Genomic DNA, 54,993 nt, shown 5'->3' on the forward strand with positions numbered 1-54,993 from the left:
GAATTACGTGTTCACTCAGAGACTTGGTATTCATTTTTCGTCCGAGGACGTTAAGAATCCATGTCACTTTGAGTGCCCACACAGATTGTCTGATAAATTGTTAAAGAGCAGTGCCGCTTCGTTTTTCGCTGCGGCGCGGGTTGTGCATACTACGCTTTCCCGCTTCAGAGTCAAGCGATTATTTCGCGCTTTTCTCTGCTGATTCGGCGGCTTGCTTGCCGTTGTTCCGTGTCAGTGGAGGCGCATTATAGGCAGTTCTTCGGAGCTGGCAAGTATAAAGTGAAAATTATTTATCGACCGCTCACTTTCCAGGCAACTCCGCATTTGGATCTCTATTTTTGCCTGGTTTTTAAACAAAAACGAGCCCTCCGGGGGCTCGTTTTTGCGTTTTGTGATTTACTGCACTGCCACAATGCGATCGTCGTTAGCTTCCAGACGGATAACTTTGCCCGGAATCAGCTCCCCAGAGAGGATCTGCTGTGCCAGCGGGTTTTCGATCTGCTGCTGGATAGCACGTTTTAATGGACGCGCACCGTATACCGGATCGTAACCATTCTCGCTCAGCAGCTTCAGCGCATCGTCGGAAATGTGAATTTCATACCCACGCTCTTCCAGACGTTTATAGAGACGCTGCAGCTGAATCTGCGCAATCGAGGCAATGTGTTTCTCACCCAGAGGATGGAAGACCACCACTTCATCAATACGGTTGATGAACTCAGGACGGAAGTTATGGCTCACCACCCCGAGCACCAGGTCCTTCATATGGCTGTAATCCAGTTCACCGAAACGTTCCTGAATCAAATCAGAACCCAGGTTCGAAGTCATGATGACAACCGTATTACGGAAGTCGACCGTTCTCCCCTGCCCGTCCGTCAGACGACCATCATCCAGTACCTGTAGCAGAATGTTGAACACATCCGGATGCGCTTTTTCCACCTCATCCAGCAGGATGACGGAATAAGGACGACGGCGCACTGCTTCCGTCAGGTAACCGCCTTCTTCATAACCAACATAACCAGGAGGCGCACCGACCAGACGTGAAACGGAGTGTTTTTCCATAAACTCGGACATATCGATACGCACCATCGCATCGTCACTGTCGAACATAAAGTTAGCCAGCGCTTTGCACAGTTCGGTTTTACCGACGCCGGTTGGCCCCAGGAACAGGAACGAACCAATCGGGCGATTCGGATCGGAAAGCCCTGCGCGACTACGACGGATAGCATTCGATACCGCTTCAACCGCCTCGTTCTGCCCAATCACACGATTATGGAGATCCTGTTCCATACGCAGCAGTTTTTCACGTTCGCCTTCAAGCATGCGCGCCACCGGAATCCCGGTCCAGCGAGCAAGCACTTCAGCAATTTCCGCATCCGTCACTTTATTACGTAACAGACGCATCGTTTTACCTTCCGATTGCGTCGCCATCTGAAGCTGTTTTTCCAGCTCAGGAATTTTGCCGTACTGCAGTTCAGACATGCGCGCCAGATCGCCCACACGACGCGCCTGCTCAATGGCAATTTTTGCCTGTTCAAGCTCAGCTTTGATTGTTTGAGTGCCAGACAGGGAAGCTTTCTCGGCTTTCCACTCTTCTTCTAACTCAGAATACTGGCGCTCTTTATCATCCAGCTCTTCATTAAGCATATCCAGACGCTTTTTACTCGCTTCATCAGACTCTTTTTTCAGCGCCTGCTGTTCCAGCTTGAGCTGAATGATCCGGCGATCGAGTCGGTCCAGCTCTTCTGGCTTGGAGTCAATCTGCATACGAATACTGGAGGCCGCTTCGTCGATAAGGTCGATCGCTTTGTCAGGCAGCTGTCGGTCGGCAATATAGCGATGCGACAAGGTAGCAGCCGCCACGATGGCCGGGTCAGTAATCTGCACATGGTGGTGCAGCTCATAACGCTCTTTCAGGCCACGCAGGATCGCGATGGTATCTTCCACTGACGGTTCAGCCACAAATACTTTCTGGAATCGACGTTCCAGAGCAGCATCTTTTTCAATGTACTGACGATACTCATCAAGCGTGGTGGCGCCCACGCAGTGCAGCTCGCCGCGAGCAAGAGCGGGTTTCAGCATGTTCCCGGCATCCATGGCACCATCGGCTTTACCTGCTCCCACCATCGTGTGCAGTTCGTCGATAAACAGAATGACGTTGCCTTCCTGTTTCGCCAGATCGTTGAGCACGCCTTTTAAGCGTTCTTCAAATTCGCCGCGGTATTTGGCCCCGGCCACCAGCGCGCCCATATCCAGTGCCAGTACACGGCGGCCTTTCAGACCCTCCGGCACTTCACCATTGACGATACGCTGGGCAAGCCCTTCCACAATAGCCGTTTTACCGACGCCCGGCTCACCAATCAGCACCGGGTTATTTTTGGTACGGCGCTGCAGGACCTGAATGGTACGGCGGATCTCTTCGTCACGGCCAATGACCGGGTCAAGCTTGCCCTGTTCCGCACGCTCAGTCAGGTCGACCGTATATTTTTTCAATGCCTGACGCTGATCTTCAGCACCCTGATCGTTCACGCTCTCACCTCCGCGCATTTGTGCAATCGCCTGCGTCACATTGGCGGTAGTTGCGCCAGCTGTTTTCAGCAGGTCGGTCAAGGTGCCACGTGATTCAAGCGCCGCCAGAACAAAGAGCTCTGACGAAATAAAGTTGTCGCCGCGTTTCTGCGCCAGTTTGTCGCACAGGTTTAATACGCGAACCAGATCCTGAGACGGCTGAACATCTCCGCCTGTGCCCTCTACCTGCGGTAAACGGCTCAGCGCCTGATCGATGGCTGTGCGTAACTGGCCCGCATTAATGCCGGCAGATGTCAATAAAGGACGTACCGATCCCCCTTCCTGATTCAGTAAGGCGCTCATTAAATGAAGAGGTTCGATAAACTGATTGTCGTGCCCCAGTGCGAGAGACTGGGCATCGGCGAGAGCAAGCTGGAATTTATTAGTAAGACGATCCAGACGCATAACTCCTCCCATAACAGGTCAAAATTGCTACTGGAGATTAAATGAGGTCATCCCTCAATTATTCAAGGTGAATGACCTGAATTATGCGAAAAGAAAACGGCGCGTACCGGATCGTCTTGATTCTATAGGTTATATCAGCCAAATGAAACTTGCCATACGCCCGGTAGTCTTGTCGCGGCGATAGGAAAAGAAATCATCGTTTTCGGTGAAGGTGCAGCGATCGCCGCCGTAGATCTGGCTGATACCGACGCGGGTCAGGCGCTGGCGGGCAAGCTGATAAATGTCCGCCATATACTTATCCCCTGCCGGAAGAAAAGCGCTCTGCGCCTGCGGATCGTGCGCCATAAAAGCGTCACGCACCTCCGGCCCCACTTCAAAAGCCTGTGGGCCAATGGCCGGGCCAAGCCAGGCGATGATGTTATCCGCGCTGTCGGCAAAACAGGCGACGGTCTCTTCCAGTACGCCAGCGCACAATCCGCGCCAACCGGCATGGGCGGCCGCCACTTCCGTGCCCGCACGGTTGCAGAAAAGCACCGGCAGACAGTCAGCGGTCATGACGGCACAAACCGTGCCCGGAGTATTGCTGTAAGACGCATCGGCACGTTTCGAGGCATACGGTTCACCGGTGAGACGAAGCACAGCGGTGCCATGTACCTGCTCAAGCCAGACCGGTTTTGACGGCAACTGGCCTGCCGCAAACAACCGCTTACGATTCTCTTCAACGTGATCGAGGTTATCGCCACAGTGAGCGCCCAGGTTCAATGATTCCCAGGCCCCCTCACTCACGCCGCCGATACGGGTTGAACTGCAGGCCGCCACACCTTCTGGCGCAGGCCACTCCGGGACAATCAGTTTGGTCATAACCAGTCCACGTCATCCTTATGTTCTTCAAAATCGGCACGCATCGCGTCGATAAGATCCACCATATCCTGTGGAATTGGCGCATGCCATTCCATCTCAATGCCGGTGATCGGATGGTAGAGACGTAGCATGGTTGCGTGCAGGGCCTGGCGGTCGAATTTACGCAGCATCGCGATAAATTCGTCAGACGCCCCTTTCGGTGGACGCGGACGACCACCGTACAGCTGATCGCCCACCAGCGGATGGGTGATATGGGACATATGCACACGGATCTGGTGCGTACGGCCCGTTTCCAGACGCAGACGCAGACGCGTATGAATGCGGAAATGCTCCATAATGCGGTAGTGCGTGACGGCCGGTTTACCCATCGGGTGAACGGACATGTGGGTACGCTTGGTCGGATGGCGACTGATAGGCTGCTCTACCGTGCCACCGGAGGTCATATGCCCAATAGCAACCGCTTCGTATTCACGGGTGATTTCACGCAGCTGCAGGGACTCCACCAGACGCGTCTGCGCCGGAATGGTCTTGGCAACGACCATCAGGCCGGTGGTGTCTTTATCCAGACGGTGAACGATCCCCGCACGCGGTACGTCCACAATAGGAGGATAGTAGTGCAGCAGGGCGTTCAGTACAGTGCCGTCAGGGTTACCTGCGCCAGGGTGTACAACCAGATCGCGCGGCTTGTTAATAACCAGGATGTCGTCATCTTCATAGACGATATTCAGCGGGATATCCTGAGGCTCAAAACGGACTTCTTCTTCGATATCAGCATTGATGGCGACCACTTCCCCACCCAACACTTTCTCTTTTGGCTTGTCCCAGATCTTGCCATTTACCAGCACGCGCTGGTCAAGAATCCATTCTTTTATGCGTGAACGCGAATAATCAGGGAACATTTCGGCCAAAGCCTGATCTAAGCGTTGTCCGAGCTGTTTTTCGGAGACTGTTGCGGTGAGTTCTACTCGTTGTGCCATAGACTGCTTCTTCGTTTAACGTTGGGTTTTACGGCTTTGCCGTTTAATATAGTGTGCTATTGTAGCTGGTCTTAATCGGGAGCAGGAAAGAGATTCTCCCGGACAAACATTTGAGGAAAGTCAAAACGTCATGACGCGCATGAAATATCTGGTGGCAGCGGCCACGTTGAGCCTGGCTTTGGTAGGCTGCTCCGGTTCGAATGAACAGGTCCCTGACAATCCGCCGAATGAAATCTATGCGACTGCTCAGCAAAAGCTGCAGGACGGTAACTGGAAACAGGCGATAACGCAACTGGAAGCGCTGGATAATCGCTATCCATTTGGCCCGTACTCCCAGCAGGTACAGTTGGATCTGATCTACGCCTACTATAAAAATGCCGATCTGCCACTGGCCCAGGCGACGATTGATCGCTTCATGCGTCTGAATCCGACCCATCCGAATATTGACTACGTGATGTATATGCGCGGCCTGACCAATATGGCGCTGGATGACAGCGCGCTGCAGGGCTTCTTTGGTGTGGATCGCTCCGACCGCGACCCGCAGCACGCCCGCGATGCGTTTAATGACTTCTCTAAACTGGTTCGCGGCTACCCGAACAGCCAGTACGTAACGGATGCCAGCAAACGTCTGGTGTTCCTGAAAGACCGTCTGGCGAAATACGAATACTCTGTGGCGGAATACTATACCCGTCGTGGTGCATACGTTGCCGTCGTGAACCGCGTCGAAGGCATGCTGCGTGATTATCCGGATACTCAGGCAACGCGTGATGGCCTGAAGCTGATGGAAAACGCCTATCGCCAGCTGCAGATGACCTCCCAGGCTGACAAAGTGGCGAAGATCATCGCCGCGAACAGCAGCAGCTCCTGATCGTCCAGTAGAATGCAAAACGGCAGCCTCAGGGCTGCCGTTTTTTTATCCATTCCGCATCAAGCTGAAGCGGTTTAGCCTGCACGAATCCTATCAACTATGGCCGCAATTTGTCGCTTCGACAAGATAAATGTTACGTGTTCCTGTCCTGCCTCACAAAAAGAATCCGTTGACAAAAAGTGACATAAAAATGTGATTTACATCACACATTTTGACATTAGGAACGGTATGCTGGACTCACCAAGACGGGAAAGACAAGAGGTAAAATTTATGACAATGAACATTACCAGTAAACAAATGGAAATTACTCCGGCAATCCGCCAGCACGTCGCAGACCGTCTCGCCAAACTGGATAAATGGCAAACACACTTGATTAACCCACATATCATTCTCTCTAAGGAGCCACAGGGTTTCATCGCTGACGCAACTATCAATACTCCAAACGGCCATCTGGTCGCCAGCGCGAAACATGAGGATATGTACACCGCCATCAACGATTTGATTAACAAGCTGGAACGGCAGCTCAATAAAGTGCAACACAAAGGTGAAGCCCGTCGCGCCACAACATCGGTGAAAGACGCCAGCTTCGCAGAAGAAGTTGAAGATGAGTAATCCTTTACATTGAGTCTATCGCCAACGCGCCTTCGGGCGCGTTTTTTATTGACAGGGTGAAAACAGTACGGGTACTTTAAGTCTGTCTTCTGAAGGAATTTTCCATGACCATTAAACCGTTTTTCTTCGCATTCTTTTTTACCTTCCCCTGATTGGGAGGCGTTTCGTCGTGTGATAAAGAATGCGAAGACGAACAATAAGGCCTCCCACACCGGGGGGCCTTTTTTATTGATAACGATAAATGACAAAGGCAACGCTATGACACCGGAAAACCCGTTACTGGATCTGCGAGATAAGATCAGCGCTCTGGATGAAAAATTGCTTTCACTACTGGCCGAACGCCGTGCGCTGGCCGTTGAGGTCGGAAAAGCAAAGCTGGCTTCACATCGTCCGGTACGCGATATCGATCGGGAGCGCGACCTGCTGGAACGCCTGATTAACCTTGGTAAAACGCACCATCTGGATGCGCACTACATTACCCGTCTGTTCCAGCTGATTATCGAAGATTCCGTTCTCACCCAGCAGGCGTTGCTGCAGCAGCATCTGAACAAAACTAATCCGCACTCGGCGCGTATTGCCTTCCTGGGACCAAAAGGGTCCTATTCCCACCTCGCTGCACGTCAGTATGCTGCCCGTCACTTCGAAGAGTTTATTGAGAGCGGCTGCGCGAAGTTCGCCGATATTTTCAATCAGGTAGAAACCGGCCAGGCAGATTACGCTGTCGTGCCGATTGAGAACACCAGTTCCGGTGCCATCAACGACGTTTACGATCTGCTCCAGCACACTACGCTGTCGCTGGTCGGCGAGATGACGATCCCGATTGACCACTGCGTACTGGTTTCCGGAACGACTGACCTCGACAAGATCGAGACGGTCTACAGCCACCCACAACCTTTCCAGCAGTGCAGCCAGTTCCTGAACCGCTATCCGGGCTGGAAAATTGAATATACCGAAAGCACGTCAGCCGCGATGGAGAAGGTCGCACAGGCCAACTCCCCCACCGTTGCCGCGCTCGGCAGCGAAGCGGGCGGGGCGCTCTATGGCTTACAGGTGCTGGAGCGCAACCTGGCCAACCAGACGCAAAACATCACCCGTTTCATCGTGCTGGCGCGTAAAGCAATCAACGTCTCCGATCAGGTGCCGGCCAAAACCACCCTGCTGATGGCGACGGGCCAGCAGGCCGGCGCGCTGGTTGAGGCTCTGCTGGTACTGCGCAATCACAATCTGATTATGACCAAACTGGAATCGCGCCCTATTCATGGCAACCCGTGGGAAGAGATGTTCTATCTCGATATCCAGGCCAACCTGGAGTCTGCGTCCCTGCAGAAAGCCCTGCGTGAACTGGGTGAGATCACCCGCTCCATGAAGGTGCTGGGATGCTATCCGAGCGAAAACGTCGTCCCGGTCGATCCGGCTTAACGCGCGATAAATGGGCCTTTTTTCACTCCTGCCACGCTGACGGGCAGGGTGAAAATGGCGCCGGAAAGAGGATATGCCGCCACCTCCTGTGCGTCCATGTTCTCACGGGTGGTGGTAATAAACAGCGTCTGCATATCATCGCCCCCAAAACAGACCATTGTCGGACAGCGCACCGGCAACCGGTACTCTTCCAGCTGTTCGCCCTGCGGTGAAAAACGGGCGATCCGCCAGCCGTCAAACAGCGCGCTCCAGTAACAGCCCTCCACATCCACCGCCGCGCCGTCCGGGATCCCCTCCCCCGGCTGGAACCGGCGAAAGACTTCCCGTTTACCCGGTTCGCCCTGCTCATCCAGCGGCGTACGGTAGATCACCGCATTGGGCGTGTCTGAGGTGTACATCCAGCGCCGGTCATCGCTAAAGGCCAGCCCGTTATGGCCGTGGATATCACACTGGATCACCTCCGGCGTCAGGTCGTTATCGATACGCATCAGCAAGGCGCCGTTATAGTCCCCCGGAGCCCAGAATGTGCCCGCGTAAAAGCGGCCGAAATGATCGGTTCCCCCGTCATTAAAGCGTGCCAGCTGCGGGTTCGACGGATTATCACAAACTTTTCGTTGTAGCAGCCCATGCTTATCCGCCAGCCAGATGCCCGTGCGCATGGCGACAATAAAGCCCCCATCCTGACGCAGCGCGAAGCACCCCACCTCTTCATGGAAGGATAAAACGCTGTGTTCACCCGTCGGCAGATGGTAGCGGTGGATCTCGCCTTCCAGAATATCCGCCCAGTAGAGCGCGCTTTCTGCTTCGCTCCAGGTGGGGCACTCTGGTAAGTGCCCCGTATAGTCAAACAAAACGCGTGGTTCAGCCATGACAGTTCCCCAAAATAAAAAAAGCCAGCAGTGCTGGCTTTCAGTATATACATCATCAGATTACTGGCGACTGTCATTCGCCTGTCGGAGCAAAATGCGGCTCTCGCTCTGGAAACGCTGGGCGTAATCGCCAAACCAGTGCTCGACCTTGCGGAAGCTGTCGATAAAGGCCTGCTTATCGCCCTGCTCCAGCAGCGTAATCGCCTCACCAAAACGCTGGTAGTAACGTTTGATCAGCGCCAGGTTATTGCCCGAGGACATAATGATATCCGCATAGAGCTGCGGATCCTGGGCAAACAGTCGTCCGACCATCGCCAGTTCAAGACGATAGATAGGAGACGACAGCGACAGCAGCTGCTCAAGCTGAACGTTCTCTTCCGCCAGGTGCAGGCCATACGCGAAGGTTGCGAAGTGACGCAGCGCCTGGATAAAGGCCATGTTCTGGTCATGCTCGACGGCACTGATCCGGTGCAGTCGTGCGCCCCATACCTGAATCTGCTCCAGGAACCACTGGTACGCTTCTGGCTGGCGGCCATCACAATAGACGACTACCTGCTTCGCCAGACTGCCGCTGTCCGGGCCGAACATCGGGTGCAGCCCCAGCACCGGACCACGGTGTGCGGCAAGCATCGCCTGCAATGGACCATTTTTTACCGAGGCGAGATCGACCAGAATACAGTCATCCGGCAGCGGTGGCAGTCGGGCAATAATCTCTTCGGTGATGTGGATCGGTACGCTGACAATGACCATACCCGCATCGGCCACCATCGCCTGCGCCCGGGTCCAGTCCTCTTTTTCAAGGATGCGGACCTGGTAGCCTGAGAGCGTGAGCATCTTCTCGAAGAGACGCCCCATCTGCCCGCCGCCACCGACAATGACCACCGGGCGCAGCGTCGGACAAAGGGTTTTAAATCCCTTGTCGTTTTCGCTGGAATACGACTCGCGCATCACCCGGCGCAGTACATCTTCTATCAGGTCCGGCGAGACGCCCAGCGCCTGCGCCTCTTTGCGCCGGGAGGCCAGCATGGAGGCTTCGCGCTCCGGCACGTAAATCGGCAAGCCATATTTACTTTTGACTTCACCTACCTCGGCGACCAGCGCCATGCGGCGCGCCAGCAAATCCAGTAGCGCCTTATCTACCTCATCAATTTGATCGCGCAGGGCGGTCAATTCAGCAACCATAACAAACCTCTTAAGCCAGACGCGTCGCCAGCTGGCCGTTCAAATCTTTGTGGATCTCACGCAGCAGCGCATCGGTGGTTTCCCAGCTGATGCAGGCATCCGTAACAGATACCCCGTATTTCATGGTGCTGCGCGGCTGCTCAGATGACTGATTGCCTTCATGGATGTGGCTTTCAATCATCAGGCCAATAATCGAACGGTTGCCATCTTTGATCTGCGCGACGACGGATTCCGCCACCGCAGGCTGACGACGGTAATCTTTATTGGAATTACCATGACTGCAATCTACCATCAGCGCCGGGCGCAGTCCTGCCTGTTCCATCTCTTTTTCACACTGCGCCACATCTGCCGGGCTGTAGTTAGGCGCTTTGCCGCCACGCAGGATAACGTGTCCGTCCGGGTTGCCCTGGGTCTGCAGCAGGCAAACCTGGCCCGCCTGGTTGATGCCGACAAAACGGTGCGGCATGGCAGCGGCACGCATAGCGTTGATGGCTGTGGCCAGGCTGCCGTCTGTTCCATTTTTGAAACCGACCGGCATGGAGAGGCCAGAAGCCATTTCACGGTGCGTCTGAGACTCGGTCGTACGCGCCCCGATTGCCGACCAGCTAAAGAGATCGCCCAAGTATTGTGGGCTGTTCGGATCCAGCGCTTCTGTCGCCAGCGGCAGCCCCATGTTCACCAGCTCCACCAGAAGATTACGCGCAATCTTCAGACCGGCTTCCACATCAAACGAGCCATCCATGTGCGGATCGTTAATCAACCCTTTCCAGCCGACAGTGGTACGAGGTTTTTCAAAATAGACGCGCATGACCAGGTAGAGGCTATCGCTGACCTCCTCGGCCAGAGCTTTAAAACGATGGGCATATTCGATGGCAGCTTCAGGATCATGAATAGAGCACGGACCACATACCACCAGCAGACGCGGATCGCGCCCGGCGATGATGTCGGAAATGGTCTTGCGGGAGTGCGCGATTTGCGCCTCCTGCTCAACGCTCAGCGGGAATTCCGCTTTCAGTTGATCCGGAGTAATCAAAACATGTTCATCAGTAATATGTACGTTATTCAGCGCGTCTTTTTGCATGATTGCGGTCCTGGAAGCTCGTTTGCGATAGTGGTTTCCTCACTGAGGAAGCCCAACGATATCACATCAAGTAAAGATTTCAATCCAAAATTCGTAAATAATAGTTTACAACGCCTCTTTTCAAGCAAAAAACATCTGATTAAGGTGTAACGTAAAAATTACAGAATAGATTCTTATCGCCAGGCTATGCTCAATGGAAAAAGGAGAATGCCTTATGCGCCTGACCGTTATCCCGCTTTTGGGTCTGCTATTAACCGCTTGTCAGATTGATCCTTACACTCATCAGCCTCACTGGACCGGCACCGACTGGTATGGTGCGGGGAAAGAAGACGCGATGGACGGCGTGGCCGTAAAATCCCGTGAAACGCTTGCCGCTAATTTTAATGACCCTAAGGTGGACCGCCCGGCCTATCTCAAAGGATATAAAGAGGGACAAAAGAAAATATGCCAGGAAAATTTTGTTTACGCCTGGGGATTAGCCGGTCGAATATTCCCCGCCAGCTGTGATACCGCTGAAAACGCCACTCAGCTCCGCACCGCCTGGCAGCAGGGTATGGATGAAGGTACAAAAGCCAGCCGTTTGAATTAATAACCTCGATAGCTCCTTTTTAAATTAAGGAGCCAGGATTTTACTTAAGCTCCTTAATATCAGCGCGACGTAATGACGATCCGGGTAAAAAATGGTATTATTGCGGCAAAACTAAAGGGCTAATATTCCCAGAGTGGTATGGCGGATTCTGGTGGGTAACTATTTTCTCATTTCCGGTTGTCGGGTAGCGCTGGTAGTGATGCTGTTAATATCCTGCGGACACGCTATTGGCGGAACATTATCCAGAACGGATAAATCGGTACGTTCAATTGTCTCCGGGATCGTCAGTTATACCCGCTGGCCCACCCTCTCTGGCCAGCCAACCCTGTGCATTTTTGCCTCTTCCCGCTACGTTGAGGCGCTCAGTATCGATGGCCCGGACACGCTGCCCTATATCCCCGTCATTATCCATAGCGATCAAGAGGCACTGAGTGCAGGATGCCATGCGCTCTATTTTGGCAGTGAGCCTCCCCACGCCCAACTTGAATTAAGCACAGCATTTAATGCCAGACCGTTACTCCTCATTGCGGAGCAAAATTCGCAGTGTCTTACAGGCAGCGCTTTTTGCCTGATAATAGACGATAGACAGGTCAGATTTTCCGTCAATATGAATGTGCTGTCGCGCAGCGGAGTCCGGGTTAGTCCTGATGTGTTAATGCTTGCATGGAATACAAAGCATGAATAAGGAATTTACATCAGCGCCGCGTCCAACGTTCAAAAGAACCCTCAGGCGCATCAGTATAATTAGTGTTCTCATTACCATGACGCTGGTCTGGTTATTATTGTCTATTGCTTCGGTATTCACACTGAAACAGTACGCGCAACGAAATCTTGAATTAACCAGCGCCACGGTAAGTCGCAGCCTGGAGGCGACGCTGGTCTTTAATGATACCGCCGCCGCTCACGAAGCGCTGGCCACACTCGGCAAACAGGGGCAATTTTCGTCAGCAATATTGCTGGACCGCCACGATAACCCTTTTGCGGCGTGGTCAATGGAGCCAGACGTGCAGGCGGATCCCCTGAGTCAACTGGTCAGCCAGTGGTTATTCCCCCAGCCCATCAGACAGCGCGTCTGGCACAACAACCTGCCGATTGGTGAATTACGCCTTACCGCACGTGACAGCCTTATTAGTCACTTTCTCTGGACGTCTCTGGCCGTGTTAACCGGTTGCATCCTGTTTGCCTCCCTGGTGGCGTTAGCGATAACCCGCACCCTGCACAATGGCGTGGTCACCGCCCTGCAAAACATTACCGAGGTGGTGCATGATGTCCGTACGAACCGGAATTTCTCCCGCCGGGTGCCAGAGGAGCGTATTGATGAATTTCATCGTTTCGGTCAGGACTTCAATAGCCTGCTGGATGAAATGGAGGAGTGGCAGCGCAAACTACAGGCGAAAAATGCCCAGCTGCTGCGCACTGCCATGCACGACCCGCTCACCGGGCTGGCGAATCGGGCCGCTTTTCGTACCCGCATCTCGGCCCTGATGAGTGACGCCTCCTCGCGGGCTAACGCCGCCCTGCTCTTCCTGGATTGCGATGACTTCAAGCTGATTAACGATACCTGGGGGCACGCCGCGGGCGACGATGTGCTGATTGAAGTGGCCCGCCGCATGGTCGAATTCAGCGGCGGGCGTCATCAGCCCTATCGTCTGGGCGGGGATGAATTTGCCATCATTCTGTATGGCGTCCACTCGGAGTACGAGGTTCTGCGCCTTTGCGCTGCGCTGAAGCAGCAGTTCAGCCCCTCATATGAGCTGCAAAACGGACTCAGCACCAGAATGTCGCTCAGCATTGGCTTCGCGCTGGGCTGGGAACACCATTCCGTTGAAGCGTTGCTCGATCAAGCCGACCGGAATATGTATCTGGTGAAGCATCAGCGTCCTAGAAATTCCGCGTAGAAGACAACGCCGCTGATGCCCCGCGCCAGCGCAGCCAGTCAACGATGACGAACAGCGCCAGGCTGCATCCCATTACTGGCATCGCCAGCCCCAGTAAAAAGGCGATAGCGAAAGAGAGCACGCGCCCCCACAGCGGCAACGCCAGCCAGCTCTGACACAGCGTCTGCGCCGGATTGGTTGCCGTCTGGCGGGGTCTTCGCATCCACCACATCCGGTATCCCCAGACGATCATCACACACAGCGCGAGGCCAAAAGCGATCAGCACCAGCTGGTTTGGCAGGCCAAACAGCACCCCCATATGGAAATCCACACCCCAGCGGGTCAGTTTGGCCATCAGCGGGAAATCCGCAAAGCGGGTCCGATCGATCACCGTCAGGGTCGCCGGGTCAACAGCCACCGCGTCCACCTGCGTCGGCCAGCCGCGATCGATCTCCGTTACCGTCCACGCCGTGGTAGCGCTTTTCGCCGGGCGGATCTCCAGCTTCGTGGCATCAATACCTGCTGCATAAGCCGCGTTCATTACGCCGTCATACAATGCCAGGTCGGGCTTCATCTGCGGCATGGGCATCGACATGTGGTGACCATGATGATCGGCATGCGGATCGGCGACCTCCGCCGGACCGTGCAGCTGCGTGTTCACCTGCGGCGTGAGCCAGTTCAGCTGCGCACGCAGTTTATCCACGTTGCCCCCCGCCCACTGGGACCAGGTCAGGCCGGTAGCCGAGAACAACAGCATGCCCAGCAGCAGACACCAGCCGAGGGAGACGTGTAGCCGACGGTGGTTCTGGAAGCGGTTATTGATGCGCCGTTTTGGCCGGGTATAGAACCACAGCGCGATCCCTCCCAGCGCAGCGATCCACATCCATGACGCGGCCAGCTCGCTGTAGATACGCCCGATATCGCCCAGCAGTAATGACCGATGCAGATAATCAATCTTCTGGCGTAACGGCAGGATACCGCTGGTGCCATAGACGGTCATATCGCCGCGCACCGCCAGGCTGACCGGGTCGATAAAGATGGCCCGGTTCTCAGAGGCGTTCAGCGCCGGGTCGGCATACATCACCCGGGTGGTCTCACCTGCAACCAGGCCCGGACGTACCGCATGCAGAGGTAGCCCTCCGCCGGTGACCTTTTCTGCGACCGCGATCTGTTCAGCAAGGGGACGCGCTTCTCCCTCGGTCTCGCTGAACAGGGCATGATGATAAAGCGCATTTTCCAGCTGCGGCGTAGCGACATAGAGCGTACCTGAGAGCGCAGCGATGAAGATAAACGGCCCGACAAACAGACCAATATAGAAGTGAAGACGACGCAGCAGGTTGCCCCAGGCTGCGCGCGAAGTGCAGGTAGTCATGCTTTCCCTTTTTCAGGCAATAGATTATCGGTACACCAGGGTGTACGTTTTATTTAAATGGAATAAGCAGACAGGTGCGGCGGTGCGCGGGTATCGGGGCAGAGCCAGGGGAAGAAGTGCCAGTGGCGAACAGAGGGGCGCGGCGGCGTCAGGCGCTGCCTGAGTAATACCGCGCACAGCAGCATCACCAGCGCCAGAATCACACCCGGCACGTGGGCCAACAGTACGCAGTAACCGCAGGCTTCGGCATGGTCAACCGGCATGCTTTCGGGCGGGGCATGGTGCTCTGCCATCATGCTCATGTCATGGTGCATGCCGGGCATCGCGCTCATGGGATCTTTTTGCAACGAGACAGAGACCAGCGGCGCAAAGACGATCATCAGGATCGCAAATAACGCGAGACCTGCCGCGATACGTTGCCATTTTGTCTGATGCTGTTGAGTCGTCACTTACCCTCCGTTAGAGCAGGGGCATTGTAAACGATTTATGACGAAGAAGTTAATGCGCAGGGCACAGAGAGATAAAAAAAGGCCGGCCATTCGGCCAGCCCTTTTTACAGGATGTCGCACAAGCGAATCTTAGTTCAGACGCTCTTTAATACGAGCAGACTTACCAGTACGCTCACGCAGGTAGTACAGTTTAGCTTTACGTACAGCACCACGACGTTTAACAGCAATGCTGTCAACTACCGGAGAGTGAGTCTGGAAGACACGCTCAACGCCTTCGCCGTTGGAAATTTTACGAACAGTGAATGCAGAGTGCAGACCGCGGTTACGGATAGCGATAACCACGCCCTCAAATGCCTGCAGACGTTTTTTGGAACCTTCAACAACCCATACTTTCACTTCCACGGTATCACCCGGACGGAAGGAAGGTACGTCCTGCTTCATCTGCTCTTGTTCAAGTTGCTTAATAATGTTGCTCATAATTTAATCTCTTATCCTGGGTAAACTGATATTTGGGGGCCTCAGGCCATCCCATCATGTTTCTGCTGCTGGTGCGCGTGTTCAGTTTTGAACTCGGCCAGCAACTTTGCTTGCTCTTCAGTCAGAGCCAGGTTTTCCAGAAGTTCAGGTCTTCTAAGCCAGGTACGGCCCAGCGACTGCTTCAGGCGCCAGCGACGAATCTCGGCATGGTTTCCCGACAGTAATACTGGCGGTACCTCCATCCCTTCTAACACTTCAGGACGGGTATAGTGTGGACAGTCCAGCAATCCATCAGCAAAAGAGTCTTCTGTTGCTGAAGCTTCATGGCCCAGAACCCCCGGAATAAACCGGGAAACCGAGTCAATCAGCGTCATTGCCGGTAACTCACCACCGCTGAGAACGTAATCGCCGATAGACCATTCTTCGTCAATCTCGGTTTGAATTACGCGCTCATCTATCCCTTCGTAGCGACCACACACCAGAATCAGTTTCTGATTCGTTGCCAGTTCGCTGACGCCCGCTTGATCAAGCTTGCGTCCCTGAGGTGACAGATAAATCACCTTTGCGCCTTCACCTGCCGCGGCTTTTGCTGCTGCGATGGCATCCCGCAAGGGTTGAACCATCATGAGCATCCCCGGTCCGCCGCCGTAAGGACGATCGTCCACGGTACGGTGCCGGTCATGCGTGAAGTCACGTGGACTCCAGCTTTCGATGCTCAGCAGGCCATTTTTTACTGCCCGGCCAGTTACCCCGTAATCAGTAATCGCGCGGAACATTTCAGGAAACAGGCTAATAATGCCAATCCACATAGCGCCGTCTTTTACCGTTTTCAGGAGAATTTAAAAACCAGGATCCCAATCTACTTCGATAGTACGAGTAGCGAGATCGACTTTCTTGATAACCTGCCCATCGAGGAACGGAACCAGCCGCTCCTTGATACCAAACGCATCTTTCAGGTTTGCCTTAATGACGAGAACGTCATTGGATCCGGTTTCCATCATATCGATGACTTTCCCCAGACCGTAACCTTCAGTCGTGACTACCTGGCAACCCATAAGGTCTTTCCAGTAGTAGTCACCCTCTTCCAGCTGTGGCAACTGCGACGAATCGACGACAATTTCACAATTAGTCAGCGCATTCGCGGCATCACGATCGTCAACGCCTTTCAGCTTGATGATGATGTCCTGATTGTGGTGACGCCAGCTTTCCAGCTCGACCTCTTCCCACTTACCGGCCTTCTGGATAAACCAGGGCTGATAGTCAAAAATGCTTTCGGCGTCTTCGGTGGAGGAAAACACTCTGAGCCAACCACGGATACCGTAGCAAGAACCCATTTTGCCCAATACAATCGGTTCAACAGGTGCTTTTTTGCTCATCATGACCACCGTGACAGATTAAGCTGCTTTGTTTGCTGCTTTGATCAGCGTAGCAACGCGATCGGAAACAGTAGCGCCCTGGCCAACCCAGTGAGCGATACGATCCAGATCCAGACGGGTTTCTTCTTCTGCGCCAGCGGCCAGTGGGTTGAAGAAACCAACACGCTCGATGAAGCGACCGTTGCGTGCATTACGGCTGTCGGTGACAACAACCTGGTAGAACGGACGCTTTTTCGCGCCGTGACGTGCTAAACGAATAGTTACCATAACATCCTCTTGTGTGAATAAAACACCGGGCCCCATCGAGGGAAGGAGCCCGGTGTCATATTAAAAGCCCGAAAATTTTACTGATTTCTGGGGAAAATGCAATCAGCATCTGTTTTTTACTGCACAAGGCCAGGGCGTAACCGGTGCAGCCAGTTTGGCGTCGGCGTGCGCGCAGCTACCGGAGCGTACTTTGCGTACGTGAGGATAGCGAGCACACCCCGGCGTCAAAATGGCAAATAAGGTAGCCCGATATTATCTACCCGGGAATCCTGGGGGCATCATGCCTTTCATGCCGCGCATCATCTTGGCCATGCCGCCCTTCTTCATCTTCTTCATCATGCGCTGCATGTCGTCGAACTGCTTCAGAAGACGGTTCACGTCCTGGACCTGCATCCCACAACCCGCCGCGATACGGCGTTTACGGGAGCCTTTGATGATTTCCGGCTTCGCGCGCTCTTTCAGCGTCATGGAGTTGATAATCGCCTCCATACGCACCAGGACCTTGTCGTCCATCTGCGCTTTTACGTTATCCGGAATTTGCCCCATGCCCGGCAGCTTGCCCATCAGGCTCGCCATACCGCCCATGTTTTTCATCTGGCGCAGCTGCTCCAGGAAGTCGGTCAGATCGAAGCCGTCGCCTTTTTTCAGCTTGGAGGCCAGCTTCTCGGCCTGGGCACGGTCAACCTTGCTCTCGATATCTTCGATCAGCGACAGCACGTCGCCCATGCCGAGGATACGGGAGGCAATACGGTCCGGGTGGAACGGCTCCAGCGCTTCGGTCTTTTCGCCGACGCCGAGGAACTTGATTGGCTTACCGGTGATATGACGAATAGAGAGCGCCGCACCGCCGCGGGCGTCGCCGTCCACTTTGGTCAGCACCACGCCGGTTAACGGCAGCGCTTCGTTGAAGGCTTTTGCGGTATTGGCCGCATCCTGACCGGTCATGGCGTCAACGACAAACAGGGTTTCTACCGGGTTGATCGCGGCATGCACCTGTTTAATCTCGTCCATCATCGCTTCGTCAACGTGCAGACGACCGGCGGTATCCACCAGCAGCACGTCAAAGAACTTCAGCTTCGCCTCTTTCAGCGCCGCGTTCACGATATCGATCGGTTTCTGTCCGACATCGGACGGGAAGAACTCCACGCCAACCTGTTCAGCCAGGGTTTCCAGCTGTTTGATCGCCGCCGGGCGATAAACGTCGGCAGAGACGACCAGCACTTTCTTCTTGTGCTTCTCGCGCAGGAATTTACCCAGCTTACCGACGCTGGTGGTTTTACCCGCACCCTGCAGACCCGCCATCAGCACCACTGCGGGTGGTTGCGCCGCCAGGTTCAGGCTCTGGTTCTCTTCGCCCATCGCCGCAACCAGTTCGTTACGCACGATTTTGACGAACTCCTGACCCGGGGTCAGGCTCTTATTCACTTCATGGCCAACCGCTTTCTCTTTTACGCGGTTGATGAAATCACGGACGACAGGCAGCGCGACGTCTGCTTCGAGCAGCGCCATACGCACTTCGCGCAGCGTCTCTTTAATATTGTCTTCGGTAAGGCGTCCACGGCCGCTGATGTTGCGCAGCGTGCGCGACAAACGATCGGTTAAATTATCAAACATTGTCTCTCGCCTGGGGTAGAAACGTTAGGTCGCTGGCGCGACACGTACACAGAATTTTGCCGGAGTATAACATGAAGCCGTCTTTGTTGTTATGCAACGGTTGGAGCACGCCTCACGTAACGTTATACTGCATCTCTTTCTTATCAGGACAACTGTCGACACCTATATGCCTGTTTTCGCTCTGATCGCCCTCGTCGCGTACTCTGTCAGCCTTGCGCTGATCATTCCTGGCCTGTTACAAAAAAACAGTGGCTGGCGGCGAATGGCTATTTTGTCGGCGGTCATCGCGTTGATAAGCCACGCTTTTGCGCTCGAAGCGCGCATTTTACCGGGCGATGGCAGCGGGCAGAACCTGAGCCTGCTTAACGTCGGCTCACTGGTCAGCCTGATGATCTGTACGGTGATGACTATCGTGGCCTCGAAAAACCGCGGCTGGCTGCTGCTGCCCATTGTCTACGCCTTCGCGCTGATCAATCTGGCCTTTGCTACCTTCATGCCGAACGAGTTTATTACTCACCTTGAGACCACCCCGGGCATGATGGTGCATATTGGCCTGTCGCTGTTCTCTTATGCCACGCTGATTATTGCCGCGCTGTACGCGCTCCAGCTGGCCTGGATTGACTACCAGCTCAAAAATAAAAAGCTGGTCTTCAGCAACGAGATGCCGCCGCTGATGACCATTGAGCGTAAGATGTTCCACATCACCCAGGTTGGCGTAGTATTGCTGACGCTCACCCTGAGCACTGGCCTGTTTTATATGCATAATCTCTTCAGCATGGAGAATATCGACAAGGCCGTGCTCTCCATCATCGCGTGGTTTGTCTATATTGTCCTGTTATGGGGCCATTATCATGAAGGCTGGCGCGGTCGCCGCGTGGTCTGGTTCAACGTGGCGGGTGCAGGCCTCCTGACCCTTGCCTATTTTGGTAGCCGCGTCATCCAGCAATTTGCCAGCTAAGTAACAAAGGAGTTCCCCCTGGAACACATCTCCACTACCACGCTGATCGTTACCCTGATCGTCATGGTGGTTATCTCCGCCTATTTCTCCGGCTCGGAGACCGGGATGATGACGCTCAACCGTTACCGGTTACGTCATCGCGCCAAACAGGGTAACCGTGCCGCTCGCCGTGTAGAAAAACTGCTGCGTAAGCCAGATCGCCTGATAAGCCTGGTGCTTATCGGCAATAACCTGGTCAACATTCTCGCCTCCGCGCTGGGCACCATTGTCGGCATGCGTCTCTACGGCAACGCCGGGGTCGCTATCGCCACCGGGGTGCTGACCTTTGTGGTGCTGGTCTTTGCCGAAGTGTTACCGAAAACCATCGCAGCCCTCTATCCCGAGAAGGTCGCCTATCCCAGCAGCTTCCTGCTGTCGCCTATGCTCGTTCTGATGATGCCGCTGGTCTGGCTGTTAAATGGTGTGACCCGGATCCTGATGCGCCTGATTGGTATCAAAGCGGATGGGGTGGTCAGCAGCGCGCTGAGCAAGGATGAACTGCGCACCATCGTGCATGAGTCACGCTCGCAAATCTCCCGCCGCAATCAGGATATGCTGCTGTCGGTGCTGGATCTGGAGAAGGTGAGCGTGGACGACATCATGGTGCCGCGCAATGAGATCGTCGGTATCGACATTAACGACGACTGGAAAGCGATTGTCCGCCAGCTGACCCACTCCCCGCATGGCCGCATCGTGCTGTACCGTGATTCGCTGGACGACACCATCAGCATGCTGCGCGTGCGTGAAGCGTATCGTCTGATGACCGAGAAAAAAGAGTTTACCAAAGAGGTGATGCTGCGTGCGGCGGATGAAATTTACTACATCCCGGAAGGAACGCCTCTCAGCACCCAGCTGATTAAATTCCAGCGCAATAAAAAGAAAGTGGGTCTGGTGGTCGATGAGTATGGCGACATTCAGGGCCTGGTGACGGTAGAAGATATTCTGGAGGAGATTGTCGGCGACTTCACCACCTCCATGTCCCCTACTCTTGCCGAAGAGGTTACGCCGCAAAACGATGGCTCGGTGCTGATTGACGGTAGCGCGAACGTCCGTGAACTCAATAAAGCCTTTAACTGGCAGATGCCGGAAGAGGAAGCCCGAACCATCAACGGCATGATTCTGGAAGCGCTGGAGGAGATCCCGGCTGCAGGCACGCGGGTGCGGATTGGTCAGTACGATATTGATATCCTGGACGTGCAGGACAATATGATTAAGCAGGTTAAAGTCGTGCCGGTTAAACCGTTGCGGGAGAGCGTCGCGGAGTAAGATGTTGTAGGCCGGGTGAGGCGACGCCACCACCCGGCACTACGGGAGGCGCATTACGCCTTTGCTTTCGCCACGGAGACCATCGCCGCGCGAATGGTACGACCGTTCAGGGTATAGCCTTTCTGCATCACCATCAGCACGTTGCCGGCAGCCACGTCCTCAGATTCCACCATCGCAATGGCCTGATGCACGTTCGGATCCATCGGCACGTTGGTATCGGCAACCACTTCCACACCGAACTTCCTCACTACGTCGAGCATGGATTTCAGCGTCAGCTCAATCCCTTCAACCATCGGTGCCATATCCGGGTTCGCTTTATCCGCTACTTCCAGCGCGCGATCCAGGCTGTCGATAACCGGCAGCAGTTCGTTGACAAATTTTTCCAGCGCAAATTTATGCGCTTTTTCAACGTCCAGCTCGGTACGGCGACGCAGGTTTTCCATTTCTGCTTTGATACGCAGGATGCCATCGCGCTCGCGGTTCTGGGCTTCAGCTAACTGCGCTTCCAGATTCGCAATTTTTTCATCGCGCGGATCCACCTGCTCAGCACCAGCCTCAGCCTCTACAGCCTCAACCTCTTCGTGCTGCTCCGTGATAATTTCTTCCGGGGCTTGCCCCTCAGGCGTTTTCTGTTCTTTACTACTCATGAATTTCTCCGCGTTTTTCTGCATTCAACTCGCTAACTTCGCTTATTATGGGGATCAGTTTCCGGGATTCAAGGGAACAAGCCACATTGTCATCATTCATTCGCACAAGGACCTTCAGAAAATGAGCAACCATTTCAAGTGTATTGGAATTGTCGGTCATCCACGTCACCCTACTGCGTTGACGACACATGAAATGCTCTATCGCTGGCTGTGCGCCAAAAATTATGACGTGATTGTGGAACAACAAATTGCTCAGGAACTGCAGTTAAAAAACGTTAAAACCGGCACGCTGGCGGAAATTGGACAGCAGGCCGACCTGGCCGTGGTGGTCGGTGGCGACGGCAATATGCTGGGCGCCGCCCGTACCCTCGCCCGTTACGATATTAAAGTCATTGGCATCAACCGTGGCAACCTGGGCTTTTTGACCGACCTCGACCCGGATAATGCCCAGCAGCAGCTCGCCGACGTGCTGGAAGGCCACTACATCACAGAAAAACGCTTTTTACTGGAGGCGCAGGTCTGCCAGCAGGATTGCCAGAAGCGGATCAGTACCGCTATCAACGAAGTGGTGCTGCACCCGGGCAAAGTGGCGCATATGATTGAGTTTGAAGTCTATATCGACGAAATCTTTGCCTTCTCGCAGCGCTCCGATGGGCTGATCATATCGACACCGACCGGCTCGACAGCCTACTCGCTCTCGGCGGGCGGCCCGATCCTAACGCCTTCGCTGGATGCCATCACCCTGGTGCCGATGTTCCCGCATACCCTTTCAGCCCGCCCGCTGGTGATTAACAGCAGCAGCACCATTCGTCTGCGCTTTTCCCACCGCCGCAACGACCTGGAGATCAGCTGCGACAGCCAAATCGCGCTACCTATTCAGGAAGGTGAAGATGTGCTGATCCGCCGCTGCGATTATCACCTGAATCTTATTCACCCTAAAGACTACAGCTATTTCAACACATTAAGCTCCAAGCTCGGCTGGTCGAAAAAATTGTTCTGAAATAGCATCCAGCACTTTACTGTATAAAAAACCAGATTATACTGTACACAAACACAGTCATGGTTTTTCATACAGGAAAACGTTTATGCTGGCACAACTGACCATCAGCAACTTCGCCATCGTGCGTGAGCTCGAAATTGATTTCAACAGCGGTATGACGGCTATCACCGGCGAGACCGGGGCCGGTAAATCTATTGCGATTGACGCGCTGGGGCTCTGCCTTGGCGGTCGTGCTGATGGCAGCATGGTGCGCGCCGGTGCCAGCCGCGCCGATCTGTGCGCCCGTTTTTCCCTCAAGGACACTCCCGCCGCGCTGCGCTGGCTTGAAGAAAACCAGCTTGAAGACGGACGTGAGTGCTTACTTCGCCGTGTTCTCAACAGTGATGGCCGCTCCCGTGGCTTTATCAACGGTACCGCGGTGCCGCTCTCCCAGCTGCGCGAGCTGGGCCAGCTGTTAATTCAGATCCACGGCCAGCATGCCCATCAGCAGCTTATCAAACCTGAACAGCAGAAGTCGCTGCTTGACGGCTACGCCGGTGAGTCTGCGCTGATGCAGCTGATGGCTGCTCACTATCGTCAGTGGCATCAAAGCTGCCGCGAACTGGCGCTGCATCAACAGCAGAGCCAGGAGCGTTCGGCCCGCGCCGAACTGCTGGCCTATCAGCTGAAAGAGTTAAACGAATTCAGCCCCCAGGCGGGCGAGTTTGAGCAGATTGACGAAGAGTACAAGCGCCTGGCCAACAGCGGTCAGCTGCTCTCCACCAGCCAGCAGGCGCTGAATTTGCTGGCCGATGGCGAAGATGTGAATCTGCAAAGCCAGCTGTATGCCGCACGCCAGCTCGTGACCGAACTGGCCGGTATGGACAGTAAAGTCTCCGGCATGCTCGATATGCTGGAAGAGGCGGCGATTCAGATCTCCGAAGCGAGTGACGAGCTGCGCCATTACTGTGAGCGACTGGATCTGGACCCTAACCGCCTGTTTGAACTGGAACAGCGTATTTCGCGTCAGATCTCCCTCGCGCGCAAGCACCACGTTTCACCTGAAGAGTTGCCCAATTTTCACCAGTCCCTGCTTGATGAGCAGAATCAGCTCGACGATCAGGCCGACTCGCTGGAGACCCTCTCTCTGGCCGTCAGCGTCCATCATAAGCAGGCTCTGGAAACGGCGACGCAGCTGCACAACGTGCGTCAGCGCTATGCTCAGGAGTTGAGCCAGCACATCACCGAGAGCATGCATCTGCTGTCGATGCCCCACGGCGTCTTCACCATTGATGTCAAGTTCGAAGCCAACCACCTGACGGCTGAAGGCGCAGACCGCATTGAATTCCGGGTCACCACCAACCCGGGGCAACCGCTGCAGCCTATCTCCCGGGTCGCGTCGGGCGGTGAGCTGTCGCGTATTGCCCTGGCGATTCAGGTGATCACCGCGAAGAAAATGGAAACCCCGGCGCTGATCTTCGATGAAGTGGACGTTGGTATCAGCGGCCCGACCGCGGCGGTCGTGGGCAAACTGCTGCGTCAGCTTGGCGAGTCCACCCAGGTAATGTGTGTGACCCACCTGCCGCAGGTTGCCGGCTGTGGCCACCATCACTTCTTTGTCAGCAAAGAGACCGATGGCGAGATGACCGAAACGCATATGCAGCCGCTGGACAAGCGCGCCCGTCTGCAGGAGCTGGCGCGTCTGCTGGGCGGCAGCGAAGTCACCCGTAATACGCTGGCGAATGCGAAAGAACTGCTGGCTGCGTAAACTTTTTCGGTATCTCAGGGTCATACAGAACAATAAAAACGCCGACAGACCGGCCACCAGAGGTTTTAATGTGGTGAAAGGTCTATTATCATCGGCATATTACATATGAGCCGTCGCGTATTGCCCGGGCCCGAAAAGGAATCAAATCACTATGCGCTGTAAAACGCTGACCGCTGCCGCAGCGGTTCTTCTGATGATGACCGCAGGCTGCTCCACGCTGGAAAAAGTGGTTTACCGCCCTGACATCAACCAGGGGAACTATCTCGCACCTAACGATGTGTCTAAAATTCGCGTCGGCATGACGCAACAGCAGGTCGCTTATGCCCTGGGCACACCGATGATGTCCGATCCATTCGGCACCAACACCTGGTTCTACGTCTTCCGCCAGCAACCGGGCCATGAAAACGTGTCGCAGCAGACCCTGACGCTGACCTTCAACAGCAGCGGCGTTCTGACCAATATCGACAACAAACCAGCGCTCACCGACAAATAAGGTTTCAGAAATGCAAAAGGTGCTCATTGAGCACCTTTTTTGTTTTCTCTCGCTGCCTGTAAACCCGGAAAGCGCAGCGCCGCCGGGGAAACCCCGCTTATTTAGCCGCTTTCTCCGCACGCTGACGGCGTAGCTCCTTCGGATCGGCAATCAGCGGACGGTAAATCTCGACCCGATCGCCATCTTTCAGAGTATCGCTTAGCTTCACCGGACGGCTGTAAATACCGACTTTGTTTTTCGCCAGATCGATATCGCTTCGCAAGGTCAGCAGGCCAGAAGCATGGATCGCTTCTTCAACGGTCGCGCCCTCTTCCAGCGTAACGCGCTGTAGATACTGCTTTTCCGGCAGCGCGTAAGCCACTTCCACCACGATCTCAGGCTGCACTGTAGACCTCTTTGGCGCGCACGGTGAACGCCTGAACCATATTGGCCGCCAGCTCTTTAAATATGCGGCCAAACGCCAGCTCAATCAGGGCGTTGGTAAACTCGAAGTCAAGATGGAATTCGATCCGGCAGGCATCGGCACTCAGCGGAACGAACTTCCATCCCCCCATCAGTTTTTTGAAGGGACCATCCACCAGATGCATCAGAATACTCTGGTTATTGGTCAGCGTGTTACGGGTAGTGAAGGTTTTGCTGATCCCGGCCTTGGAGACATCCACTGCCGCCGTCATTTGCGTCGGGCCTGACTCCAGCACGCGGCTCCCGGTGCACCCCGGGATAAACTGCGGATATGACTGTACGTCATTCACTAACTGGTACATCTGTTCCACACTGTAAGGGACAAGCGCAGTACGACTAATCTGAGGCATAACATTTTTCCTGATCAAACAACCAACAAATAATAACATTTATCACCTGTTAAAAAAACGCTGAGCCTTATCTCATGCTAATATAGCGCGTTAGACCTCACAGGACGCAATGAGGTGACTTTTTGACATCAGATTACCTACGGCTTTACGACACTTATGACGAAGAAAAAAGCACATAAACCTGGCTCGGCAACCATTGCGCTCAACAAGCGTGCCCGCCACGAGTATTTCATCGAAGAAGAATTCGAAGCTGGCCTTGCGCTGCAGGGCTGGGAAGTTAAATCGCTGCGCGCGGGTAAAGCCAACATCGGTGACAGCTACGTGATCTTTAAGGATGGCGAGGCCTTTCTTTTTGGGGCGAACTTTCAGCCGCTGACGGTCGCCTCTTCTCACTATGTTTGCGATCCGACCCGCACCCGTAAGCTGCTGCTGAACAAACGTGAGCTGGATTCGCTCTTCGGGCGTATCAACCGCGAAGGTTACACCGTGCTCGCCCTGTCGCTGTACTGGAAGAACGCCTGGTGCAAAGTGAAAATCGGCGTGGCGAAAGGTAAGAAGCAGCACGACAAGCGTAACGATGTGAAAGATCGCGAGTGGCAGGTCGATAAAGCGCGCATCATGAAGCACGCAGGCCGTTAATTTCCGGATACTTATTGAGCGATTCAATAAGTTAGCGTTCCGGGGTGGTAACCGGTCTGCAAATTCTGGTATACTTGCTGTAACACTATTGGGGCTGATTCTGGATTCGACGGGATTTGCGAAACCCAAGGTGCATGCCGAGGGGCGGTTTGCCTCGTAAAAAGCCGCAAAAAAATAGTCGCAAACGACGAAAACTACGCTTTAGCAGCTTAATAACCTGCTAAGAGCCCTCTCTCCCTAGCTTCCGCTCTTAAGACGGGGATCAAAGAGAGGTCAAACCCAAAAGAGATCGCGTGGAGGCCCTGCCTGGGGTTGAAGCGTTAAAACTAATCAGGCTAGTTTGTCAGTGGCGTGTCCGTCCGCAGCTGGCCAGCGAATGTAAAGACTGACTAAGCATGTAGTACCGAGGATGTAGAAATTTCGGACGCGGGTTCAACTCCCGCCAGCTCCACCAATCATGATTGGACAGTGATAGGACATCACTAGCAATAACAGGAAGTTAGCAGTCTCAGCAGGACACCGACCAGACGGTGAGGGGACAAAAAAGGATACGCAAAGGAGCCGCGGCTCCCGAGCGATAAGAAGCCCGCTGATGCGGGCTTTTTTTATGAGAGACGTTTCTTCTTTATGCAACTGCTGCGCGGCAGCACCCTCGATAGTTTCGCTGTCGTTGTTTTCAGCGCACGATCAGCAGATCGGAGAATCTCGTCGTGTAACGAGGCGAAAGCATATCCCGCTTCATCTGCCACTGCTGCTGTATTCCCTGCCCGGCAAAAAACAGTGTCCCCTTTCCGTCTTTTGCGTTGAGACGATCAAGAATCTCCATCAGTTTCTCGCTGTTATGCCGTGGCGCAGCGTCGTCGAACAGGTTCAGCTGAGCAACACCCTGACTGAAAAAGTCACCGAGCATCACGCCCGCTTTCTGGTACCGGTGGCCTTCACGCCAGATGTTATCCAGGCAACGTACTGCGGCCTTGATGATGTCGCGAGTGTCCTGTGTTGGCGTCAGCAGTTTCACGGATACGCTATTCCCGTAGTACGGCTCATTGATCGCAAATGGTGAGGTTTTCACGAAAGCGGAAATATACCTGCAGTACTGGTGCTCACCGCGCAGTTTCTCCGCAGCGCGCGCTGCATGGCTGCAGATCGCCTGGTGCATTTGCTCGTATTCCACTACTCGTTCACCGAATGATCGCGAGCAGACGATTTCCTGCTTGGCCGGCGCGAACTCTTCCATTTCGAGGCAGGGTTCTCCTCGTAGCTCGCGCACGGTTCGCTCGAGCACTACATTGAAGTGCTTCCGGATAACCCAGGTGCTTTGCTCTGAGAGATCGAGAGCAGTTTTGATACCCATGGCATTGAGTTTTTTGCTGATACGGCGCCCTACGCCCCAGACGTCCTCGACAGGAACGAGAGACATTAACCGGCGCTGGCGATCGACATTTGATAAATCGACCACGCCACCCGTCTGCCGCTGCCATTTCTTCGCAGCATGGTTCGCCAGCTTCGCCAGGGTTTTAGTCTGAGCAATGCCGACACCGACGGTCAGATGCGTATTCTGCAAAACCGTGGCGCGGATTTCCCGACCAAAATCCTCCAGATTCCGGCAGTTCCTCACGCCTGTCAGGTCACAAAATGCCTCGTCGATACTGTAAATTTCCACGCGGGGGCACATGAGCTCAAGCGTGGTCATCACCCGGTTCGACATATCCGCGTACAGCTCGTAATTGCTGGAAAAGGTGGCAACGTTATAACGCCGGAACAAATCCCGTTGTTTAAAGAACGGTTCGCCCATTGTTATCCCAATCTGCTTGGCCTCAGCACTACGTGCAATAACGCACCCGTCATTATTCGAAAGGGCGACGACAGGCCTCCCCTTTAAGTCGGGTCTGAACACCGTTTCGCACGAAGCATAAAAGCTGTTCACATCCACCAGGGCAAACATATCAGCTTGTTGATTTAACGATGTACGTCACCACCCCGAAGACATCCAGGGTTTCCTCGCTACCCACTACGATCGGTGAGTAGGCACTATTCATGGGATTCAGCTGCACCGTCGGGCGCAGTTGCAGGCGTTTAACGGTAAATTCGCCACCTACCGCTGCAATGACAATATCGCCGTGTTCAGCCGTTCTGGAACTGTCCACCACCAGCAGGTCTCCGTCACTGATGCCTGCCTCACTCATTGAGTCACCCGCCGCTTTGACAAAATATGTTGCGCTGGGATGTTGGATCATCAGCTCATTTAAATCGATGCGCTGCTCAACATAGTCTGCCGCCGGTGACGGAAACCCACACTGGACAAGACTCGCGTAAAGGGGTAGCGCGACAATGCCGCGCAATTCTGCTGGCGTGTAAAATTCCATAAACAACCACTCCTAATTTTATACTGTTTTTATATACAGTAGTTTTAAAGAGCGTGCAGATCAATGCGGCGGCGCCTATTAATCTTCCTTACTGACTGACCTGCTTGTGCAATTTACCGAGCTTCATAGTTGAGAGGGTGACGTCATGCCTGAAAAGTTTTAGTATTCTTCCTCTTGGCTCCGTTAGAAAATTAGACCATCACCAATCTGCAGCCAAAGAAAAAAGAGGATTACCATGTTACAGAAATTACCAAGCAAGGATCGGCTTGCAGAACTGGCAGCATTCAACACAGCTGGCACAGACAACGCTCAACCTGCAACTATGGACGAGTGGAAGGCAATGGCAGAGGCTCTGCTTTCTTTGGTGGGGAAAGAAGCATTTGGTGAGGTAGTTTTTGGGATTGAGAGAGATGAGTCTGACGAACTGACCAACCAAAAGTATATCGACTATTCCTTAGATGCTATTGAAGCGCTTCCAGTTGGAACAAAATTATACGCTGTAATCCCTACTCCAGCTCAAGGCTCCTGAAAGGTAACCTTGAGAAAGAGGTGGTATATAACCACCTCTTCACATTTCTTAAGCTACCAATCCCTCAGCCAGTAGGCGTCCCGCGTACTCGGCACCGGCTGGATTAAAATGGAAGTAGTCATAAAAATATTGCGGATCTCGGTTAACAAGTTTGTCGAGATCAATAAGCTTCACACCATTGTTTGAGCAAAACTCGCGAGTATTTTGATTAACAGCTTCTACCCTGATATTTCTTTGGCCATTCTTGGCTAAATAACGTTCCATGTATTCATCGTTGTCACGAAGAGGCGTGGTAGCGATCACCAGATCTATTTCGAACAAACGGCAGGTATCAGCGAAAAGACGCAGGAATTTAGACCTGGCTGTGAAATCTAGTTCAGGTAATTTCTTAGGAGCTGGATGCCCAACTTTTTCTTCTTCGATAGGGTTGATGTAGTCCCCTTTCGACCACAGGCCAGAGGCAAACTGAATTGCATCGGCATCGATGATACCGTTCATTAAGACGATCTTGTTCGGCCGCATTGGGATAATTTTTGCCTGCAGTGCAAGCGTCAATTGCAGGATCGTCGCCCCCGACCTTCCGGCGTTTTCAACCCTGACTGAAACCCCTCTTGAACGAAGCTCCTTCTCTGCAATGTCTGTAAAACGCTTTCCTTCTGGAACATATGAGCATTCAACCACGCTATCACCCATTACGATGACTCGGGATTCAAATTCTTCTGGACGATTAGGATCACAGACGAAACCATCACTCGATATCGTAACGTTAACTGAATCCGGCGGTAAGCTTCCATCTGACAGCTCAATCAAGCTTGCAGGTGGTGCCATTACTCGTTTGGTTCCTGGCTCCCATTCTTTTAACCGGATCTGACGTTTCACTGTGTGCCCTCATGCATCTTATTTTTACAAGTGTAATAACCAACTGAATCACCTTGGTACCACGCAGTGCGATACCAAGGTGGGTTCAGAGAGGTAAAAGTGCCGATAAGATATCAGATCTTAATGTGTAGGCGCATGATAAATACGGGCCATCCAAAATCATTTATACATATTGAATTGCCTTATGAGTTCCTGTTTTATCAACAATGTTCATCTTTCCATCTGCATGAGTGAACCAACGTTCTCCGGGAACAAAACTGTTTGGGGTAACAGCCGTTCCTATCTCTGCAACCGTCTCAATTACGACCCCCTCTGATAGAGAGTTGTAGCTACTGGAAACGAACAGATCGCATTCAGGAAGCTTGATTGCAGTACTCCACAGAAGATTACCCTGCAAATAAAACTGTGTCCCTGCCTCACTGGTAACAATATCGATACACTGGTCGCCACGGGGGTTTGCAATGTTATTTACTGAGATAGTTGTTCCTGTAAATGACGTCAGAGCCATGTAAGTTGCGCTACCAAGGAAATCTAGATTAAAGAGGGCTACATAATTCGAACTCCACCCTTCAGCCTCGGATGAAGATTTAATTTGCGTCCCTAAGAACAAACGGCTGTTCGTACCAAAAAAACCGCGAATACGGAAGCGTGACTCTCCATAAACTCTTGGCGATAGAGTGGCGAAAGCACTAGTTACGGTATAGTCAGCGTTGCTATCTGCACCATTTGATTGGTTGGAACCGACACGGTTAAACGCAAGTTCTTGGTAGAATTTGGTGTTCTGATTATTCCCTGTCATTCCAGCCAAACCTTCCTGGATTTTATTGCCAATCTTAGCCTTTTCACGCATAGCATTCGTGTACCGGCCGCTGTACTCCTTTACAGTGAAGCCAACAACCCTGCATATTTTATCCGCAGGTGTAGTAAATGAAATGATATTCAAGCCGGGAGCCAAATCACAAACCGCTGTAGGTACTTCACTAAAGAAGTTGGAAGGAATTCCAGTGGCGTTAGCAATATCTAACGTGTATGTCCTGCTGGCTGGCTCTACCGAGTTCTTAACTGTTACCTGACCGGAAACCACCCCGTCCTGAGTAAGCTGACTGGTGAAATGAGCGAGCAAATAAGCTGGCTTAAGTGACGTGTTAAAAATGAATAACTTCGACGTGGAAGCTGCTTGGGTCCTAACATACACAGAATATGGGCAGTTCAGGGTATTGAGAATATTATTTACACCACGATAAGCAGCTGTCGTGTTGTCAATAAATTGCCCTGGCTGGATCTCCAGATTAACACCGGCAAAACCGTCCATGAAAATCGATTCGGCTATAAGGTCATAACCCGCCTGATTCCAGTGCAGCCGGTCACGGCTCAGGCGTCCGCGCGCATCACCGCGATTGAAGAGAAAGCGCTGCATAATAGAAAAGCTGTCGATGTATCTGGCGCCAAGTAACTGCGCAACATGCCGCATTCTGCTGCGATATGCATTGATTGCATACGGGTTGGTAATGTCTGTCGCCAGTAGCCCAACTACATCTGTGAGTGAGCAGAAGGACACAGCGGAGAATGACAGCTGGCGGTACATCTCCATGAGACTATGCTCGTAATCGTCAACGCTTATCCCCCTGTCCTGCCTGGCATCGTTTACACCCAAGGCTATCAAATACAGGTCAGCATTATCAGCGATAATCTCATCCATGTGTTCTGCAAGCACCTGTCCGGTGTCGTGCCCGGAATAGCCTCTTTTGATTATTTCGATGTTCGGGTTGTTGTACCACTCCCTGAGAATCTCACCAAGCCGATACGGAAAAGGAGTACTGACAGTTACTCCGTTGGTGATTGAGTCCCCCACCACGCAAATTTTAACCGGCATGCCGTTAACCATCGCCTGCACCACAGACCCATGTGGATCAGGGTTTATATGCGTCAGTAAGGGAACACTAAGCCAGGCACCCACAGCGATTCCCCCGGCGCTTGCAGGAGTAGATCCCGCAGGTACTGATTTGGGGAATGTGCCATCCCAGCGATAGTATTCTCCGGTAGTTGTGTCGCGCAGTATCTGGTTTGGCAGAGTAAGGGTTGCGCCAGCCTGAAAGGAGTCCATCGTGATGTAACCAAGCTCTCTGATGGCTTGCTTGCCGGCATCATTAATATCGGAAATAGTCTTTATTGCCATTCCCTCAAGCCCATACCAGGTATGTCTACTTCTGCCAAAGCGGTCAAGCCAGATAGCAGAAGTAATGCTGTTCATTGCGTTGTCGAAATTCTGGGCGTTATCATAAAGATCGCGTGGGTCAACTGAACCTAATGGATTGTTCGTACGATATGTAGTCATTATTACTCCAGGCATAAAAAACCCGCCGTAGCGGGTCAAATAATTTGAATTGCTATCAGGCGGCGTCGCCGGGATATGTGGCGTCGTCGTAGGCGTATTTGCCCGGATGATACTGGATGGCTGTTACTTGGCTGATCCCATCGTTACCTGGCGTTATTTCACCGACTAGTGCATCGTACGGGACTCGAACCGAAGAGCAGAACAGCAGGCGCGGCGGCTCGATGTATGGATCGTTCATTGCCCACAACTCCGGCTCCAGCGCTGTGCTGTAAGGCACCGAGATGGTGAAGTCGTCAATGCGTGTCGGCACAACCATTGCTGAGGCCCGGCCATCCTGATGGCGGATAATCACGCGCGGATTTTGGAACGACCAGTCCGGCGACTCACTGAGCGTCATGGTGATTTTTCTGCTGTCGTACGTCATATCGGTAATCAGGCAACTCAGCGTCTGGCTGCCTGGGATGTCATCGGCCAGCACAATGCGATCCATGAACTCATAGCAGAGCGCATCCATCTCTGTTGAGGTTGTGTGCTGCAGGCGCTGCAGCTGGTAGCCCAGCAACCGACGCATGCCGATGCGATAAGCACGGTCCTCATTAAGAACGCCGTCCAGCGTGTAGCTCTCAATTTTCACCGGAGTGGGGTTGCCAGGAAGACGACACTGCACTGTTTCCTCTGCCCAGGTGGTGCCATTGATGTAGGTCACGTCCACACCATCGTAATCGTCCTGTGACGGCGCTTTGAACGCGGTCTGCAGTTCCTGGGTGGTTTCCTGTGGGGTGATCATGCCTACCCAGGGTTTAATCCCTTCCCTTCCGGCCGACGCCAGCCCGTCAGACAGCAGGAAATACCCCATCCCCGCGTTGGTGATTTTCTGCAGCACCTCGAGCGCTGATTTGCTCTCACCGCTCGCCCAGTCGAACTTCTCCCCGCGGGGCGTCCAGTAGGTTTGTTCCAGCGCATCAATCGTCGCCGTGTCAATCTGACTGGCCGTGAATCCCAGTGACTCCAGCACATGGTATAGCGCACCGCTGATGCTCCGTGCCGTTCTGCCTCCGCTGTAAATCCTGGTTGGCGTGACGCTTACCCGGCGATCTGACATTGCTGCCAGCCGGTTCCCTGTGCGTACAGTCAGCGCCATGGTGGTGACGCCGTCGTACTTCGTGGGGCGCTTGCTCAGCCGGGATCGCAGCGCCTGCCAGAATACCTGGTCGCGTGTGCTGCCACCCTTAACCGGTTCGGTGCGGCGCATCCGGATCTCGTATTGCCCCGGCGACACGCTGTAGCGATGCGTAAACCCGATCTGGTTTTCGGTGCTGCGTGAATAAAACGGAGACTGTTGCTGCCAGGTGGTGGCGCCAACCTTGCGATACTGGATCACCAGGCGTACCGGCATGGAGCGCTTATTCCCCTGGTCGGTGTAACGCACCAGGCCGCTCTGGAAGTTGATGTTAACTTCGAATGCATCCAGCGTTTCGCCGTCGGGGCAGGCAAGGAACGGACCAACCCATTCGTAGTCGTCGCTGACGCCCGTCACGGTGGCATCCAGCAGCGTGCGCTCAGTGAAGCCAGGCCACGATGGGTCAGGTGTGGTAATAGTCTCGCCACCCGAGCCGGTGGTTACAGTAAGCCGCTCAACGGAAATGGTCTGACTGTCCACATCGGTAATCCGGAACTGGTTCCCGGCCAGACCCAGGGAGAAGCGCTGAATGCCCTCCGGCAGTCCGATGAATTGGGTGCCAGTGGCGCTGTTGTAGGCCAGGGTAATGTGCGCCCTGACTTCCGCAGTGCCGCCAGTTGATTTCACGCCTGCCATGTTAACCGGGGCATCACCAAACGCAGCAACCGGTAACGGGCTGTTAGTGATGGACCCACCGGCATAAGGGCTGCTGACCTCACCGATTTCAAGTCGCCCGCTGTTATCGCGCGCGACCAGGCCGGAGCCGGAGAGTTGCGAAGTGATTGAGGAAATCAGGCCTGACATGGTGACGTAGTTGGTCACCAGCGATACCGGATAGGTCGTGCCCTGCCAGCTGATGCTGAACGTCACAGGCATGCTGCTGAAATCGTATGTCGTCGGCGCGGCACTGGCGGTGATGCTGGCGGCGCTGCCGCCTACGCCAGGCACCGGCGGCACGCCCGGGGCGTAGCTGGCGATCACCAGGTCGTAGTCGTTGCCGTTATAGTTCAGTGTTACCGGCATTCCGACCACTGGTGCCAGCTCCTCTACCCCGCCATAAATCACACTGTAACCGCCGGACGACACCACGGTATAAGAGTTAGGTGCCAGCACGGTGATCACCGTTCCAACCGTCCACGACGGGGGGATCTCCTCATCGCCGCCAGATGCTGATACGTCCACCAGCGTGATCGAGTTCCCGGACACCACGAGCGCATCAGCGATAATACTGACCGTCTCCGGACCGCTTGAGCCCAGGTCCAGCCCGGCGGTACCGGAACCGGTATTCCCGACCTCGGGTGAGTTGAACCAGTTTTCAGTGCGCGTGTCCCCGGACACTGTGGCGCCAGGCGGGTAGAGGGTGTAACGCACGTCAGTACCGAACGCAGAGATTGGTGTATTACCGATCCGGATGTCGGACTGGTTAATCACCATATCGCCGACACCCACGCACAGGAACATGCTGGTTTCCATGCTGGTCTCGTTGACGAACCGGCTCACTGGCTGCACGACGTAATCAGGCCAGACACGATATTTGCCGAAGATTTCCCGGATGGGGTCACCCAGTTTCGCCGCATTCGCTTTGGCCGGGTTGAGGTCAATCTGGTCGCCGCTGGCTGCCTGGGCACCGCCGCCGCCAGCCTGAGACATTGTGCTCATCATGTAGATGCTGTACGCAGCAGAGGCAACGGCTACGCTGACAGCGACCCACAATGCGATCTCTGCTCCGGTGCCGTAGGGCACCGGATACATCCGGACGTCAGTTTCGGGCTTGATTATGCACAGTGGCCACTCTGCAGGAGGGACGGAAATACCGTTGATTTCCACCGCGACCGGGTGCTGCTGATCCGACGTCCAGTCCTTCACGTTCTGCGTAAACCAGGTGCTGAGGGTCATCGTTTCGTGTTCGTGCTTTTCCAGCGGTTCGCCCGGCAAGCGGGATGGATAGATTCGGATCGTCACTGGTAATACTCCACGCGGACAAAACGGCGCACAAACCGCGCCAGCGGCAAAAAGGTTACGTTAGTGCGGGGATTGCACTCTGCGGCGCGCAGCTGGCCATTAATCTCGACAACGATGGCAACGTGTGTCACGACTGAGCCGGAATAACAGGCGATACCCGCGCCCGGGGCCGGTTCACATCGCGACAGGCCAGCCATCAGTCCGCGCGCTTCCCGATCGAGGCCGTTATCATCCTTCGTCACTCCGGCGAAATCAGGCCACGGCGTCAGGCCAAGATCGCGCCTGATTTCATTGACGATGCCAAAGCAGTCCAGCGCGGGGTAAGCGCGCCCTCCCTTCTGCCACTCGACAGAACGGTATTTATCAGGATTGAACATGGTGATTCCCTATTGCAGGTAACGTAGTCCGGGGAATAGTGGGAGCGTATAGCGAAATCTGGGCCACGCCGTATCGAGGATGTTCATGTAGCCAGCGGTGATTTGCACTTCCGTTGCGGTCCATGAGCCCTCTTTAATAGCCAGGGTGAATGGCGGAGAGGCAGGTGCCGACAAATCGGTGGAAATATAACGTCGAAAGGTCAAAGAGGCATTGCTGAGGTTGTCGAGTGCATTACGGATTGCAGTCGATACCACACCGTCGATATTGCTGATGGCGAACTTGAGATCCTGAGTTCCATCGGAATTGCGTGCCGGCAGCGCTACATCAATGGCAGAGCCGGTGAAAGTGGCCTGCGCTCCGGTTTCAAGGGTAACAGTAATATCATCCCATCCGCGGGTCAGCCAGTAGCTCTGGCCGCCAACATTAATCTGCAGGGTATCAAGTATGACCTCTTCGCCAGAGGAGGCATAAAGTCGGTTCAGCACGGAACTGGTCATGCTTCTGGCCACTCCTCATTTAACGCAAAATCGAAGATGTCAGATCCGGCCACCAACTCAGGAAAGAATCCCCAACCAGGCGGTAGCAAAGGTCGCTCCCACAATTCCAGCTGTGCACTGAAGCGCCAGTATTTAGGTGGCACCAGGGTCGGGCCCTCATAGGCATCATCGGTAAACCGACATTTATAGGTTTGCTGGCAACCAAGTGGCGTCTGCAGCCTCATCAGAAACCACGCAGCACCATCCGTAAGCACATCACGAAACCAGGATTCAAACAGCTGCGCCTGGTTATTTTTCGTGAAAATCCAGTTCACGGTGGCGATCGTTGGCGTTGACGTGTACTTGCGCCGTTGTCGTGAACGGCCTGAAGTTGCTTGCGTTCTCTGTAGAGGGCTGACAGGTTTAAAACCATAGCCATCCTGAAGTGGCATCGGCAGATAATCGTGCGGGTACGATGCTAAATCCGCCATTATGATTGCCTCCTGTTCGGATACATGGATTTCAAGGCTCGGCCAAAGTCATTGTCAGGTTTGACAACCTGGGCGGCCATTTCTTTACGGATTGAAACTGCCAACTGTCGGTTTCGCTGGTCAATCGCCATCAGCGTTGCGTCGTCAGGTTTGCCTGTGAATGAATTTTGGATGTGAAAGGTCCCACCAGCAGAAGCCTGCCGGGACTGCTGAACCCTCTCCAGGGTTGCGTCCAGTTTGGCCGACGTGCTGGCAGTAACTACTCGCTCCCCTTTTTGGAGCAACCAGGTTCCAGTTTCCGGCACACGGTCAATCCCATCATGCGCCATGCCAGCGAGCGATTGCCCAGCGATCATCGCTACTGATGCGTAGCCGACAGCGCGGATTGCTGTGGCCGCAGGTATCCCCATAATAAGGCCGCCTTCCGCCATAGCTTTAGTTGCTGCAAGCTCGGTGTTGATCACGGCCTGCGCCATAGCGGCCGCCTTGCTGGCGATGAATAGCGTTTTATAGGCGATACTGCCTTCCTGTCCGATGCTCTGTAGCATCTGCGCTGACTGACCCGCCAGGTCAGAGAACATAGCCAGGCTGGCAGTTGTGTATCCCGCCTGAATGCTCTCTAATTGCGAAGCATTCTGCTTATTGATTTCAGCGACACGGTCTGCATAGGTTTGCTCGTTGATCTCCTTCTGATCGAGCAGCTCTTCCTGCATTTCCAATTGAGTGTCGTACCATTTTGCCAGTTCCTTCTGCGCATCAGCGACGCGTATAAGTTCGCCGCTGGCACCACCGACGGAAGAATCGATACCGCCAAACTTCGGCGCTTCCTGAACTGAAGCTTTCGAGATGCGCTCCATGGTCTTACGGTATTCTTCGGTAGCTGGAGCTGCCTCCCGCAGCAACTTAATACGTTCCCGGGTGGTGTTTAGCAGCGCCTCCTCTGGTTTTAACAGATCTTCATTCAGGGATTTCAGGCGCTCAACCGCGTTGAGGTGATCAAGCGCAGCGGAGTTACGCAGCAGTTCTGCCTTTTGGCTTTCAGTTAAAGCGGCTAACTCCCCTCGGGTAACCTGATATTTGGTTTTGGCGAGATCGGTGCTTTGCCCGGAGAGAGCGATCTGTTCCTGCTGCTGGCTGATGAGACGCTTGTAGGTTTCCTCCAGCTTCTCAGATGCTTTTTGCTCGTCAGATTTGGGCGTTTTTTTCTGAGGTTTGCTGGCCTCGTTGTTGCGCCAGGCTTCCAGGCTTGTGCCGATGTAATTCTGTCGAGCAGTCTGGAACTCGGGATCGTTGGTGAGGCCAAGAGCATCAGCAAAAAACCCAAGGCGTGCGCGCTCGCGCGCTTCGCCTTTGAGTTTTGACAGCTCCAGGTCCTGCCTTGCCTTCTCTAAAGCATCAGCCTGCTTGCCGCTAATTTCAGCCTGTGGCATTCGCATCGGAACAGCGGCAAGCCCCTGTCGCGCTATCAGTAAACTATTTCCCAGCCCCAGCAGGCGGTTAAATTCCGTGTGCTGGCCATTCATCATCAGCAGTGACTGGTAGGCTGCATTCTGCTCGGCGGCCTGCTGGCGAATTAAAGCAACCCTGCGGTTTTCAAGTCCCTCAAGCACACTTTGAATGTCCTGAGATTTTGCCTGCATCTGGCCCAACCGCTCTTGCTCGACTGCCAGAGCCGCGGTGGCATTTTCTAACCCCCTTGTGGCCGTTTCTACAGAAGTTAAGTGGTTGATCATGAAGCCACCGCTGGTTGTCGGTCCAGGGTTGGCTAGCACATACTGATAACCAGCAATTTCTTCCTTAAGGCTTTTCACCTTAGATGACTGAACATCAACCAAACGGTTTTGCTCATCCAGAGCCTGCCGGGTTTTGGCCTGATTGTCGGTGGTTTCAGAAAGGCTGAGGTTCTTTGTGCTGGCGCGAACCTCTTCGATGGTGGATGCGTATTCCTGTGCGGATCTACGAGCCTGCTCCTGGTTTTGGTACATGGTGTACCATGCACCAGCGCCAAGCATGACCAGACCCGGCACTCCACCGATCAGACCCAGCGCGCGCCCCATCAGCCGCGATCCAACGGCTGTCACGTTATTCAAAGCCCCTTGCGCGGCAGTCCTGGCGGCAATATTACGCCCCAAAGATTGCTGAGCTGCTGAAAGACGCTTTTCCGCTGCAGCTTGAGCATCAGTACCGCGTGCGGCAACCACCGCCTGTTGTGCGCGATACACAGCCGCGCGAGCTCGCGCCGTAGAAATCTGAGTACCGCGCACTTGGGCTTCGGCCAAAGCAACTTCGCTTTTTGCTGCGTTCAACACCCCAGCAGTGGCTGATGCGGTGCCGGATACAATGCCACCAAGATATCTCGCCAGACCAACGGCAACCAATGCACCTGCTGCAGTTGCCACTGAATCAATATTTTCGGCCAGGGAGTCGAGCCCGCCAGCCAGGGAGCTGGTCGCACCGCTCGCCTGGTTGGCGCCGCCAACCCAGGCCATAAAGGCGTTTTCCACACGTTGCGCTGAAGCCGCGACGGTCGCGCCCATCTGGGTACCCTCAGTTCGTATCCTGGATAGCTGACCGAGCAAAGCTGGCATTACAGTGTTTGCCGTAAGTTGCCCCGCTTCTGCCATCGCGCGCAACTGCCCGACATTAACGCCAAGGCCATCAGCCAGCGCCTGAGCGAACCTCCCTCCGTTTTCCATGATGGAGTTGAACTCATCCCCGCGCAGCACACCTGATGCCATAGACTGGCCGAACTGGGTGATCACAGCAGAGGCTTCACTCGCACCGGCCCCAGAAAGTCGGAGTGTTGTGGCCACCAGCTCCGTAACCTTTGCAGTATCGGATGCTGTATAGCCCAACTGCTTAAGCGACGATGACATGCGCGAGAACATGTTGGTATTTGCCTCTACGCTTGTTCCCGTGCGCTGGCTAATATCCATCAGTACACGCTGGTTCTGAGTGAATTCTTCGGCGCTGCCCGAGGCAAGTTTCAGGCGGCTATTGAGCTGAGTCCAGGTATCGGCATAGTTGATCAGCTGTTGGGTTGCGAACGCACCAGCAAAAGCCCCACCCAACCCCATTGCTGCAGATTTTGTTTCATTGAGTTGAGCCGACACCTCGGCCAGGGCTGTGCGGGTATCTCGCGAAGCGGCCGCAGCCTGCCGTCCGCCGTTCTGCATGGTTTTGTAGTAGTCACTTCCCATGCGTGAGGCGCGGGCAATCTCTGACTGAAACGACTGGGAGTTTGCTGAGATTTTTATAATCAGTTCACGCAGAGTTGCCATTCAACTATCCCCAGAAATAAAAAAGCCCCGTTTTGAGAGGCATGAGTTGCTACGTGAAGAAAAAAGTCATCTGGCTGCTTCCAAAAATGCAGCCTCTAAACCGGCAAACGGATCTTTTTGACTCACCTCTTCCGCATCGCCCGCCCACTGAATGACCGCTTCATCTATCGGCACTTTGACGCCTTGCGCCCCATAGATTGCCGAAACGAGCTGGGCATTATGAATGTCACCCCGGACATCTCCGACCGGGCTGGTACGATCGTATTCAGCCCACATCAGTAATTCACTGGGAGCCATGGTTTGGCGCAACTCCGCCAGGGTACGGCCCATTCTCAGAGCCAGCGCCATCAGAAACTTCATGCCCGGCGTTGCTACTTTTTTTTGGCGTCGTCACTGCTGGTTATCAGATCCAGAGCCTGCTTCAGCAGTCGGGAGTGAACCGGTCCGTATACGCCCTGCACCTCTTCGGCATCTTCAAGCGTAAAAACAGGCTCCTGATTTTCGTCACAGACCACATCGATAAACAGCGTCACGTCGGCGCGCAGGTTACGCATGGCCTTTTCTGAGACGGAAAGCTCTTCATCGCTGTCTTTAACGATCTCTTGCCAGCGAAGCCATGCTTCTGCTGATGGCTCACGCAGAATTACCTTGGCACCGCCCCACTCTTTGACGGCTTCAGTTTTATTACGGAAGCCGGACAAGCGAGCCAGTGCCAGCTCACGAATGTTTTTACCCATGTAATTTCTTCGCCGGTTTCCCGGCGCTCCGGTTAACTAATTTCTACGTCGCAAACAGTTGAAACAATGGTCGCGCCCACTGCATCGGTTACGATCACCTGACGATGGCCGCTTTCGTTCGCCTGCGCGTTATTGAAATCAATGGTCGTTGTAGTGTTGCCCAGGCCGGAATGCGCGCCATTTTTGTACCAGTCGAGCCGGTACGGCGGCACGCCACCGGTAACCACTACTCCAATAGAAAAGTTTTCGCCTACCGCGGCGGTTTTTGTTGCAGGCAGATCGGTAGTAAACGCCAGGGCAACAGCCGGCGGTGCCGTGATACGAGTCGGCTTGCCTTTCAGGCGTAGCGCGAACGTAGCGGCGACAACACCGTTTGTACCAGTAGACCAGGTGTGCTGGCGAACCTCCGCAAAGAACTGGAAACCAACACCTGAAGGAAAGATGATTTTGAAGCCATAAACGGTGTCATTGTCATAGGCGTCACGCAGCGCTGCCTGGCCAGGGTTTTCTTTAAAGTTACCTGATAGGGATACTTCAGAAGCTGCCGCCAGCCCGTTAATATTCTCCTGCTCATCGGAACAAAGCGTGGTGACGTCAATATCCTGCTTCTGACCCGCGGTGAACTGCGCCTCTTTTAGCGTGCATTCCAGCGGCAGGAACACGGTAGCATCGATCGTAGTGGGAGTTGCCGGCACTGAAGTGATCTGAATCTTCGTGCCCTGCGATTTTTCAAACTGAGCGCTCATTCGCTGTCTCCTGAAAATAAGAAACCCGCCGAAGCGGGCGGTTGTGAGTCTGTGGGATCACCAGGTTACGCTCGCCTCAAACGTGGAGCGATAAAGTCGGGAGTCTGGCTCGTAATCCTGATATTTACGGATCTCGGTGATACCGAGAGGAGTAAGCGCTTCAATGGCAAGGCGACGGATTTCCCGCGCACCGTCCACAGTTGACGCATAAACATCGATCTGAATGGTGGTCATTGACTCTGCGGCGCCACAGAACACATCAGCAGAATTTTCCTGCGGCAGTGAGAAGACCAGCCAGGGGGGTGAGATCGAGACATTCCCATCCGGCGATAAAGGTGCGACGTATGGGTAAACCTGTCCGCCAGCCAGGCCGGAGAGCGGAAGATAAATATCTGCTTCAGTCATTTGCTCAGCACCTTATCGATCGCCTGATTCATGCGCTGAACAGCAGCTGCATAAGCTTCATCCTCCCGGGCATCATAAGCGGGCCTGACGAATGGATGAGGTGCCAGTTTGGACGTGCCGAGTTCCACAAAGCGCCAGTAAAAAGCGTTGCGCGGGTTGGACGCCTTCATCGTATTGTCGCTTCCACCGGTTCGGGGATTAACGCCTCTGATATGGACACCAGAAGTGATCTCCCCGCTTCGACCACGCTGTGTTATCACCACCACATTCCGTCGTAGTTTTCCGGTATCCACCGGAGCCCGGTCAATAACCTCCTCACGCAATATGCCAGCGCCAGCCCGAGTAGCATCACGAAGCACTTTGTTGTTCTCAGCTTTGCTCAGCCGGGTGAGGTCGCGAGCGATATCCTCAAGCCCTGAGAAGTCCAGATTCAGATCGATCACTTTTCAGTACCTCTCTTGCAAAGAATTTCCAGCCGGGCGCCCTTCCTGTCAGGAATTGGTTGGCCTACAACGTTAAGCAGCGCGCCGGCAAGCGGCCCAGTTAGTATCTTTAGCCGTGAAGCAGCCGATATGTCCTTACGAAAACGCATCCATACCCTGACTGTTGCCTCAGGCGACTCAGCGCCGGAGGAAAGTTGTTCGCGGCCGCTGACCGCCAGAACCTCACCCCATACTGTTTCCCCATCAGACCACTGCTCAACGGGCTGACCGGAGGGAGATCGGGTGGTTACATAATTCTGAATGGTGACGCGGTGCCGCAGCCTGCCTGCCTGCATATCACCTCCTACAGCGCAATGAACCGGTAAGGTTCAAGAAGAGACTCAAAGCCAAATGGCAGTGTCGACACGATGTTGCCGATGTTCACCGGCTCCCTGTTTTCATACCAGTGTCCGACCAGCAGCATTAGCGCCAGTTTGACGTCATCTTTGATAACCAGCCCATCCGGATCGTTTGTCGGAAGCGCGTCATCATAGAGCTGGCGATTTGTATAGCTCTCAGCCTTACGACGCGCCGCACCGATGTAGATCTCCAGAAGCTGTTTATCCCCCGGGTCATCACCATCAATCCTGCACTGCACTTTGCACTCGTCGATCGTTAGCGCCATTGTCAGTCTCCAGCCCGCAACGGTCTGGTTGCGGGCATAAAAAAACCGCTTACGCGGCATCATGTAAAGCAGGTTAATAATTACGGTGTAGCCGGTTTGCCCTGCAGCGCCTTGATGGCGGCAGTATCCTCCAGTACACAGTCGAAGCGGTGGAAAGCCAGGAACGCCGTCTGATCGTATTCGGCGTAACGCTCAACCAGGCGCTTCAGGGTCATATAGGAAACGCGACGAACGATGAAGCGGTTAAAATCCCCCAGGAAAATGAATTTCTTGCCCGCTGCCGCCGCATCAATTGCCTGATCGATCACATACGGAATTCCCAGAACCGTAGCCGGGGAACCGCCAACAACGTCAGGCAGCCACAGCGGGCGTTTCTGATCATCAACCATCTCTTCAATTACCTGAAGCGTACTGTCATTAAATGCCCAGCGGAATTTAGGTCCGCCGCGATATGCCGGATCAATCGCGTGTTTCAGGCTATTCATTTCCTGCCAGGTGAATGTTGCCGCCGCCGTCGCTAACACTGTCCCGGTTACTGAAGCCGCAAGTCCCTTTGGTTGCAGCGGTGTACCTGCCCCCGTACCCTGGACCAGGTATTTAGCTTCGCCGCGGCCAATGCGCTGTGCAATACGCCCCGCCAGGTATGCTTCAATATCTACGCCGCTGTCCTGCAGCAATTCGTTAGATACGCGGATGATTTTGGATGACAGCTTTTTGGCACCCAGGATCGCCGTGCCGAACGTCACGTCACCTTCAGTGGCTGCGCTGTTTTCAGCGAGCAGCTCGCCTTCTTCAGCAGTACCGTCAGAAGTGGACCAGGTAATATCCTGACCGTTCGAGGTATTGAGAATCTGGGCAACGCTCGCGATCCCGCCGTAAGCCTTCATCGCATCAATGATGGTGTTACGCATCTGGGTAGGTACGGTATAGCCGCCTTTGTCATCAGGAGACGTACCCTGCGCGCGCAGCTCTTTAACGGCCTGGCGCTCTTCGGCGGTGAGTTCACCGAAGCCATGGCGGAGAAGGCGATCAAATGCCGCGGCGCGGCGCTCATCTGCCTGCTTCTCCGGGTTGCTCTGGCGCTGACGCTGCTCCGGCTCCTGCTCGTCAACGTAGCTCTGATCGTGACGGCGCAACTCTTCTTCGCGGCCGATTTGTTCGTCGAGCGCATCCAGCTCGTGTTTTGCTTTATTCCACTGGGTGCGCTGCTCTTCAGTCCAGGTGGTGTTTTCAGGGATACCCTCATGCAGAGCGCGCATCTCGCGGGCAATGGTGTTACGTTTTTGCTTCAGTTCATGCAATTTCATGGTTTTTCCTTACGCGTTAAGAAGAGTCAGCATGCGCTCGCGCGCCGTTCGTTGGTTAATGGCTTGCGCCAGCGCGCCGCTGTCGCGCGCCTCCTGCCAGGCTTTCATGGAGCGAACCCCGGAATCGGCATCCTGATAAGCCGGATAGGTCACCGGACTGACATCAAAGAGCCGGGAAAAGCGGTTAATCTCGCGAATGACGATGCCCTCATCGTCCTGGTACCAGTGTTCGCCATCGTGGGCGATCCTGAATGCGAAAGACGACTGGGTGATATCGCCGCGCATCATCGGCGCCAGCACCAGATCGCGAATGGTCTGGGTGTCAGGGGCCGCGATGTCGTAGCGAAGCCCTTTATCATCGACGCTGACGCTCAACGTGCCGGAAGCGCTGCGCCCGAGGATAAAGTTCGGGTCATGGTTAAACAGCCCGCGGATATCGTCACCCAGCACGTCATCGAAAGCGCCGGGCTTAATAATCTCGCGGAATCCCCAGAGGGGTTCGGAGCGGCTGTTAAACACCGATCCGTAACCGATAATGCGCGTGGGCTGTTCCCCCAGCTGTTCGGCACGGACCTCACCGCTGTAACAGCGAGTCTCGCGATCACTCATCGGTTTTTTCCTTTTCGGTTTTGGTGGTTTTGAAATCATCCGCCGGGTTGGCGGCGTTGACGCTGACGAGCATTTCGTCCAGGCCGTCGACCGGGTTCATATCCTCGAAAGCGCGGGCTTCGTTGCGGCTCATCCAGCCGTCGGTGATCGCGAAGTGATAGAACTGCGCGCGTTCCTGCGGGGTGCCGCGTAACAGGCCAGTAAGGTTAAACCGGACGTAATACCCGGCGGCCAGCTCGGCGCGGGTAAACAGGCGGCGGTTAAGCTCCTGCTCCCAGTTTGTCACCCAGGGCATCATCGAGTACCGGACAAACTGAATGGCCTGCTGTGTGATGTTGCTGAAGGTGGCTTTTTCCAGGTCGTTAATCATGTGCGCCGGCACGTTGAAGATCCCGGCAATCATCGAGCGGTTGAGCTTTGACATGTCGATGATCTGGGCATCTATCGGCGACACGGTCAGCGCCTTGTAATCCAGATCCGCAGGCAAGAGCATGGTTTTGTTTTCCTGGCTGCGTAACGCCTGGGCTGCCTTTTTCCATTGATCTTTTAGCCTGCCCCAGCTTGTGTTATCCAGCGCTGTTTTTACCGACACGATTCCCGCTGGGCGGGCATTGCCGCTGAAGAAACTTTCCGTATACTTCTGCCCGCTCATGCCCATGCCGATCGTTTCGGCGTGCTGCATCACCGGGCTGAGGCCCATTTTCTGGTTATTCCCCAGCGCCCGGATGTGAATCATGTCGTCAGGGCTGATGGCGAAGGCTCCCTCTTCGTTATAAACGCCGTAGGTGTAGCGTCCTCCAGTATTAATCAGGGTCGTTTCCCAGGGCATACAGCAGTCCAGGGAGGTGACTTCTCCGCGGCGGCTGCGCTTGACCCAGGTGTAGCCGTTGCCCCAGCCGAGGATGTGGCGTTGCTTCAGTTCGCGCCACTTATAGCTGGTTTGCCAGCTGTTCGGCTCATCATGAACCAGATAAAACGCCGGGTGATCCCGCGCTGGCTCGACCTTGCCGTTGTGCTTTCGCATGACATGCAGCGGCATCTGGGCGAGGTTCGAGGACAGGACGTAAATGCAGGCATATACCGCCGCGAGCTTCATCGCCGTCTCAGGGCTGACATATACGTCTGCTGCAAACAACCCGTCGGCATCTACCAGTTCACCGCTGATTGGCGTGGCCGGGTTCTCAAGAGATTCACTTCTGAACAGAGAGTCAAACAGCACGCTTCCCCCTTCTGGCCATAGCCAGGGCGCCCACCAGCAGGAGCCCGCCGGAGAACATCAATGCCGGAGCCAACCCAAACTGCAGGTAAAATCCGGCGGTGAGCAGGCCGTACCCGGCCAGCCCGATAACATCAGTAATCAGTGATTTCATAAAATTAGGAGGTCATCGTCCGGATCAAGGGATGAGAGGAAATTGCCAGGCTCTTTGAGCATTGCCCGCCCGATAGTCATAATCAGCGCAACCGCGCCGTCAATTTTGTTTTCGTTCTGCTCTTTGATGGGTTTAACCACATCGTCGTTACCAGGCAGATACTTCCCCACGACGTTGCTGATACACCAGCTCATGATGGGGTTGCCGTCGTGATGAAAGCGGCCCGACTCAATTGCGGCTTCCAGCTCCTTCATCGGGTCAGACATGTTGGTGTAGTTCTGGATGATGGTGACGGGATTCAGCTCTTCATCGGCCAGGTCGTGTGAAAGGCCGGTAGCGCCAAACGGGTCAATCGGTGACTCACTGACTGGGTTCAGTCTATTTGCCGCTTTCGCCTCTTCAAGGATGTAGCGGTAATCCACCTCCGCCCCGTCAGTTACTGTCAGTAACCCCATCTCAACCCATTTCTGAAAGCGCTCAGCTGTACGGCGATCCTCGTTTTTCTCGACGCTGTATACCGTGTCATACGGCACCCAGAAGCGTGGTGCCACGCAGTAGTAATGCGTCTTCCCGTCGATTTCCCGGGTAAACAGGCGTGCCATGCTGTTCATATCCAGTTTGCGCGCCAGGTCGAACGCCAGCACACAGGGTTGCCCCTCGAACTGTTCCAGCGTCAGCGTCTTGTCTTCGCAGTTCTGCCAGGACACCAGGTTGAAGAACGCGGCCCGGGCAGCCACCCAGATATTGAGGTGCTTCGTTTTGAACACGCCCGCCTGGCGGGCATTATTGATAGCGCGCTGTTGCTGGCTCAGCAGGAAGTCGCGGTAGACCGACACTCCCATATTCGGGTTTGCCTTCTCCAGCACCTTAGGGTCGGTCCAGTCGTCACCTTCATCGACCGTATAAACCACGCCGAACAACTCCTCGTTGGGCACCGAGCCATTCAGCATCTCAAGCACTTCACGGCGTTTGTCGTAGCAAGGCCCTTCGATGTTGTAGCCCGCTGTGGTGATCGCCCACATCAGCGGCTGCCGGCGGGCACCCATGCCCGTCAGCATCGTGGTGTACAGCGCATCGGTCGGGTGCTCGTGATATTCGTCGACTATCGCACAGTGTGGCGAGGCCCCGTCGCCGGGGTTACCGATCAGCGGCTCGAAGCGGGCGCCGTCTTCCGGCCGGTTCAGGTTTGAAGCGTTGACCTCGATGCCGAACGCCTCCACCAGCAGTGGGGTTCGTTTGCACATCAGGCGCGCAGGCCGGAAAACTTCCCACGCCTGCTTTTCTGTCGTGGCGCCAGAATAGACCTCGGCACCGAACTCGTTGTCACAGGTGAAGCAGTACAGCGCTACGCCGGCAGAGATCGCCGACTTGCCATTCTTGCGGGGGATCTCGGTGTAAACCTCCCGGAAACGGCGAAGCCTTGTCCCCTTCTGCACCCAGCCAAAAGCACAGCAGATGATAAAGAGCTGCCAGGGCTCCAGGGTGATCGGCATCCGCTTGAATGCCCACTCCCCTTTGGTGTGCGGCAGTAGCTGAATAAACTTCGCGGCCTTCTCCGCAATGTCTTTGTCAAAGCGGTACCGGAATTTACGGCTTTTCTCCTGAGCCATATCGTCGATATGGCGCTGGCAGGCCTGAATGACATACTGGCAAGCCGGGATCTTCCCCCGCACAACGTTGCGGGCATACTGATTCGCGGCGTTAACGTTGGGATACGATTTCCGGCTCATGAGCTGATCATCTTCAGGAATGGGTTGGAGGTTTTCTTCTGACCGGCAAGCCCGACCAGACGTTGGCGACTGCTGGGGTCGAGGCCCAGCATTGAACCGGTAGAACTCATCTCCGATTCCTGTTCTTTCTTCGCGGTCAGCTCAGGGTTCTTTATCTTGCCGCCCATCGCACCGGTTATGGACAGGCCTTCCACAGCGATATTCTTTACCGCCCGGCGCCAGAATTCGTACGCGACACACCAGCGCTCGAGCACGGCGAGATCGGTAACGCAGATCAGGCCTTGTCCGCATAATTCTTTTGTGGTCAGTTCCCACATAATCGCCGCGAGCGGCAGATTTTCTTCTTCAAACCAGTCCGGCGGCGACACACCCTTAATAGGGGTGAACACCGGCTCTTCTTTATTCAGGGCTCGCTTACCGGGGTTCCCGGCCAGCTCCTTGCGCGCCGTTGGCTTTGGGCGGCGCCCGGAACGCCCCGCCGTTCCAGCCATAAGCGACACTCCTGGTTAAATTTGATTTTTCGCGGGTATAAAAAAACGAGGAGGCGGGCAGTCCGGAAAGCTTCCGGCCACAGGGATTTGACTACCCCCTCCCCCGCCAAGATGCAATCGAGAATCACTCTCACTTTATGCGGTCGCGTGCGGTCTTCCTGGCGTGGCAGGACCAGCAGAGGCTCTGCAGGTTCGTGTCATCGTCAGTGCCGCCATGCGCTTTAGGGATGATGTGGTCAACGCACGAAGCCGACTTAGCGACGCCCTGCTTCAGATGATCCTGGCAGAGCCCTTTGTCGCGCTTCAGGATGCGCTCACGTATGCCCTCCCACTTTGTGCCGTAGCCACGCTGGTGCCGGGTCTGGCCGGGCTTGTATTGCTTCCAGCCTTCCCCCTTGTGTGCATCGCAATAGCCTGAAGGGTCTGTGGTTATCGAATGGCAGCCGCGAACGCGACAGGCCTTCGGTGTGCGTGGCGGCATGCTTACTCCAAAAGAAAAGCCACTAACGGATGCCAGTGGCTTGATGTAGGCGTGGTGACCGGTACTGCCACGGCATTCTGTCGCGCAGAACGGCGGGGATTCGTCGAAGCGAGTCTGGTTTCCGGCTTGCCCGTTTCTCACGAGACGCTTTGGCGCGCAGGTCAGCATCCAGCATTCACCACTATTTGACATTATCTCAGGCACTGAGTGAATGCCTGCTGCAAAAACTTATCCTCTATAGAGGATATTCATGTTTTATCCTCTATAGCCATTACGATAGGTTTGCCTATCGTAATGTACTCAAAAAAACCGCCTGAAAGCGGCTTGCATTAGAGCCCCAAGAGCGGCTTAAAGTCATATAACTTTTCAGCATTAATGACCAATCCTAGGTTCATCGTTATTGATGAACGGACAACTTGTGTAGCGGCTGTTGGCACGTCAATAATTTCAATATTGCCGCTAACATTAGTTACCGGCCCCGCGTATAGCAAACCAAGGAAAATTAATCTTTCACCCATTGCAAATCCGTTATTCGTGGCATATGAGCCTTGGTTCATAATATACACAGGAGAACCGCTTGAACCACCGAAGCATGCCATATCAATAAGAAACTCAGGTCTACCCTTCCATTTTTCCAAAGGTGAGGATGCGGTGATGCCTTTCCTTGTCACAGGTCTGTTATTTACAGAATCCCACAATCCATTTGGATATCCTGTCATGTAAACGTCTTCAACTGGAGAAATGTACCTATCACCTCGCATCTGAAGATCCGAAAAATAGAAGATTTCTGGATAAATACCGCTCTTTTCCATCTGTTTTATCCACCTACCAACACGTAATACACATATATCTACATCTGTGTCTGGGTGCATAAGGAAAGAGTTTTCACCATCTGAAATAGTTAGGGTAAAAACCTTGTTATCCGGATTGTCTCGACTAGTTACGTTTAAACGTAGTCTAATTTCAGATGCACCACTAACAACATGTTTGTTAGTCACTAGCAGTGGAAAAATATTATCACTACCCTCAATACTAAAACAGAACCAGAAAGCAGTTCCTACCGAGGTGCCGTTCGGAGTATCACTTTCAACTCTTACTGTAGATTTATAAATATCTTGGCTAAATGGCATATCCATACTCCCCATGTTTAAAATGGGAATCAATCTAGCATCAATCACATAAGAATTATCTGATCTGCTCGATATAATGAGCACGGATATAAATCCTCTCCGTTGCAGCATAAAAGTTCCGCTATAGATTAGCGCGTAATGTTTCAATCTTCCTGATGCCTGCCTTGTCGATGTTGCACTGGCCCAGCGCCGACAGCAGGCTCACATTCATATCCAGACTGGCCCCGAAGGTCAGCGGGTCGGGAATGGCTGGCTGTTCCGTCTCAGCTGTCAGGTTTGCCGGAAGCGGCACTACCGGAACCGGTACGTAAACTGTCCGCGAATTGCCGCAACCGGTCAGCAGCTGCAGGAGGCACAGGCTGACGAGCGCAATCATCATTCGCAACAGCCACTTTGATATCTGCCTGGGCTCTCTGTGACTCCAGTGTGATCTGGTTCTTTGCATGCTGATTTGCTCCCAGAACGATATTAGTTATGGCCACCGTCTTCAGAACGTTGTCCATGACAGTGCGATTGCTGTCGTTCGCTTCCTGCAGCGTGCCCAGGCTGGCATTGATACGAGTGTTTTCGTTCCAGAGCCACGCGAACACCATCAGCGCTGCAACGAATAGCCACCAGCGCCAGTGCGCCTTGAAAAGCTCAAAAGCCGTGATAAGCGCCGTCATGCCAGCGCCGCCTGCGCCCGGCTGTAACGCACCTTGCGGTCAGCCAGCCCATTCTGCCCACCGTTGATGATCTGGGTGACACGCACGATATCGCCGGAATACAGCAGACAACCGCGTAACGCGAAGAGCCAGGCCGCCGAACGGGCAGCGTGTCGTTCCTGTACCAGCAGCTCCGGCGTGCTTACCAGATCCAGTTTCAGGGCGGTACCGCATTTGGTGTAGTTCTCACGCCCGGTGATCTGCAGCAGGCCACGACCGCGATATTTCCAGCCGTCGCCCTCAGCGATGTTGCCCATGCGGCCGCCATATACCAGGTTGGCGATTTGAGGCTGGTGGGCGACCTGCTTACCGTCAACCCGACCCAGCATCTCGCACTGGTACGGCGTCAGGCGTTTACCGAAGGTTTTCTTCAGGCCATCGACCGAGTAGTTGAAGTTCTCCACCAGCGAGGTAAAGCCTGCCGACTCGTGGCCCAGCTGCGCGATGAACATGGCCTGATCGTTAACTGCGGTGATGCCGAACTCTTTCATTGCCGCGTCGATATGCGGATACCAGCGCGCAGCTAACCCGGCGCTTAGCCCGGCCGCCTTCTGAAATTGTGCCTGATTCATAGGGTTCCTTACTTGGTATCACCACCAAAGCGGACGTTGATAACTCGGTTTGCCACAGAACGAACCTGTTCGACGCCGACAAAGCCCAGCGCCCCGCCGATTGCTATAGAGAGGGATTGAGGAAGGTTGACGTAATCCAGAGCGGATACAGCGGTCAATGTCATGGCACCGCACATCAGGCCTTCCAGCAACATCTTTTTCCAGCCACCGCCGCCGTAGGCAATTCTCAGCACTGCCATCACAACCGACAGCAGCACAGCGCCAATGGGTGTTTCACCACGCCACCAGCTATGGAGTAGATCGATTAACTCCGTCCAGGAGTGAGGGTCGTTGTTCATTTTCATGTCTCTCACCTCGCTGGTTCGCGGGTGTGGTATGGGAAGGGATCAGGCTCTCCGGATGAATTAACGACAGGACCTTGATGGGGGTTCCGGGAGCCTGAAATAGAAAAGGCCCCTCAAAGGGGCCTTAGGATTTGCTCGCTAACCAAAATGCTAGCAATTGTCTGGATCTGGTTCTGGCGGCATATGCGTGCCAAAAACACGTGCAGCCTGGAAGTTTACGTAAGGAAGCGTGGCAATTTGGTACTCAGCAACTTCGGCGCCGCGTATTGCCGCAACCTCAAGCTCCACTTGATTTTTTAACGCTGGGAGATTTTCAGTTGGTACAAATTTAAACTTAGAGTTCCAGACATCAACCAAGGAAGACGGATTGTATTGTGTACCATCTTTCTTATCGGCAGCTACAACAGCCTCAGCGAGACTTATCGTTCTATTACGATTTGTAGAATTCATGTGCTTTACCTCGTCAGCAAGGGTTTGTCCGTATAATTAGTATGGCTGCTGACTCAATTGAAGCAATGGCCCGAACCTATGAAAAAACCCGCTCGGTGGCGGGTTTCTTAACTGTGAACATACAATGCCCATCGTTAACGTCAAATTTACACAAAAACGGCAACATTGCAAGTAACGTGATGCGAAAATATGAGATTTAGAGCAAACTTTGCATCCTTGTTACTTTTTTGAGTTCCGCGTCTGCGTTGCCTTCCTCCTGAAAGCACTTCGTCACAAGGCTTTCATAAAACGGCTTCCAGCTATATCGCCAGGTGCGATCAGGAAGACTGTCCAGTTCGGCCAGAACGCCGCGATACGCCACGGATGATTTCGGCCTGCTGTATCCTCGCCCCTCACAGCGTTTGCACTCCTTATATACTGGAGCGCCCTGCAATTCGGTTTGCTTGCGGTCGAGGGTTTGACCAGATCCGCCACACTGGCAGCGCTTACTGAGCTGGCCGGTTCCGTTGCACTTGCCACACAACTGGTGGTCAACATCCTTTACCTCGCGGAAGACTTCAAAGTCAGATGGAGACTGGCCCAGATCCTTGGCAAATTGAGGCAGGCGCATCGAGTAATGGCTTTTGGTGATCACGCTGGATTTGGTAATGAGGCCTTTTCCCTTACATTTCGGGCAGTCGGTACTGTCCGCAGCTGATGAGGCGTAATCCTTAAAAGCGAATCTGGCGAGGATCCGCATGCAGAGTGGAAACTTTTTACCAGCAGCTTTGCGCACTGGCATTGGTGCATGCTGTTTGGCGTACTCCGTCAGCCAGTTGATAGCGGCTTCTTTATCCTGTGGGCTGATACCTGCCTTCCCCAGGTACATAGCCAAACCGATCCCGGCGTCGGCCTGGGTCATGCCCAGCGCCGCCATGATGTCGGTTACCGTTAACTGATCGCCCGCGGTTGCGCGCACGCTATCAGAGATGTGCATCCCTTTCGGTGCAAAAAACTTTAAAACTCCGTCCAGATTCATAGCGTTCTCCACTCCGTCTACGCCAGTGCGCCGATGGCCAGCGCCCGGTCTAATGTTTTCAGCAGCAGCTCCGGCTGCGTGCCGTATTTCGTTTCGAATGCCACGGCATCAGCGTGTAATTCGTCGTGATGCGCCCTGCACAGCGGTATCACGAACAAATCATGCGCTTTGGTGCCCATGCCACCCATGCCGTGGCCGATCAGGTGGTGGGGGTCGTCTGCCGGGTTCTGACAACATGCGCACTGCTGCGCCTTTACCCAGCGGGTGTATTTATCGTTTTGCCAGCGTCGACGCTTTGGCCTCAACATGAAGGATTCGGGCGTCTCCGGATCCACCTGCAGCGCCAGCACCTTTTTAACCGCCTCCTCTACAATGCTGGTGGGCGGTACCGATGGCACAATGTCAGCCTCACGCATCACCGATTGCATTTTCTCTGCCGGAATACGCAGAACCTTGCGCGCCACCGTCTCAGGTATGACATGCGCAAGTTTGTTAAGCGTCAGCCACCAGCACAGTTCTGGCAGGGTCACAGCGTGCGAATCATCGAAACCAAGCCCCACGCGAACAACCGACAGTAGCCAGGCTATTAGGTTCTCCCGCGCAATGCCCGCCAGTTCATTAGTAAATTGCTCCCGTACCCGGACATCGCAGGCCCAGCACAGCCGAAGCACGCCGGGCGCATGCCGCATAGTGACCATTTCGTGGTGGTGGTAGTCGCTGTGCCGGTACTGGCAGCCGGATTCCCGCATCAGCCAGCCTTCAAGACATGACAGCCCACCAGCCCGCTTAATCACATCGGCATGCTCAAACACGGGCACCATTGCCGGGTCCTCTGCCAGCGGCTGCCGCGCCGCCGGGATCTCCCCGGTTGGAAGTCCTGCCAGGCGCTCCGGCTCGTTCTCCAGAAGAATGCGCCCACGTTGGAAATGCGGCATAAGCTCAGGACCAGGCCGGAACGCCACGATCCCGAATTCTTTCACGACGACAGGGTTTAGTAACGCTCTCACAGACACCTCAATGAACGGTTTCGAGCAGGCGCAACAGTTCCTGAAATTTTGACTCGAAGAAATGCGGCTGCGTCTCGCGTGGGTTTGCCGGGCTGGTGATGTTTTTGCCGTACATACAGCCTTTCGCTGTCATCGCCCAGAAGCGCTTGATGCCATTAACACCTGACCGGCTGCGGCGCTCCTTATGTTCGACAATACCCAGCTTGGCCAGTTGCTGGTAAGCCATCGTAGCTGACATACGGATGCCGTTAGCTTTGAGCAGCGCGCTCAGCGATTGCGTGGGGCGACTTGATCCATCAGGAGCGCCAGCGGGGGCATCAATGGCGTATTGCGGGGCAAGGTTCGGCAGACCAACTGCATCCTGCAGCTTTTGGCACGCGCCGAGTACAGAGGAATTGGAGAGATTAAGAGATCGTTGCATAAAATCGAGCAGGATGACGCCTGCCT

Annotated in this window: 61 protein-coding genes, 1 other RNA gene and 1 other annotated feature (1 of these 63 only partly in view); of the genes, 15 read left to right on the top strand and 47 right to left on the bottom strand. The window is 54.3% G+C overall.

Translation table 11 applies throughout. From position 1 onward, the window contains the following. Positions 1 to 396 precede the first annotated feature (396 nt). From clpB to rluD, 3 genes are all read right to left on the bottom strand, one after another. Positions 397 to 2,970, bottom strand: coding sequence for an ATP-dependent chaperone ClpB (gene clpB, locus ACOKCT_RS21470; RefSeq protein ID WP_103180772.1), 2,574 nt, complete (start codon positions 2,968 to 2,970; stop codon positions 397 to 399). 129 nt (positions 2,971 to 3,099) lie between these two features. Next, positions 3,100 to 3,831, bottom strand: coding sequence for a purine nucleoside phosphorylase YfiH (gene yfiH, locus ACOKCT_RS21475; RefSeq protein WP_420193862.1), 732 nt, complete (start codon positions 3,829 to 3,831; stop codon positions 3,100 to 3,102). Continuing rightward, entirely contained in the window at positions 3,828 to 4,808 is a 981-nt protein-coding gene (rluD, locus tag ACOKCT_RS21480) for a 23S rRNA pseudouridine(1911/1915/1917) synthase RluD (protein WP_103180774.1), read from the bottom strand. The genes yfiH and rluD overlap by 4 nt, the downstream gene beginning before the upstream one ends. A gap of 130 nt (positions 4,809 to 4,938) precedes the next feature. Here rluD and bamD point away from each other — a divergent pair, with 130 nt between their 5' ends. The 4 genes from bamD (at position 4,939) to pheA (ending at position 7,707) form a co-directional block, all read left to right on the top strand. Further along, entirely contained in the window at positions 4,939 to 5,676 is a 738-nt protein-coding gene (gene bamD, locus ACOKCT_RS21485; protein WP_103180775.1) for an outer membrane protein assembly factor BamD, read from the top strand. Positions 5,677 to 5,946: 270 nt separating this feature from the next. Then, complete coding sequence (raiA, locus tag ACOKCT_RS21490; RefSeq protein ID WP_032613238.1) at positions 5,947 to 6,288, top strand: ribosome-associated translation inhibitor RaiA; 342 nt, start codon at positions 5,947 to 5,949, stop codon at positions 6,286 to 6,288. Positions 6,289 to 6,391: 103 nt separating this feature from the next. Continuing rightward, positions 6,392 to 6,517: a sequence feature (Phe leader region), on the top strand. Continuing rightward, positions 6,393 to 6,440, top strand: coding sequence for a hypothetical protein (locus ACOKCT_RS21495; protein WP_193312005.1), 48 nt, complete (start codon positions 6,393 to 6,395; stop codon positions 6,438 to 6,440). (Overlaps the previous feature by 48 nt.) A 29-nt stretch (positions 6,518 to 6,546) precedes the next feature. After that, positions 6,547 to 7,707 (top strand): bifunctional chorismate mutase/prephenate dehydratase, encoded by a 1,161-nt coding sequence (pheA, locus tag ACOKCT_RS21500; protein WP_103180776.1) that lies wholly within the window; start codon positions 6,547 to 6,549, stop codon positions 7,705 to 7,707. Here pheA and ACOKCT_RS21505 read toward each other — a convergent pair. From ACOKCT_RS21505 to aroF, 3 genes are read right to left on the bottom strand one after another with little or no spacing between them, the layout of a single operon-like run. Continuing rightward, positions 7,704 to 8,576, bottom strand: a complete 873-nt coding sequence (locus ACOKCT_RS21505) for an SMP-30/gluconolactonase/LRE family protein (RefSeq protein WP_103180777.1) — start codon at positions 8,574 to 8,576, stop codon at positions 7,704 to 7,706. The genes pheA and ACOKCT_RS21505 overlap by 4 nt on opposite strands. 60 nt (positions 8,577 to 8,636) lie before the next feature. Next, entirely contained in the window at positions 8,637 to 9,758 is a 1,122-nt protein-coding gene (gene tyrA / locus ACOKCT_RS21510; protein ID WP_103180778.1) for a bifunctional chorismate mutase/prephenate dehydrogenase, read from the bottom strand. A 10-nt stretch (positions 9,759 to 9,768) separates the two neighbouring features. Then, complete coding sequence (aroF, locus tag ACOKCT_RS21515; protein WP_103180779.1) at positions 9,769 to 10,839, bottom strand: 3-deoxy-7-phosphoheptulonate synthase AroF; 1,071 nt, start codon at positions 10,837 to 10,839, stop codon at positions 9,769 to 9,771. Between the two features lie 214 nt (positions 10,840 to 11,053). On the opposite strand from aroF, the gene ACOKCT_RS21520 reads away from it, so the two are divergent. From ACOKCT_RS21520 to dgcN, 3 genes are all read left to right on the top strand, one after another. Continuing rightward, the gene (locus ACOKCT_RS21520; protein WP_103180780.1) at positions 11,054 to 11,428 is read left to right on the top strand and encodes a DUF2799 domain-containing protein; all 375 of its coding nucleotides are present in this window, start codon (positions 11,054 to 11,056) and stop codon (positions 11,426 to 11,428) included. Between the two features lie 199 nt (positions 11,429 to 11,627). Beyond that, positions 11,628 to 12,113: a YfiR family protein gene (locus tag ACOKCT_RS21525; RefSeq protein ID WP_103180781.1), complete on the top strand. Its 486-nt coding sequence runs from the start codon at positions 11,628 to 11,630 to the stop codon at positions 12,111 to 12,113. After that, complete coding sequence (gene dgcN, locus ACOKCT_RS21530; RefSeq protein ID WP_420193863.1) at positions 12,106 to 13,326, top strand: diguanylate cyclase DgcN; 1,221 nt, start codon at positions 12,106 to 12,108, stop codon at positions 13,324 to 13,326. The genes ACOKCT_RS21525 and dgcN overlap by 8 nt, the downstream gene beginning before the upstream one ends. On the opposite strand, the gene ACOKCT_RS21535 is transcribed toward dgcN, so the two are convergent. The 7 genes from ACOKCT_RS21535 to ffh all read right to left on the bottom strand — a co-directional run bounded on the left by ACOKCT_RS21535 (position 13,310) and on the right by ffh (position 18,860). Beyond that, positions 13,310 to 14,677, bottom strand: coding sequence for a PepSY-associated TM helix domain-containing protein (locus ACOKCT_RS21535; protein ID WP_103180783.1), 1,368 nt, complete (start codon positions 14,675 to 14,677; stop codon positions 13,310 to 13,312). The genes dgcN and ACOKCT_RS21535 overlap by 17 nt on opposite strands. Before the next feature lie 53 nt (positions 14,678 to 14,730). Next, positions 14,731 to 15,126, bottom strand: a complete 396-nt coding sequence (locus ACOKCT_RS21540) for a DUF2946 domain-containing protein (RefSeq protein ID WP_255410827.1) — start codon at positions 15,124 to 15,126, stop codon at positions 14,731 to 14,733. Between the two features lie 129 nt (positions 15,127 to 15,255). After that, entirely contained in the window at positions 15,256 to 15,603 is a 348-nt protein-coding gene (gene rplS / locus ACOKCT_RS21545; RefSeq protein WP_002914145.1) for a 50S ribosomal protein L19, read from the bottom strand. A gap of 41 nt (positions 15,604 to 15,644) precedes the next feature. Then, on the bottom strand, positions 15,645 to 16,412 hold the full coding sequence (gene trmD, locus ACOKCT_RS21550; RefSeq protein WP_103180784.1) for a tRNA (guanosine(37)-N1)-methyltransferase TrmD: 768 nt from the start codon (positions 16,410 to 16,412) through the stop codon (positions 15,645 to 15,647). A gap of 30 nt (positions 16,413 to 16,442) precedes the next feature. Next, positions 16,443 to 16,982, bottom strand: coding sequence for a ribosome maturation factor RimM (gene rimM, locus ACOKCT_RS21555; protein WP_301564410.1), 540 nt, complete (start codon positions 16,980 to 16,982; stop codon positions 16,443 to 16,445). 15 nt (positions 16,983 to 16,997) lie between these two features. After that, entirely contained in the window at positions 16,998 to 17,246 is a 249-nt protein-coding gene (gene rpsP, locus ACOKCT_RS21560; RefSeq protein ID WP_003863133.1) for a 30S ribosomal protein S16, read from the bottom strand. A gap of 252 nt (positions 17,247 to 17,498) precedes the next feature. Continuing rightward, the gene (gene ffh / locus ACOKCT_RS21565; RefSeq protein WP_103180786.1) at positions 17,499 to 18,860 is read right to left on the bottom strand and encodes a signal recognition particle protein; all 1,362 of its coding nucleotides are present in this window, start codon (positions 18,858 to 18,860) and stop codon (positions 17,499 to 17,501) included. Positions 18,861 to 19,026: 166 nt separating this feature from the next. Here ffh and ACOKCT_RS21570 point away from each other — a divergent pair, with 166 nt between their 5' ends. Next, complete coding sequence (locus ACOKCT_RS21570) at positions 19,027 to 19,818, top strand: cytochrome C assembly family protein (protein ID WP_103822531.1); 792 nt, start codon at positions 19,027 to 19,029, stop codon at positions 19,816 to 19,818. A gap of 18 nt (positions 19,819 to 19,836) precedes the next feature. Beyond that, positions 19,837 to 21,123 (top strand): HlyC/CorC family transporter, encoded by a 1,287-nt coding sequence (locus ACOKCT_RS21575; protein ID WP_156655048.1) that lies wholly within the window; start codon positions 19,837 to 19,839, stop codon positions 21,121 to 21,123. Between the two features lie 53 nt (positions 21,124 to 21,176). Here ACOKCT_RS21575 and grpE read toward each other — a convergent pair whose 3' ends face one another. Further along, the gene (grpE, locus tag ACOKCT_RS21580; RefSeq protein WP_139156362.1) at positions 21,177 to 21,770 is read right to left on the bottom strand and encodes a nucleotide exchange factor GrpE; all 594 of its coding nucleotides are present in this window, start codon (positions 21,768 to 21,770) and stop codon (positions 21,177 to 21,179) included. Positions 21,771 to 21,891: 121 nt separating this feature from the next. Between grpE and nadK the strand changes: the two genes are divergently transcribed. The 3 genes from nadK to bamE all read left to right on the top strand — a co-directional run bounded on the left by nadK (position 21,892) and on the right by bamE (position 25,010). Continuing rightward, a complete protein-coding gene (gene nadK / locus ACOKCT_RS21585; RefSeq protein ID WP_103180790.1) occupies positions 21,892 to 22,770 on the top strand; it encodes an NAD(+) kinase in 879 nt (292 codons plus the stop codon). 85 nt (positions 22,771 to 22,855) lie between these two features. Then, positions 22,856 to 24,517: a DNA repair protein RecN gene (gene recN, locus ACOKCT_RS21590; protein ID WP_420193864.1), complete on the top strand. Its 1,662-nt coding sequence runs from the start codon at positions 22,856 to 22,858 to the stop codon at positions 24,515 to 24,517. Between the two features lie 151 nt (positions 24,518 to 24,668). Further along, positions 24,669 to 25,010, top strand: coding sequence for an outer membrane protein assembly factor BamE (gene bamE / locus ACOKCT_RS21595; RefSeq protein ID WP_103180792.1), 342 nt, complete (start codon positions 24,669 to 24,671; stop codon positions 25,008 to 25,010). 97 nt (positions 25,011 to 25,107) lie between these two features. On the opposite strand, the gene ACOKCT_RS21600 is transcribed toward bamE, so the two are convergent. Continuing rightward, on the bottom strand, positions 25,108 to 25,395 hold the full coding sequence (locus tag ACOKCT_RS21600; protein ID WP_103180793.1) for an RnfH family protein: 288 nt from the start codon (positions 25,393 to 25,395) through the stop codon (positions 25,108 to 25,110). Next, positions 25,385 to 25,822 carry a type II toxin-antitoxin system RatA family toxin gene (locus ACOKCT_RS21605; protein WP_197080107.1) on the bottom strand — a complete coding sequence of 146 codons (438 nt, stop codon included), beginning with the start codon at positions 25,820 to 25,822 and terminating at the stop codon, positions 25,385 to 25,387. The genes ACOKCT_RS21600 and ACOKCT_RS21605 overlap by 11 nt, the downstream gene beginning before the upstream one ends. A gap of 156 nt (positions 25,823 to 25,978) precedes the next feature. On the opposite strand from ACOKCT_RS21605, the gene smpB reads away from it, so the two are divergent. Beyond that, complete coding sequence (smpB, locus tag ACOKCT_RS21610; protein WP_103180795.1) at positions 25,979 to 26,461, top strand: SsrA-binding protein SmpB; 483 nt, start codon at positions 25,979 to 25,981, stop codon at positions 26,459 to 26,461. Between the two features lie 90 nt (positions 26,462 to 26,551). Beyond that, positions 26,552 to 26,915: a transfer-messenger RNA gene (gene ssrA, locus ACOKCT_RS21615) on the top strand. 222 nt (positions 26,916 to 27,137) lie between these two features. Here the strand turns inward: ssrA and ACOKCT_RS21620 are convergent. Continuing rightward, entirely contained in the window at positions 27,138 to 28,406 is a 1,269-nt protein-coding gene (locus ACOKCT_RS21620; RefSeq protein WP_420193865.1) for a Y-family DNA polymerase, read from the bottom strand. 1 nt (position 28,407) lies between these two features. After that, positions 28,408 to 28,827 carry a translesion error-prone DNA polymerase V autoproteolytic subunit gene (locus ACOKCT_RS21625; protein WP_420193866.1) on the bottom strand — a complete coding sequence of 140 codons (420 nt, stop codon included), beginning with the start codon at positions 28,825 to 28,827 and terminating at the stop codon, positions 28,408 to 28,410. Positions 28,828 to 29,062: 235 nt separating this feature from the next. Between ACOKCT_RS21625 and ACOKCT_RS21630 the strand changes: the two genes are divergently transcribed. Further along, the gene (locus ACOKCT_RS21630; protein WP_420193867.1) at positions 29,063 to 29,356 is read left to right on the top strand and encodes a hypothetical protein; all 294 of its coding nucleotides are present in this window, start codon (positions 29,063 to 29,065) and stop codon (positions 29,354 to 29,356) included. A gap of 48 nt (positions 29,357 to 29,404) precedes the next feature. Here the strand turns inward: ACOKCT_RS21630 and ACOKCT_RS21635 are convergent, their stop codons facing one another. The 29 genes from ACOKCT_RS21635 to ACOKCT_RS21775 all read right to left on the bottom strand — a co-directional run. Next, positions 29,405 to 30,235, bottom strand: a complete 831-nt coding sequence (locus ACOKCT_RS21635; protein WP_420193868.1) for an SGNH/GDSL hydrolase family protein — start codon at positions 30,233 to 30,235, stop codon at positions 29,405 to 29,407. Between the two features lie 163 nt (positions 30,236 to 30,398). Then, on the bottom strand, positions 30,399 to 32,570 hold the full coding sequence (locus ACOKCT_RS21640) for a GDSL-type esterase/lipase family protein (protein WP_420193869.1): 2,172 nt from the start codon (positions 32,568 to 32,570) through the stop codon (positions 30,399 to 30,401). A 55-nt stretch (positions 32,571 to 32,625) separates the two neighbouring features. Then, on the bottom strand, positions 32,626 to 35,712 hold the full coding sequence (locus tag ACOKCT_RS21645) for a host specificity factor TipJ family phage tail protein (protein WP_420193870.1): 3,087 nt from the start codon (positions 35,710 to 35,712) through the stop codon (positions 32,626 to 32,628). Further along, a complete protein-coding gene (locus ACOKCT_RS21650) occupies positions 35,709 to 36,089 on the bottom strand; it encodes a nitrite transporter (protein ID WP_392494912.1) in 381 nt (126 codons plus the stop codon). Before ACOKCT_RS21650 ends, ACOKCT_RS21645 begins: the two co-directional genes overlap by 4 nt. A gap of 9 nt (positions 36,090 to 36,098) precedes the next feature. Continuing rightward, the gene (locus tag ACOKCT_RS21655; protein WP_163368878.1) at positions 36,099 to 36,587 is read right to left on the bottom strand and encodes a DUF1833 family protein; all 489 of its coding nucleotides are present in this window, start codon (positions 36,585 to 36,587) and stop codon (positions 36,099 to 36,101) included. Beyond that, complete coding sequence (locus ACOKCT_RS21660) at positions 36,584 to 37,057, bottom strand: hypothetical protein (protein WP_097429116.1); 474 nt, start codon at positions 37,055 to 37,057, stop codon at positions 36,584 to 36,586. The genes ACOKCT_RS21655 and ACOKCT_RS21660 overlap by 4 nt, the downstream gene beginning before the upstream one ends. Beyond that, positions 37,057 to 40,338: a phage tail tape measure protein gene (locus ACOKCT_RS21665; protein ID WP_420193871.1), complete on the bottom strand. Its 3,282-nt coding sequence runs from the start codon at positions 40,336 to 40,338 to the stop codon at positions 37,057 to 37,059. The genes ACOKCT_RS21660 and ACOKCT_RS21665 overlap by 1 nt, the downstream gene beginning before the upstream one ends. A 66-nt stretch (positions 40,339 to 40,404) precedes the next feature. After that, positions 40,405 to 40,686 carry a phage tail assembly protein T gene (locus ACOKCT_RS21670; protein ID WP_420193872.1) on the bottom strand — a complete coding sequence of 94 codons (282 nt, stop codon included), beginning with the start codon at positions 40,684 to 40,686 and terminating at the stop codon, positions 40,405 to 40,407. Positions 40,687 to 40,709: 23 nt separating this feature from the next. Next, positions 40,710 to 41,075: a phage tail assembly chaperone gene (locus ACOKCT_RS21675; RefSeq protein ID WP_420193873.1), complete on the bottom strand. Its 366-nt coding sequence runs from the start codon at positions 41,073 to 41,075 to the stop codon at positions 40,710 to 40,712. 32 nt (positions 41,076 to 41,107) lie between these two features. After that, positions 41,108 to 41,821: a phage tail tube protein gene (locus ACOKCT_RS21680; RefSeq protein ID WP_420193874.1), complete on the bottom strand. Its 714-nt coding sequence runs from the start codon at positions 41,819 to 41,821 to the stop codon at positions 41,108 to 41,110. 57 nt (positions 41,822 to 41,878) lie between these two features. Then, positions 41,879 to 42,226, bottom strand: coding sequence for a hypothetical protein (locus ACOKCT_RS21685; RefSeq protein ID WP_420193875.1), 348 nt, complete (start codon positions 42,224 to 42,226; stop codon positions 41,879 to 41,881). Next, a complete protein-coding gene (locus ACOKCT_RS21690; RefSeq protein ID WP_420193876.1) occupies positions 42,223 to 42,669 on the bottom strand; it encodes an HK97-gp10 family putative phage morphogenesis protein in 447 nt (148 codons plus the stop codon). The genes ACOKCT_RS21685 and ACOKCT_RS21690 overlap by 4 nt, the downstream gene beginning before the upstream one ends. Further along, positions 42,666 to 43,004 (bottom strand): phage head closure protein, encoded by a 339-nt coding sequence (locus ACOKCT_RS21695; RefSeq protein ID WP_195319645.1) that lies wholly within the window; start codon positions 43,002 to 43,004, stop codon positions 42,666 to 42,668. Before ACOKCT_RS21695 ends, ACOKCT_RS21690 begins: the two co-directional genes overlap by 4 nt. Positions 43,005 to 43,012: 8 nt before the next feature. Continuing rightward, entirely contained in the window at positions 43,013 to 43,333 is a 321-nt protein-coding gene (locus ACOKCT_RS21700) for a head-tail connector protein (RefSeq protein ID WP_114388399.1), read from the bottom strand. Between the two features lie 80 nt (positions 43,334 to 43,413). After that, entirely contained in the window at positions 43,414 to 44,640 is a 1,227-nt protein-coding gene (locus ACOKCT_RS21705; protein ID WP_420193877.1) for a phage major capsid protein, read from the bottom strand. 9 nt (positions 44,641 to 44,649) lie between these two features. Then, positions 44,650 to 45,249 carry an HK97 family phage prohead protease gene (locus tag ACOKCT_RS21710; protein WP_114386596.1) on the bottom strand — a complete coding sequence of 200 codons (600 nt, stop codon included), beginning with the start codon at positions 45,247 to 45,249 and terminating at the stop codon, positions 44,650 to 44,652. Continuing rightward, positions 45,242 to 46,468 (bottom strand): phage portal protein, encoded by a 1,227-nt coding sequence (locus ACOKCT_RS21715; RefSeq protein WP_420193878.1) that lies wholly within the window; start codon positions 46,466 to 46,468, stop codon positions 45,242 to 45,244. Before ACOKCT_RS21715 ends, ACOKCT_RS21710 begins: the two co-directional genes overlap by 8 nt. Next, a complete protein-coding gene (locus tag ACOKCT_RS21720; protein ID WP_306738184.1) occupies positions 46,458 to 46,619 on the bottom strand; it encodes a hypothetical protein in 162 nt (53 codons plus the stop codon). Before ACOKCT_RS21720 ends, ACOKCT_RS21715 begins: the two co-directional genes overlap by 11 nt. Further along, positions 46,616 to 48,349 carry a terminase large subunit gene (locus ACOKCT_RS21725; RefSeq protein ID WP_420193879.1) on the bottom strand — a complete coding sequence of 578 codons (1,734 nt, stop codon included), beginning with the start codon at positions 48,347 to 48,349 and terminating at the stop codon, positions 46,616 to 46,618. The genes ACOKCT_RS21720 and ACOKCT_RS21725 overlap by 4 nt, the downstream gene beginning before the upstream one ends. After that, a complete protein-coding gene (locus ACOKCT_RS21730; protein WP_420193880.1) occupies positions 48,346 to 48,840 on the bottom strand; it encodes a phage terminase small subunit P27 family in 495 nt (164 codons plus the stop codon). Before ACOKCT_RS21730 ends, ACOKCT_RS21725 begins: the two co-directional genes overlap by 4 nt. Positions 48,841 to 48,970: 130 nt before the next feature. Beyond that, a complete protein-coding gene (locus tag ACOKCT_RS21735) occupies positions 48,971 to 49,321 on the bottom strand; it encodes an HNH endonuclease (RefSeq protein WP_420193904.1) in 351 nt (116 codons plus the stop codon). 329 nt (positions 49,322 to 49,650) lie between these two features. Then, complete coding sequence (locus ACOKCT_RS21740; RefSeq protein ID WP_420193905.1) at positions 49,651 to 50,451, bottom strand: S1 family peptidase; 801 nt, start codon at positions 50,449 to 50,451, stop codon at positions 49,651 to 49,653. Positions 50,452 to 50,572: 121 nt separating this feature from the next. Further along, positions 50,573 to 50,896, bottom strand: a complete 324-nt coding sequence (gene lysC, locus ACOKCT_RS21745; RefSeq protein ID WP_420193881.1) for an Rz1-like lysis system protein LysC — start codon at positions 50,894 to 50,896, stop codon at positions 50,573 to 50,575. A gap of 216 nt (positions 50,897 to 51,112) precedes the next feature. Next, entirely contained in the window at positions 51,113 to 51,727 is a 615-nt protein-coding gene (locus tag ACOKCT_RS21750) for a glycoside hydrolase family 19 protein (protein WP_420193882.1), read from the bottom strand. An 8-nt stretch (positions 51,728 to 51,735) separates the two neighbouring features. Next, entirely contained in the window at positions 51,736 to 52,071 is a 336-nt protein-coding gene (locus tag ACOKCT_RS21755) for a phage holin, lambda family (protein WP_039028981.1), read from the bottom strand. Positions 52,072 to 52,221: 150 nt separating this feature from the next. Next, on the bottom strand, positions 52,222 to 52,521 hold the full coding sequence (locus tag ACOKCT_RS21760) for a hypothetical protein (RefSeq protein ID WP_420193883.1): 300 nt from the start codon (positions 52,519 to 52,521) through the stop codon (positions 52,222 to 52,224). A gap of 196 nt (positions 52,522 to 52,717) precedes the next feature. Next, the gene (locus tag ACOKCT_RS21765; RefSeq protein WP_420193884.1) at positions 52,718 to 53,539 is read right to left on the bottom strand and encodes an antitermination protein; all 822 of its coding nucleotides are present in this window, start codon (positions 53,537 to 53,539) and stop codon (positions 52,718 to 52,720) included. A gap of 17 nt (positions 53,540 to 53,556) precedes the next feature. After that, positions 53,557 to 54,546 carry a DUF968 domain-containing protein gene (locus ACOKCT_RS21770; RefSeq protein WP_420193885.1) on the bottom strand — a complete coding sequence of 330 codons (990 nt, stop codon included), beginning with the start codon at positions 54,544 to 54,546 and terminating at the stop codon, positions 53,557 to 53,559. Positions 54,547 to 54,553: 7 nt separating this feature from the next. Further along, positions 54,554 to 54,993 carry the 3' portion of a KilA-N domain-containing protein gene (locus tag ACOKCT_RS21775; protein ID WP_269776101.1) on the bottom strand. It continues 358 nt past the right edge of the window, so only the last 440 of its 798 coding nucleotides appear in the window; its start codon lies off the right edge, out of view; the stop codon is at positions 54,554 to 54,556.

The sequence above is a fragment of the Leclercia sp. M-A074-M genome (assembly GCF_965195605.1).
Taxonomy (GTDB): domain Bacteria; phylum Pseudomonadota; class Gammaproteobacteria; order Enterobacterales; family Enterobacteriaceae; genus Enterobacter.

What these genes read in the sequence shown, in the direction of transcription:
- clpB (WP_103180772.1), bottom strand. Translation starts at nt 2,970, where the DNA reads ATGCGTCTGGATCGTCTTACTAATAAATTCCAGCTTGCTCTCGCCGAT.
- yfiH (WP_420193862.1), bottom strand. Translation starts at nt 3,831, where the DNA reads ATGACCAAACTGATTGTCCCGGAGTGGCCTGCGCCAGAAGGTGTGGCG.
- rluD (WP_103180774.1), bottom strand. Translation starts at nt 4,808, where the DNA reads ATGGCACAACGAGTAGAACTCACCGCAACAGTCTCCGAAAAACAGCTC.
- bamD (WP_103180775.1), top strand. Translation starts at nt 4,939, where the DNA reads ATGACGCGCATGAAATATCTGGTGGCAGCGGCCACGTTGAGCCTGGCT.
- raiA (WP_032613238.1), top strand. Translation starts at nt 5,947, where the DNA reads ATGACAATGAACATTACCAGTAAACAAATGGAAATTACTCCGGCAATC.
- pheA (WP_103180776.1), top strand. Translation starts at nt 6,547, where the DNA reads ATGACACCGGAAAACCCGTTACTGGATCTGCGAGATAAGATCAGCGCT.
- ACOKCT_RS21505 (WP_103180777.1), bottom strand. Translation starts at nt 8,576, where the DNA reads ATGGCTGAACCACGCGTTTTGTTTGACTATACGGGGCACTTACCAGAG.
- tyrA (WP_103180778.1), bottom strand. Translation starts at nt 9,758, where the DNA reads ATGGTTGCTGAATTGACCGCCCTGCGCGATCAAATTGATGAGGTAGAT.
- aroF (WP_103180779.1), bottom strand. Translation starts at nt 10,839, where the DNA reads ATGCAAAAAGACGCGCTGAATAACGTACATATTACTGATGAACATGTT.
- ACOKCT_RS21520 (WP_103180780.1), top strand. Translation starts at nt 11,054, where the DNA reads ATGCGCCTGACCGTTATCCCGCTTTTGGGTCTGCTATTAACCGCTTGT.
- ACOKCT_RS21525 (WP_103180781.1), top strand. Translation starts at nt 11,628, where the DNA reads ATGCTGTTAATATCCTGCGGACACGCTATTGGCGGAACATTATCCAGA.
- dgcN (WP_420193863.1), top strand. Translation starts at nt 12,106, where the DNA reads ATGAATAAGGAATTTACATCAGCGCCGCGTCCAACGTTCAAAAGAACC.
- ACOKCT_RS21535 (WP_103180783.1), bottom strand. Translation starts at nt 14,677, where the DNA reads ATGACTACCTGCACTTCGCGCGCAGCCTGGGGCAACCTGCTGCGTCGT.
- rplS (WP_002914145.1), bottom strand. Translation starts at nt 15,603, where the DNA reads ATGAGCAACATTATTAAGCAACTTGAACAAGAGCAGATGAAGCAGGAC.
- trmD (WP_103180784.1), bottom strand. Translation starts at nt 16,412, where the DNA reads ATGTGGATTGGCATTATTAGCCTGTTTCCTGAAATGTTCCGCGCGATT.
- rimM (WP_301564410.1), bottom strand. Translation starts at nt 16,982, where the DNA reads ATGATGAGCAAAAAAGCACCTGTTGAACCGATTGTATTGGGCAAAATG.
- rpsP (WP_003863133.1), bottom strand. Translation starts at nt 17,246, where the DNA reads ATGGTAACTATTCGTTTAGCACGTCACGGCGCGAAAAAGCGTCCGTTC.
- ffh (WP_103180786.1), bottom strand. Translation starts at nt 18,860, where the DNA reads ATGTTTGATAATTTAACCGATCGTTTGTCGCGCACGCTGCGCAACATC.
- ACOKCT_RS21570 (WP_103822531.1), top strand. Translation starts at nt 19,027, where the DNA reads ATGCCTGTTTTCGCTCTGATCGCCCTCGTCGCGTACTCTGTCAGCCTT.
- grpE (WP_139156362.1), bottom strand. Translation starts at nt 21,770, where the DNA reads ATGAGTAGTAAAGAACAGAAAACGCCTGAGGGGCAAGCCCCGGAAGAA.
- nadK (WP_103180790.1), top strand. Translation starts at nt 21,892, where the DNA reads ATGAGCAACCATTTCAAGTGTATTGGAATTGTCGGTCATCCACGTCAC.
- recN (WP_420193864.1), top strand. Translation starts at nt 22,856, where the DNA reads ATGCTGGCACAACTGACCATCAGCAACTTCGCCATCGTGCGTGAGCTC.
- bamE (WP_103180792.1), top strand. Translation starts at nt 24,669, where the DNA reads ATGCGCTGTAAAACGCTGACCGCTGCCGCAGCGGTTCTTCTGATGATG.
- ACOKCT_RS21605 (WP_197080107.1), bottom strand. Translation starts at nt 25,822, where the DNA reads ATGCCTCAGATTAGTCGTACTGCGCTTGTCCCTTACAGTGTGGAACAG.
- smpB (WP_103180795.1), top strand. Translation starts at nt 25,979, where the DNA reads ATGACGAAGAAAAAAGCACATAAACCTGGCTCGGCAACCATTGCGCTC.
- ACOKCT_RS21620 (WP_420193865.1), bottom strand. Translation starts at nt 28,406, where the DNA reads ATGTTTGCCCTGGTGGATGTGAACAGCTTTTATGCTTCGTGCGAAACG.
- ACOKCT_RS21625 (WP_420193866.1), bottom strand. Translation starts at nt 28,827, where the DNA reads ATGGAATTTTACACGCCAGCAGAATTGCGCGGCATTGTCGCGCTACCC.
- ACOKCT_RS21630 (WP_420193867.1), top strand. Translation starts at nt 29,063, where the DNA reads ATGTTACAGAAATTACCAAGCAAGGATCGGCTTGCAGAACTGGCAGCA.
- ACOKCT_RS21640 (WP_420193869.1), bottom strand. Translation starts at nt 32,570, where the DNA reads ATGACTACATATCGTACGAACAATCCATTAGGTTCAGTTGACCCACGC.
- ACOKCT_RS21650 (WP_392494912.1), bottom strand. Translation starts at nt 36,089, where the DNA reads ATGTTCAATCCTGATAAATACCGTTCTGTCGAGTGGCAGAAGGGAGGG.
- ACOKCT_RS21655 (WP_163368878.1), bottom strand. Translation starts at nt 36,587, where the DNA reads ATGACCAGTTCCGTGCTGAACCGACTTTATGCCTCCTCTGGCGAAGAG.
- ACOKCT_RS21660 (WP_097429116.1), bottom strand. Translation starts at nt 37,057, where the DNA reads ATGGCGGATTTAGCATCGTACCCGCACGATTATCTGCCGATGCCACTT.
- ACOKCT_RS21665 (WP_420193871.1), bottom strand. Translation starts at nt 40,338, where the DNA reads ATGGCAACTCTGCGTGAACTGATTATAAAAATCTCAGCAAACTCCCAG.
- ACOKCT_RS21670 (WP_420193872.1), bottom strand. Translation starts at nt 40,686, where the DNA reads ATGGCGCTGGCTCTGAGAATGGGCCGTACCCTGGCGGAGTTGCGCCAA.
- ACOKCT_RS21675 (WP_420193873.1), bottom strand. Translation starts at nt 41,075, where the DNA reads ATGGGTAAAAACATTCGTGAGCTGGCACTGGCTCGCTTGTCCGGCTTC.
- ACOKCT_RS21680 (WP_420193874.1), bottom strand. Translation starts at nt 41,821, where the DNA reads ATGAGCGCTCAGTTTGAAAAATCGCAGGGCACGAAGATTCAGATCACT.
- ACOKCT_RS21685 (WP_420193875.1), bottom strand. Translation starts at nt 42,226, where the DNA reads ATGACTGAAGCAGATATTTATCTTCCGCTCTCCGGCCTGGCTGGCGGA.
- ACOKCT_RS21695 (WP_195319645.1), bottom strand. Translation starts at nt 43,004, where the DNA reads ATGCAGGCAGGCAGGCTGCGGCACCGCGTCACCATTCAGAATTATGTA.
- ACOKCT_RS21700 (WP_114388399.1), bottom strand. Translation starts at nt 43,333, where the DNA reads ATGGCGCTAACGATCGACGAGTGCAAAGTGCAGTGCAGGATTGATGGT.
- ACOKCT_RS21705 (WP_420193877.1), bottom strand. Translation starts at nt 44,640, where the DNA reads ATGAAATTGCATGAACTGAAGCAAAAACGTAACACCATTGCCCGCGAG.
- ACOKCT_RS21710 (WP_114386596.1), bottom strand. Translation starts at nt 45,249, where the DNA reads ATGAGTGATCGCGAGACTCGCTGTTACAGCGGTGAGGTCCGTGCCGAA.
- ACOKCT_RS21720 (WP_306738184.1), bottom strand. Translation starts at nt 46,619, where the DNA reads ATGAAATCACTGATTACTGATGTTATCGGGCTGGCCGGGTACGGCCTG.
- ACOKCT_RS21725 (WP_420193879.1), bottom strand. Translation starts at nt 48,349, where the DNA reads ATGAGCCGGAAATCGTATCCCAACGTTAACGCCGCGAATCAGTATGCC.
- ACOKCT_RS21730 (WP_420193880.1), bottom strand. Translation starts at nt 48,840, where the DNA reads ATGGCTGGAACGGCGGGGCGTTCCGGGCGCCGCCCAAAGCCAACGGCG.
- ACOKCT_RS21735 (WP_420193904.1), bottom strand. Translation starts at nt 49,321, where the DNA reads ATGCCGCCACGCACACCGAAGGCCTGTCGCGTTCGCGGCTGCCATTCG.
- ACOKCT_RS21740 (WP_420193905.1), bottom strand. Translation starts at nt 50,451, where the DNA reads ATGCCATTTAGCCAAGATATTTATAAATCTACAGTAAGAGTTGAAAGT.
- lysC (WP_420193881.1), bottom strand. Translation starts at nt 50,896, where the DNA reads ATGCAAAGAACCAGATCACACTGGAGTCACAGAGAGCCCAGGCAGATA.
- ACOKCT_RS21750 (WP_420193882.1), bottom strand. Translation starts at nt 51,727, where the DNA reads ATGAATCAGGCACAATTTCAGAAGGCGGCCGGGCTAAGCGCCGGGTTA.
- ACOKCT_RS21755 (WP_039028981.1), bottom strand. Translation starts at nt 52,071, where the DNA reads ATGAAAATGAACAACGACCCTCACTCCTGGACGGAGTTAATCGATCTA.
- ACOKCT_RS21760 (WP_420193883.1), bottom strand. Translation starts at nt 52,521, where the DNA reads ATGAATTCTACAAATCGTAATAGAACGATAAGTCTCGCTGAGGCTGTT.
- ACOKCT_RS21765 (WP_420193884.1), bottom strand. Translation starts at nt 53,539, where the DNA reads ATGAATCTGGACGGAGTTTTAAAGTTTTTTGCACCGAAAGGGATGCAC.